A 57,671-nucleotide genomic window follows, 5' to 3' on the forward strand; every position below is an offset into this window, starting at 1 on the left:
GTCGAGCGTGACGTTGATCGAGTATCGAAGTAGTCTCATCTCGTTGCTCTCCCTTGATGCGCGCAGCGCGTTTTCACCGGACGTCTACTTAGACGGCTGTCGGCGCCATTTCTCATCGGCGCCCGATCCCACCTGCTCAACACCGTCGTGATGCGAACCAGACCGCAGACCGAGCGCGCGACCGATCCGGGCGCTCGGGGCGTTCAGGTTCGCAACGGGTCTCGAAGCGCCCTGCGAGACCTCCTGCCCCTACACGACATCCTCGCCAATGATCCGGTCCCCAACCCGATCGCGCTGAGTACGCTCGACCCGAGCTCCTTCGACCGGAACCACCTCCCCGGCGATTTCTGGTGTCGAGGGGCGGCGCACGGCCTGGCTTCCGGGTTGATCAGGTTGCCGGGATGCAGGAACGGGTTCGGTGCTGTGATCACCGAGCTCCCGCCCCCTTACCACCGCTGCCCTGAGCGCAGTTGAGATCCTCTGCTGAGGATCCTGAACTGGTGGTTGCCGAGCTTCCCCGGCATAGTCGTGTGCCGCGAAATCAGACCTGACCTCGTTGAGGTGGGTGTGGGCACCGCCCCCTCTCCGCACGCCTATTCCGGACATGAGAGATCCAGCCACGGAGCGTCGGTGCTGCTCAGGAGATGGGCGAACGGTTCAAGTCTCCCCCTCGGACACCAGGGAAACCCTGAGTCTCGGCAAGTCGGAGATTCGGGGCTTTTTCGTTTTCGCCCCCGAAACGGGTTCCTGGTCCTGCTCCGAATACCTCCGGTCCGCGGATCATGGTTTTCAGGCTTCGGCGACGAGCGACGCGAACCGATCGGACGCCGGGTTCGACGTCGCCCGCATCGCGATCCGCAAGGTGACCGCGCAGCCGGTCATCATGACGCCCGGCACGGGCTCGTTCGCCGCACCTCGCGGGAGGCCGGTCGCCGAGTGCACCTGTCCTCATCCGGCCCATGCCTGACACGTCTGTAACGCCCTCCCCACCCGTCTCAGGCGCGTCTCCTGATGTCACCGATACATCACACGGTCGAGACGGAGAGTCACATGGCCTACCCACCTGCGTCCGGGCCGCACCACCAGGCCCACCCCTCCCCCGGGTACCCGCCGTACCACCACCCCGGCCCGCCGCCGAAGAAGAAGGGCGGCGCCCTGAAGTGGCTGCTCATCATCGGCGCCCTCCTGCTCCTGCCGGTCGGCTGTGCCGCTCTCCTGGCCGGCGCCGACGGCGACCAGGCAGGCACGACGAGCGCAACCTCGGAGAAGGTCGGTGCCGCGGGCGGGGCGCGGCAGGACACGCCCCCGGGGATCGGCGACCTCGTGAAGGACGGGAAGTTCGCCTTCAAGATCACAAAAACCGAGAAGAGGACCACGATCGGCGGTGAGTTCCTCAACAAGAAGGCCCAGGGCGAGTTCCTGCTGGTCCACGTGACGGTGAAGAACATCGGCGACGAGGCGCAGGCGTTCGCGGGGAGCGCGCAGAAGCTGTACGACGACCGTGGCCGGGAGTTCGAGGCCGACGACGGCGCCGCGATCTACCTTGAGGACTCCAAGTCCCTGTACGAGGACATCAACCCGGGCAACAGCGTGAAAGGCATCGTGCTGTTCGATCTGGCGAAGTCCGTGAAACCGGCGTACGTGGAGCTGCACGACTCGGTGTTCTCCGAGGGGGTGAAGGTCGACCTGAAGTAGCCGGTGTCCCGGCCGTGGCACCCTCGCGCCAGGGTGTCATGGGTGGGTTCCGCCGAGTGAAAACCCCGCCGCTTTCCACAGAGTGAGAACGGGGACCCCGGGATCTCGGGTGCGGGCTCGCAGACTGGTGCCCGTGTCCCGATTGACCTCTGTACTCGCGTGCTGCGCCGTACTGCTCACCGCCTGCGCGACCGCGGACGCCGAAAGGCCCGCCAACGACTCCCTCACCGTGGGGCTCGCCGCGCCGGTGAGCTGTCTCGACCCGCACCAGACCCCTCAGACCTCCAACCTCCAGGTGTCGCGCCAGCTCGTGGACTCGCTCACCGACCAGGACCCGCGCACCGGAGAGATCGTGCCGTGGCTCGCGACGTCGTGGAAGGTCGACAAGCAGGCCAAGCGGTTCACCTTCACCCTGCGTGACGGTGTGACGTTCAGCGACGGCGCGCCGCTGGACGCCGCCGCGGTCGTCGCCAACCTCGACGACATCTCCGAGCTCGGCGCGCGTTCCCCGCTCGGCTCGGGCTACCTTGCCTCCTACGAGGGAGCCTCCGCGCCCGACGCGAGGACCGTCGAGGTGCGGTTCGGCACCTCGAACGCGCAGTTCCTCCAGGCCACCTCGATGGCGACGCTCGGCATGCTCTCCCCGGGCACGCTCGGGAAGACCCCGCAGCAGCGCTGCGCGGGCGCGCTCGTCGGCTCCGGGCCGTTCGTGCTCGGCCAGGTCGCGCTCAACGAGGAGGTACGGCTCTCGGCGCGCACCGGATACGCCTGGGCGAGCACGCTCGCCGCCCACCAGGGCGTCCCGCGGGTACGCGCGCTGACCTTCGCCATCGTCACCGACCCGAGCGCCAGGCACGGCAGCCTGTTCTCCGGGCAGCTCGACGCCGACCTGCAGGTGCTCCAGCAGGACCAGCGGTCCTTCGGCGACCGCGGCCCCCGGCTGCTGTCCGCCACCCGGCCCGGCATCGTGTTCACGCTGCTGCCCAACGAGTCACGGCCCGCGCTGAGCGATCCCGCCGTGCGGCGGGCGATCAGTGCCGCCCTCGACCGGTCGCGGTTCGCGCCGCTGCTCGCGGCGGGCGAACGCCCGGCGACCGACGTGCTCGCCGGCACGACGCCCGGCCACGCCGACCGCTCCGCCGACCTGGCGTTCGCGCCCGACGAGGCGGCCAGGCTGGCCGACGCGGCCGGCTGGCGGCTCGGCCCGGACGGTGTGCGTGCCAAGGGGTCGCAAAGGCTGTCGTTCGACCTGGTCTACTCGGCCAACGAACCCTACGGCTCGGTGTACCAGCTCATGGCCCAGCAGCTCGCCGAGGCCGGGATCGAGCTGCGACCGACGCCGCTCGACGACGCCACCAACAGCGCGCGGCAGGGCTCAGGTGACTACGACTTCGTCTCCTGGGCGGTGACCAGGGGAGATCCCTCGGTCCTCGCCAGCGTGTACCCGGTGAAGAGCGCGAACCCGCTGCGGCGCACTCGGCCGGACAAGGTGGACAGCACGATCGCCAGGATCGCCACGGTGCTCGATCCCGCCGAGCGCGCCGACGCCGTAGACGCCGCGGCGAAGGCGATCCTTTCCGAAGGCCATGGCATCCCGCTCTTCGAGCAGGCGTCGTCGGTGGGGCTCGCGGAGCGGGTGACAGGGGTCCGCCTCGACGCGTCGGGGCGGCCGATCTTCCAGGACGTGGAGGTAGGCGCATGACATGGAACGACTTCGCCGGAGGCCGTGCGGTGGATCCCGCGGCCTTCGTCGCCGCCGCGAGCACGCTGCTGGAGTCGGCGGTCACCGCCGCGGGCGGCGGCGAGGCCACCAGGGCCGACTTCGTCGCCGGGCTCCAGGCCACCCTGAGCACGTCGGGCCCCTATGGGACGCTGCGGCTGGACATCGGGCTCGCCGACCAGGACGTGCGGGGCGAACTGCGGGAGAACGCCGTCGCGGTGTCCGAGGTGGTCCTGGACCTGGTGAGAACCGTGCCCGCCACGGGAGCGCCCGGCCCGTCGGACATCCACAGCAGTTGCGTGGGGTACGCCTGGATTCCGCCGGTGGTCGAACGGCTCATCGACGGGCCCGGCCTGCACGCCGCGCGCAACCTCTACAACGAGTGGCTGTGGCAGCTCGTGCTGCTGCGGGACGCCCTCATCCCGTTCACCGACCCGTCGCGGGTGCGGGTGCTCGCCGACGCCGACGGTCTGACCAGGCTCCAGGACGCCCGCGACCGGTTCGTCGTCCAGGTGATGACCCGGCGGATCGCCCATGCGGCAATCGTGCGATTCGCCGCCGAGGCCCTGACGGGTGGGCACGCCGAGGGGGCCTACGGGTTCCAGCACGGGGGCGCGACGGTCCTGCCGCCGGTGGCCCTCGACGGCGAACTTCTCGGCCCGGCGTACCTGCTCGGCGTGCGCGAGGGGACGCTGGCCGAGGAGGACACCGCGTACTTCGTCGAGGAACGGGAGGACGGTGAGTCCGCGGGCACGCTGTCCGTCCCGGCGCGCGTGATCGGCGATGTCGAGGTGGTCGGCCTGGCCGACCGGCTGGTGCCCGGCCCGCCGGGGCCGGATGCGACCCGCACGCTCAGCCTGGTGGTGGGGTTCGACGGCCACGAGTGGACGGCCGACCTCGGGCGCGCGCTGCGCGGCCATCGCTACGCCGCCCGCCCGGCCGCCTCGGAGGACTCACCGGCCGCGGCCCCGTCGATCGACGCCTGGTCGGGGTGCGCGGTGCTGCGGCAGGACGGGGAGGTGGCGGTGCCAGAGGGTGGCGTCATCCCGACCGGGGGTCAGCGCGCGCTGACCCTCGCGCTGCTCGGCAGGCTCCGGCCGGGCAACGTGGTGCTCTACAGCGGCCAGGAGGTCGGCGGGCAGCGGATCCTCCTGGACATTCGGAGCTGAGATGACCCGGTTCGTGGCGCGGCGCCTCACGCAGGCGGCGGCCGTGGTGCTGGCGGCGTACACGCTCACCTTCGCGGCCTTCAACGTCCTCCCCGCCGATCCCGTGCGGATCATGATGGGGCCGGAGAACGGGGTGGACGAGGCTCGGGTGGCCGCGCTGCGGGCCGAGTACGGTCTGGACCGCCCGGCGGTCGAGCGTTATCTCGACGGGTTGCTCGGCGCCCTGCGCGGCGATCTCGGCACGTCGTTCCAGACCGGGCGGGATGTCGGCGCGACGATCGCCGAGGCGGCGCCGCGCACCCTCGCGCTGGCGGGCGGCGCGCTGCTGGTGGCGCTTCCGCTCGGTTTCCTGATCGCCTGGTCGGCCGCGTACACCCGGCAGCTGTGGCTGCGTCGCCTGCTCGGCGCGCTGCCCGGCCTGTCGCTGTCCGTCCCGACCTTCTGGCTCGGCCTGGTGCTGTTGCAGGCGTTCTCGTTCGGCCTGCCGCTGTTTCCCGCCCGGGGCGAGGACGGGCTCGCCGGTCTGGTGCTGCCCGCCGTGACGCTGGCGGTGCCGTCGTCGGCTTTCGTGGCGCAGGTGCTCCTCGAACGGCTGACCGCCGAGATGCGGCAGCCGTACGTCGACACCGCGCGGGCCAAGGGCGCGTCGCGGGCGCGGGCGGTGACGGCGCACGCGCTGCGCAACGCCGCCATGCCCGCGCTGACGATGATCGCGCTGCTGGTCGGCTGGCTGGTCTCCGGGTCGGTCGTGGTGGAGACGGTCTTCGCACGCAACGGGCTCGGCCGGTTGATCGAGTCCGCGGTCACGACGAGGGATCTGCCCATGCTGCAGGGCCTGGTCGTGGTGGCCACGGCGGTCGTCACGCTGCTGACGCTCGTGGTGGACGTGGCGCATCCGCTGGTGGACCCCCGGCTGCGGGAGCGTGCCGCGTGAGGTTCGCGCGACGGCTCGGTGTCGTACCGTCGGCGCTCGTGCTGCTGGCGGCCGTGGCCGCCGCGTTCGCGCCCGCCCTGTTCTCCTCCGCCGACCCGCTGCGCGGCGATCTCACGCAGCGACTGCTCCCGCCGGGGGACGGCCATCTGCTCGGCACGGACGAGCTGGGCAGGGACGTGTTGTCCAGGGTCGTGCATGGATCGGCTCCCTCACTGCAGGCCGCCGTCATCGCGGTGGGCATCGCCGTCGTCGCCGGATCGGCGATCGGGTTGGTGGCGGGAACCGCGCGTGGGCGGCTGGACGACCTGGTCATGCGCGCGGTGGAGGTGCTGCTCGCCGTGCCGTCGTTCCTGCTGGTCCTCGTGGTCGTGGCGGTGCTCGGGCCGGGCACGCGCGAGGTGGCCGTCGCGGTCGGCGTGTCGGCCGCGGCGGTGTTCTCCCGGATCATGCGCGCCGAGGTCATCAGGGTGCGCGGGTCCGGGTACGTCGAGGCCGCCGCGGTGTGCGGGACCGGGCGTCCCACCGTGCTGCTGACCCACCTCCTGCCCAATGCCGCGGGGCCGCTCGCCGCGCTGGCGACGCTCGAACTGGGCAACGCCGTCCTCACCGTCGCCGCCGTGAGCTTCCTCGGCTTCGGGGCTCCGCCGCCGACGCCCGAGTGGGGCTCGCTCATCGCCGCGGGGCGCCCGTTCCTCGCCTCCGCGTGGTGGCTGACGACCGTTCCCGGTCTCGTCATCGTCACCGTGGTGCTCGCGGTCAACCACCTTGGACACGTGCTGCGCACGCGATCGGAGAGACGATGACACCCCTGCTGGCCGTACGCGGCCTGACCGTCCGCTACGGGCCGTCCGGGCGCGGCCTGACGGCCGTGAACGGCGCCGACCTGACGGTGGAGGCCGGGCAGGTCGTGGCGGTGGTCGGCGAGTCGGGGTCGGGCAAGTCCACGCTCGCGCACGCGCTGGCCGGTCTGCTGCCGGACACGGCCAGGGTGACCGGCGGCGAGATCGCCTTCGACGGCGAGCGGGTGGACGGCCTGCGGGAGCGGGCGTGGCGGCGGCTGCGCGGACGGCGGATCGCGTTCGTACCCCAGGATCCGGGGACCGCGCTCAATCCGCTGATGACCGTACGCGCCCAGCTCGCCGAGGCCCTGCGGCTGACCGGGACCCCTCGGCCCGGCGAGGCCGTCCTTCAGGACGCGCTCGGCCGGGTGGGCGTCCCCGACCCGGCGGCGGTGCTCGACCGCCACCCGCACCAGCTCTCCGGAGGCTTCCGGCAGCGGGTGCTGCTGGGCATGGCGCTCGTCGGACGGCCCGCGCTGCTGATCGCCGACGAGCCGACCTCCGCGCTCGACACCACCGTGCAGAAGACCGTGCTCGATCTCATTCGGGAGATCGCAGCCAGGGACGGCACCAGCGTTCTCCTGATCACCCACGACCTCGGGGTCGCCGCGGACCGCGCGGACCGCGTGGCCGTCATGACCGAGGGCCGCGTCGTGGAGGAAGGCCCGGTGGGGCGGGTGCTCGGCGCTCCGGAGGCCGCCTACACGCGGCTGCTGCTCGACTCGGTCCCGAGGCCGTCGGCCGGGCCCGCGCCGATCACGGGAGAGCCGCTGCTCACGGTCCGCGATCTGCGCAAGGTGTACCCGGGCGGCACGGTCGCGGTCGAGGGCGCTTCGTTCACACTGGCCAGGGCCGACACGCTCGGGCTGGTCGGCGCGTCGGGGTCGGGCAAGTCCACTGTCGCCCGTATGATCACCGGGCTCGTCGAGCCGACGAGCGGAGGCGTGCTGCTGGACGACGCGCCCGTGCGGGCCGGCCGCGTGCAGTTCGTCGCGCAGAACCCGTACGCGTCGCTCGACCCGCTGATGACCGTGGGCCGGATCATCGCCGAACCACTGCGGGCGCTGCGCGCCGGCACCCGGGCGGAGCGCGGGGAACGGGTGCGACGGCTGCTCGAGGACGTCGCCCTGCCCCCGGAGGTGGCCCGGCGACGGCCTTCGGCGCTCTCGGGTGGGCAGCGCCAGCGCGTCGCCATCGCCCGCGCGCTCGCGCCGTCGCCCGACCTGATCGTGCTCGACGAGCCGGTGTCCGCCCTGGACGCGGTGACCCAGGCCCAGATCCTCGCGCTGCTGCGCCGGCTCCAGGACAGGCACGGGATGGCCTATCTGCTCATCTCGCACGACCTCGCCGTGGTGGCCGCCGCGGCGGGACGGCTCGCGGTGATGCGGGACGGCAGGATCATCGAGTCCGGCCCGACGGCCGAGGTGCTCGCCGCCCCCGAGGCGTCGTTCACCCGCGAACTGCTGGCCGCCATCCCTGGTGGGCCGTCGGTGGGCCGCCCTTCGACGTGACGGGCGTGGTCGTCACCGTCGTACCGGGGCACGGTGGATGATGTCCGCCACCTCGGCCGGGGCGCCGGCGAAGACCGCGTGCCCCGCGTCGAGGGTCGCCTGGACGAACGCGGTCGCGGGGGCCAGCTCGTCGGCGTGCCGGATCATCACGTCCTGGAGCGCGACGGGCAGCGCGTGGTCGCGGGTGGTACGTACGTAGGTCCGGGGCACGGTCCCCCAGCGCTCGGCCGTGGCCCCGGTCGGAGTGGTGAGGAACGCCATCGGCTGGTCGGGGGTGAGGAGGGCGGCCATGGCCTGGAAGCCGGGGCGGTCGAGGTCGCTGAAGTAGGCGGCGTGCAGTTCGTCCTGATAGGCAGGGTCGGTGCTGCGCGGGTTGATCCGCACCGCGCCGAGGACCGCGGGATCGCCCAGGTAGAGTCCGCCGCCGAGCGCGCTCCGCGCCTCCGGCAGGGCCAGGTACGCGCCCGCGGGACCCAGCGAGGTGGGGACGAACGCGGTGACGTACACCAGCCCGGCCACCAGTTCGGGGGCGAGTTCGGCGACCCGGGTGGCGACCGTCCCGCCCATGCTGTGCGCGGCGACGATCGGCGGGGCGGCGAACCCGCGCAACCTGTCCACCACGTCCGCCGCCACGTCGTCGAGGCTCAGGCCCGCGAGCGGGGACACCTCCGTAGGCAGCGCGGCGACGTCTCCGCCGAGGTAACTCGCCGGGAAGCGGGCCCGGGTGCCGTGCCCCACCAGGTCGAGCGTCAGGACGCGCCGACCCGTGGCGGTCAGCGCCCCGGCGAGGGCCACGAGGTGCCCGGCCCCGTGCCAGGCCCCGTGGATCAGCACCACGTCACTCGTTTTCTTCACGCGACTCGACCTCCCGCCACATCTCCGTCAGCAGCCGCGTCAGCTCGGCGGGGCGCTCCTCCGGCACATAGTGGCCGCATTCTTCCACCCAGTGCGCCGACACATCCGCGACGGCCTCCTGGACGGTGTCCAGCCAGCCGAGTCCGACGCCCTGCCGCGCGCCCACCACCAGCGTGGGCACCCGCAGCGGCCCGGCGGCGCACAGCTCCCGGTTGTCGGCGATGTCGGTCGGCAGCGCCCGGTAGTAACCCATGGTGGCGCGCACCGCTCCGGGGGCGGCCAGGGCACGCGCGTAGACGTCCATGGCCGCGTCGTCGATCGCCCCGGTCACGTACAGGCCCACCGTGTCACGGCGGAACATGAACTCCAGGTAGCCGCGCTCGCGACCGGCGAGCAGGAACTCCGGCAGGTCGGGCACCATGTTGAAGCCGAAGTGCCAGGACCCGCCGGTCAACGGGTTCGCCGCGGCGAGGCTCCCGCCGAGCCCGGGGATGCCCGCCTCGACGAACGTCAGGCTGCGCACCGACTCCGGGTGCAGCGCGGCGAGCGGGTAGGCGACCTGGCCGCCGACGTCGTGGCCGACGAGGTGGTAGCGGGTCAGCCCGAGGGCGGCCATGAGCCGGGCCAGGGTGCTCGCCACCGTGCGCTTGTCGTACCCGCCGTCCGGTCGCGAACCGGCCCCGAAACCGGGCAGGTCGGGGGCGACGACGGTGTACCGGTCGGCGAGCAGTGGCACCACCTCGCGCCACGCGTGGGCGGTCTGCGGCCACCCGTGAAGGAGGAGCACCGCGGGCCCCTGCCCCGCGACCACACAGTTGATCACATGGCCCGGCAGCCGGACGCGTATCGGAGAGAACCCTCTTGCCATGGCGACCATGGTGCCGGACCGGAGCCCGCCCGATATGGGGGCGTTCCCACCCAGCGGGAACGCGACATTGGGGCTGGAGCCGCGCGTTCCTACGGTCGCACTGCCGGGTAACCGCTGCTGGGAGGGTACATGATCGACTCGATGAGGGTGCTGAGCTTCTCGCACTTCGTGCAGGGGCCCGCGGCCTCGCAGTATCTGGCCGACCTCGGCGCCGACGTCGTCAAGGTCGAGCCGCCCGGCGGGTCGTGGGAGCGCAGGATCGGCAGCGCGGGGATCCGGGTCGCCGGGCGCAGCGTGACGTTCCTGTCGGTCAACCGGAACAAACGCTCGATCGCCGTCGACCTCAAGCACCCGGATGCCCTCACCGTGCTCCGGCCGCTCATCGAGCGGGCCGACGTGCTGCTGGAGAACTATCGGGGCGGCGCCCTGGAACGGCTCGGCCTCGGGTACGAGGCGGTGCGCGCGATCAAGCCGGACATCGTCTACGCCTCGGCCAGCGGCTGGGGATCTCGCGGCCCGATGGCCGGGCGGCCGGGGGTGGATCTGCTCGTGCAGGCACGTACCGGACTGGTGAACGTCACCGGCGACCGCCCCACCGCGGCCGGCACGCCCGTCGTGGACCAGCACGGCGCGGCACTGCTCGCGATGGGCGTGCTGGCCGCCTACGCGCGCAGGCTGACCACCGGCGAGGGCACCCGGGTCGAGTCGAGCCTGCTCGGCGCGGGGCTCGACCTGCAGGCGGAGTCGCTCGCGCTGTACTACTCCGGCCGCAGGACCGAGGCGGACGTCCGCCGCCCCGCCGAGTCGGCGTGCTGGTCGATCGACGCCCCCTACGGCGTGTACCGGCTGCTGGACGCGTCGATGGTGATCGCGCTGAACGGGTCGGAGGACGACCTCGGCGACACGCTCGGCTCCCCCGCGCTGGCCGGCTACGACCAGGGGGCCAGGCGGGCCAAGCGGGAGGAGTACACCGCGGCGGTGGCCGGGGTGCTCGCCGGGATGACCTACGCGGAGGTGGCCTCCCGGCTGGAGCCGCGCGGATTCTGGTTCGAGCGGGTGGCCACCTACGACGACGTGCGCGACGACCCTCAGGTGGCCGCGGAGGGACTGCTCGCCGAGTTCCCGGTGGGCGAGGAGCGGGCGACCGTGCTGCGGCACCCGGTCCGCTACGACGGTGAGTTGCCCGGCCTGCGCACGACACCCCCGGAACTCGGCGCGGACACCGTGGAGGTGCTGCGCGCGGCGGGATTCTCCGCGGCCGAGGTGGACGGCTTCCTGGCCGCGGGCGTCGTGTCCGCCCTCGGGGGCGGCGAGTGAACGGGCGCGCGCTGGTCTGCGCCCGGCTCGGTGCGCCCGAGGATCTTGAGCTGGCCGACGTGGCGACGCCGAACCCGGGGCCGGGCGAGGTGGTGGTCGCGGTCAGCCACGTCGGGCTGAACTTCCACGACACGCTGATCATCGCGGGCACGCACGTGGTGAGGCCGGAGCCGCCGTTCTCTCCCGGCAGCGAGTACGCGGGGACGGTCGTGGCCGTCGGCGAGGGGGTCACGTCCGTGCGGCCCGGCGACCGCGTGACGGGCAACGAGGAGTACGGGTGCGCCCGCGACGCCGTACTGGTCCGGGCGGACCGGGTCACCACAGTGCCCGGCGGTGTCACCGACCGGCAGGCCGCGGCGATTCTGGTGGCCTACTCGACCGCCTACCACGCGCTCGTCCAGCGGGCCGGGCTGCGCGCGGGCGAGACGCTCGCCGTGCTCGGCGCCGCGGGCGGGGTCGGCTCCGCCGCCGTGGACGTGGGAAACCTGCTCGGCGCCCGGGTGATCGCGGGCGCCTCCGCGCCGGAGCGGGCGGAGTCGGCCCGCCGGCACGGCGCGCACGAGACCTTCTCCTACGGCGGCGACGGCGACGCCAAGGCAGCGATCAAGGAGTTGACCGACGGAGCGGGCGCGGACGTGGTGTTCGACCCGGTGGGCGGTGCGGTGGCGGAGGCGGCGGTCCGCGCCGTCGCGTGGGGCGGCCGGTACCTCGTGGTCGGGTTCGCCTCAGGCGGCATCCCGCGCGTCGGGCTGAACATCCCGCTGGTCAAGGGCTCCGCGGTGGTCGGGGTGTTCTGGGGCGAGTTCGTCCGGCGGGACCGGGCAGCCCAGGAGCGGAACCTGCGCCAGATCTTCGACTGGGCCGCGGCCGGCCGGTTGCGCCACCACGTGCACGACGTGCTCCCGCTCGAGGAGGGGCCGCGTGCCCTGCGCGAGCTGGCCGACGGCCGGGTCCGGGGCAAGCTTCTGCTGCGGGCGGGTGGCCCCGCGGGATGACGAACACCGTCCGGCCGGACCGCAGGGCGAGGACGGCGCTGGCGGCGCTGCTCGCGGGCACCCTGCTCGCCCCGCTCAACTCCTCGATGATCGCGGTGGCGCTCGCGCCCATCCAGCGCGATCTCGCCCAGCCGCTGGCCACGACGACGTGGGTCGTCACCGTCTTCTATCTGACCGCCTGCGTCTGCCAGCCGGTGCTCGGCCGGGTGGCGGACCGCGTCGGCCCGCGCAGGCTGTTCGTGGCCGGGATGGCGGTGGCGGCCGTCGCCTCCGCGGTGGCGGCCACGGCCACGTCGCTGCCACTGCTCGTGCTGTGCCGGTGCGTACAGGCCGCCGGCGTGTCGACTGCGTTCCCATGCGCGATGGTCGTCATCCGGCGGAACGGCGACGCGACGCGGCTGTCCACCGTCGCGACGGTCAACACCACCGCGGGGGCGGTCGGCCCGGTGCTCGGCGGACTGCTGACGTCCTGGGCCGGGTGGCAGGCCGTCTTCTGGGTCAACCTGCCGGTCATGCTGGGAGCGCTGGTGCTCGCCTGGCGCGCGATCGGCCCCGAGGAGCGGCGGCCCGCACGCGGGAGCCTGGTCCGCGCGCTTGGCCCCGAGGAGCCTCCGTCCGCACGCGGGGGCCTGGTCCGCGCGATCGATCCGGTGGGGGTCGTCCTGTTCGCGGGGACGGTGATCGGCCTGCTGGATCTGATGCTCGCCCTCCCGAAGGTCTCGGTTCCCGGCCTGGCAGGCGTGATCGTCGCCGGAACCGGGTTCCTGTGCTGGGAACGGCGTGCCGCCGAGCCGTTCGTGGACGTCCGCGCGCTCGCCGCGGCACCCGGGCTGGTGCCGGTACTCGGCACGTTCACGCTGTTCAACCTGGCCTATTACGGCGCGTTCTACGGGCTGCCGCCGTGGTTGCAGACCGCGCTCGGGTTCGACGCGGCGCACACCGGACTGTTGATCATGCCGATCGCGGCCACCAGCGTCGTGGCGACCGTGCTCGGCGGTCCCGTCATGCGCCGGCTCGGCGTAGGGCGCACCCTGCTGGCCGGCGGCGGGCTGCTGCTGGCCAGCGTCGCCGCGATCACCACCTTTGACACGGCGACGCCCGCGTGGGTCGTCGTGGTCGACGGCGTGGTGCTCGGTGTGCCGTACGGGTTGTGCAACCTCGGGTTGCAGCGGCTGATGTACGAGCGCGCCCCCGCCGGGATGTCCGGTGTGGTCGGCGGTCTGTTCCAGTCGGCCCGCTACGTCGGCGCGATCCTCGCGGTCGGGCTGGTCGGCGCGTCCGCCCCCGGCGACCCCGCCATGCCCGTCGACCTGCGTGCGCTCGCGGTGGCGATGACCGCCGTCGCGACGGCCGTGATCGTCATACTCGCCCTTGACCTGCGGCGATCTCGAAACGATGAGGTACCATCCATGCACCGGACGGCTGATCCGCGATGACTCGACCCACGATTGTCCCCATGAGCGCACCCCGAGACGCCCACAAGCCCGGCCGGACCGTGTCCAGCCGGGTCTTCGCCCTGCTCAACGCCTTCTCACCGGAGCGGCCCGCGCTCCGCCTCGTCGAACTGACCGCCCTCACCGGGCTGCCGGTCTCGACGGTGCACCGTATCGCGGCCGAACTCGTCGAGCTGGGGGCGTTGAAGAAGGAGCGCGACGGGGTCTACCGGATCGGGCTGCGCATGTGGGAGCTGGGCTCGCTGTGCCCGCAACCGCGCACGCTGCGGGACGTGTCGCTACCGTTCATCCATGATCTCTACGAGACCACCGGGGAGAACGTCCACCTCGCGGTGCTCGACGGCGACGAGGTCCTCTACGTCGAACGCGTGTGGGGGCACCGCTCGGTCGACGTGGTCAGCCGCGTCGGCGGGCGATCTCCGCTGCACGCCACAGGGGTCGGCAAGATACTTCTGGCCCACGCGTCGCGCGAGCTGCAGCAGGCCGTGCTGACAGCCGGGCTGAAGCGCTACACCCCGCACACCATCGTCATGCCCGGCCTGCTGATGCGGTCGCTGCAGGAGATCCGCGCGACCGGCATCGCCCGCTGCGCCGAGGAGCTGTCGCTGGGCACCGTGTCCGTGGCGGCCCCCATCCACGGGCCCGACGGCAAGGTCGTGGCGGCGCTCTCCGTCGTCTCGCACACCGTCACCCGCACGCGGTCACTGGCGGCGGTGGAGCCCGCGCTACGGCTGGCAGCGAAGTCGATCTCCCGTGAGCTGGCCAAGGGCTACACGAGCGGGCAGGCCGGCACCGTCACTCCGATCCGGTCAGCAGCGCGGTAGCCGTCCCCGCCAGGACGGCGGCGGCGTTCCCCGGCGCGAGCCCGAGCGCCGCGACCGTACCGAGCGGGTCGGTGTCGGCGAGTTCGAACGGATAGTCCGTGCCGACGAGCACGTGGTCCACACCGAAGTCCTCGACGAGCCGTCGCAGCAGCGGGGTCGAGAAGGTGGCGGTGTCGTAGTAGAGGCGGCGCAGATAGTCGCTCGGTGGACGCGGCGTGGTCCTGGCGACCGGTTTGCGCGACCAGCCGAGGTCCAGCCTGCCGAGCAGGGACGGCAGACACCCGCCACCGTGTGCCAGGCACAGCGACAGGTCGTGCCTTTCCAGGACGCCGCCGAGCACGAGCCGTGAGACGGCGAGCGCGGTCTCCATCGGGAAGCCCGCGAGCTGAGGTAGCCAGTAGTCGGCGAGCCGCGGGCCGCCGGGGGCGCTGTTGGGGTGCAGGAAGACGAACGCCCGGCGCTCCGCGAGAAACTCCCACAGCGGCTCGTGCACGGGATCGTCCAGTTCCGCGCCGAGGCCGCGGGTGCCGATGGCGATGCCCGCGCACCCCAGCTCGTCCAGGCAGCGGCGGGCCTCGTCCGGTGCGGCCGGCGTGCCGAGCGGCACGTACCCGAGCGGGTCGAGCACCCCGCGGTGCCCGGCGAGGAGATCGGCGAGCGCGTCGTTGCCTCGGCGGACCACGGTGAGGACGTCCCGCTCGTCGGCGACGTCGGCGCACGTCACGAACGGCGGCACCGACACGAGCTGGCGAGTGACGCCCATCCGGCGCATGTCCGCCAGCCGCTCGGTGACGTCGTACTGGGCGGGCGACAGCGGGATCGGCGCGCCCTTCGGTATCCCGGACACCAGCGGGTCGATCCTGACCACGCCCGCGGCGAGGTCGGACAGGTCGGCGAGGCCGCGGCCGGACAGCCAGGTCAGCAAGGACATCGGCAACGCGTGGGTGTGCACGTCGATCACCGGAGCGGGCACCGGCGTGGTGTCGCTCATCCGGCCACCTCGGCGAGCCGGGCGCGGTCGAGCCGTCCCATGACGTCGCGGGGCAGCCGCTCGGCCGGGAGGACCGCGTCGATCACGACGGGGGCGTCGCGCAGCGCGTCGCGCACGGTCTTCTCCACCTTGTCCCACGACGCCGTACCCGGCGACGTCGTGTCCCGCGACACTGTCCCCAACGACGCCGTCTCCCGCGACGCCGCCCCCCGCGGCCCCGTGTCCGGCGGCGCGACGCCCTCGACCAGAACGGCGACGCCTCCAGGACCTGTCGGGACGACCGCCGCCGGATGCCCGATGTGTCGCGACACGACGGCCTCCAGATCGCTCGGGCACACGTAGGCGTCTCCGGTCCGCAGCACATCCTGGACGCGATTGACGTGGTGAAGGCGACCGTGGGCGTCCCGTCGGCAGACGTCGCCGGTGCGCAGCCACCCGCTCTCGAACGGTGTGCCCGGAGGGAAGGCGTAGCCGCGCGCGGTGGTCGGGCCCCGTACCCACAGCTCCCCCGGCTGCCCCGCCGGGAGGTCACGGCCATCGGGACCGCACACCCGGACCTCGGTGCCGGGGAACGGCACGCCGAGCGAGGAGCGAAAGCGCGGGTCCAGGTGGTCGGCCGGGCGGGTCCATGCGATCGTCTTGGGCACCTCGACCTGGCCGAACACCCCGCACAGCACCTCGCCGAACAGCGCGTGCGCACGGTCGATCTCCTCGTCGGTGAACGAGGCCCCGCTGTAGACCACCAACGCCAGGGACGACCAGTCGTGCCCGGCGGCACCGGGGTGGACCAGCAGCGCGCGCAGCGCGGGCGGCATCGCCATCAGCACGGTCGGACGGTGCCGGACGGCGGCCTCCAGCAGCGCCTCAGGGCCGGGACGTTCCGGGACGACGAACGTCCCGCCCAGCATCAGCGTCGGCAGCACCATGTTGCCGAAGCCGCCGGACACCGACTCCGGGCAGAGCACGCGCGGCCGTTCCGGCCACGGAAGGGTGTCGCGCAGCACGGTCGCCACCGTGCCCAGCGCACCGCCGGACAGCTCGACGCCCTTGACCGGACCGGTGGTGCCGGAGGTGAACGCCAGCCGTACCACCGCGCTCGCGGGCGCGGGCGCGGGTACGGCGACGCCGGGCTCCCCGGCGGCTGTCACCGTGGCCGTCAGGTCGCGATCGGTAAGCACGCGCAGGTCGCGATCGGTCAGCACGCGAACCTCCGGACGTGCCCGCAACCACGCGTCCAGATCCGGGTCGCCCGGCTCGGTGAGCACGGCGTCCGGCGCGACGAGGTCCAGCCGCTCGGCGAGTGCCGCACCGCGCAGCGCCCCCGGCGACAGCGCGGCCGAACGGTGACCCGCCACGTAGCAGGCGGCGTTCACCAGCCACTGCAGCGGGTCGTTGGGCCGGATCTGCAGCACCGTGTCACCCGGCTGCAGGCCCGCCCCGGCCAGCGTGTCCGCCACGCCCAGCACCAGCCGCTCCGCCTCACGGTAGGTCAGCCCGGCCCCTCCGTGCAGAAACGCGACGTGGTCGGGACGCGCGCGCAGCGCGTCGAGCACCAGGTCGCCGATCGCCGTCACAGCCGTTCGTCCGGCATGACCGTGCCGCAGGACTTGCAGGTCCTCGCCACGACGTCGCCGTAGAACCGCTGGTAGGCGCCTGCCACCGGGTCGGTGCGGTAGTCGCTCACGTGGACGGCCTCCTCGTGGAGGAACTCATCGCAGGCGGGACAGAACCAGCGGAAGCGGTCCAGCTCGCCCGGCCGCCGCAGCCGTTCGATGACCAGTACGAACGCGTCCGGCGCGAACCGGGGCGAGTGGGCGATCCCGGTCGGGGTGAAGATGGTCCCGCCCTCGGGGATCACCGCGATGTCCGAACCGCCCTCCGGCTTGCGGTAGTGCAGGTCCATGGAGCCCTCCACCATGAACATCACCTCGTCGCTCGGGTTGAGGTGGAACTCGCTGCGGTATTCGCGGCCACGGGCGAGGAAGGCGAGCGACTCGCTCTCCTGCCACAGCACCTTGACCCGTTTGCCGCTCTCCCGCAGCTCGTCGGCCGCCTTGCGCAACTCGACGATGGGCATCTGGCTGGGGTGCATGGTTACCTCCTGAGGTTCTGCTCAGCCGAGCAGGCCGGTGTCGTACACGATCTGGCCGCCGACGACGGTCATCAGGACCTCGGTCGCGCGGAGTCGGTCGTCGGGCGCGGTGAGCGGGTCGGCGCCGAGCACGGCCAGGTCGGCGAGCGCGCCCGCGGTGAGCCGGCCCTTCACCTCCTGCTCCCCGGTGTGCGCGGCGCCGGACGTGGTGTAGAGGCGCAGGGCCTCCGCCCGGGTGACCGCCTGCGCGCCCCCCACGACGTCGCCGGCCGCGTCGCGCCTGGTCGTCATCGCGTAGATGTTCTGGAACGGGTCGAGGGCGTTGATCGGATAGTCGGTGCCGGCCGCGACACCGTCGAGCCCGAGGCCGTCCACGAGGTCGCGCAGCGGCACGGCGGCCTCGGTGCGGGCGTCTCCGAGGTGACCGGCGATGGCCGCCCGGTTGCGCCACAGGAACGGGATCTGCGCGGCCACCTGGACGCCCAGCGCGCGGGCGCGGGCGATCTGGTCGGGCTGGATCAGGCTGGCGTGGATGAGCACGTCCGGCAGGAGGCCCCGATGCCGGGTGGCCGCGTAGACGTCGAGCGCGACGTCGATCGCGGCGTCGCCCACCACGTGCGTGCCGACCGGCCAGCCCGCGCGGTGCGCCGCGCCGACCAGCTCGGCGAGCCGGTCCCGGTCGGCGATCAGCTCGCCGTGATAGCCGGGACGGGTGCGGTACGGCTCGCGTGTGGCCGCCGTACCGAGCGTCATACCACCGTCCACCTGCAGCTTTATACCCCGGGTGAGGTAGTGCCTGCCAATGGGCGCGGGCGGGCCAAGGGCCAGCGCCGCCTCCCAGTCCGCGATCTCGACCGACGGGTTGAGCTCGCCGGTCGGCGTGACCATCGCGGCCACGCGGAGCGTTGAGCGTCCGTCCACGGCCAGCCCGCGCACCGCCTCGACGTCTTCCGGCGGTAGCGCGCCCGCCACGACCGAGGTGACGCCGCACCGGTTGAGCGCTCGCATCGCGGCGGTGAGCTGGGCGGCCCGCTCCTCGCGGGACCAGGCCGGCACCACCCGGGCGACGGCGTGCATGGCACCCTCGACCAACCGGCCGTCGTGCCCCTCCGGGTCGATGCCGGCCCGTTCCAGCGCGGCGGTGCCGGCCATCGCGGCGTGGCCCTCCGGCAGATAGACCGGGCGTCCGCCCGCCGCGCGATCCAGCTCGCGCCGGTCGGGCCCCCGGCCCTCGGCGAGCTGGAGCGCCGGGTTCCACGGCTGTCCCAGCACCCATGCGCCGGGCTCGCGGGTGGCGGCGAGGGTGGCGATCCGGTCCAGCGCGGCGTCCAGCGTGCGGACGCCCGCGAACGACACGGTGTACCCGTCCATGCCCGCGTTCTCGAAGTGGCAGTGCGAGTCGATCAGCCCGGGGATCACGGCCCGGCCCGCGAGCCGTACCACCCTGGTGGACGGGCCGGCCAGGTGTTCGACGTCGGCGTCCGAGCCGACCGCGGACACCCGGCCACCGGTCACCGCGACCGCCTCGGCGACCGTGCCGCGCGCGTCCAGCGTGTGCACCCGGCCGCCGAGCAGGACCAGGTCGGTCATCGCCGGATCACGGCGGCGACGCACTCGACCTCGACCTGCACGCCGGTGCGGTGCGGGGTCGCGATGACCGTGGTCCGCGCGGGGAAGTGCGGGGCGCCCTCGAAGAACTCGCGGTAGACGGCGTTGAACACCGGGAAGTTCGCCACGTCCCGCACGAAGCAGGTGCATTTGAGGATGGACTCCCGGCCACCGCCCGCCGCCTCGACGACCGCGACCAGGTTGGTGAGCGTCTGCCTGACCTGCTCGGCGAAGTCGTCGGAGACGATGGTGCGGGTCTCCGGGTCAAGCGGCCCGGTGCCCGAACAGTAGATGGTGTCACCGTGCACGATCGCCTGGGAGAGCGGTGCGGCCGTACCCGTGGAGAAGCCCACGGTGGGTGCGTTGCGGGTGCTGACGGCTCGGATGTCGGTCATTGTCTGCTCCTTGCGAGTCGGACGCGCGGGTCGCGGTGAGGCGGCCCTCGTCACGAGATCTCCATGATGACGGCCTTGGGTTCGGTGAAGAACTCCCGGCTGTACGTGCCGCCCTCGCGTCCGACGCCGGAGTTCTTCGCGCCGCCGAAGGGCGCGCGGAGGTCCCTGACGAAGAAGCAGTTCGCCCAGACGGTGCCGACCCGCAGCGCGCGTGCGACGCGGTGGGCGCGGGAGAGGTCCTGGGTGAACAGCATGGCGTTCAGGCCGTACGGCGTGTCGTTGGCCGCCGTCACCGCCTCCGCCTCGTCGTCGAACGGGAGCACGACCACGACGGGCCCGAAGATCTCCTCCTGGGTGACCCGGTCGCGCTGCCCCGCGCCGACCACCACGGTCGGCCGCACGGCCCACCCCTCGCCCAGACCGCCCGTGTGCAGCCGCGCACCGGCCTCCGTCGCGATGTCGAGGTAGCCGGCCACCTTCGTGAAGTGCTCCTGGGAGGACAGCGGGCCGATCTGCGTCGCCTCGTCCTTCGGGTCGCCGAGCACGAGCGCGTCGGCGGCGGCGGTGAACCTGGCCAGGAACTCGTCGTACACCTCGCGCTGCACGTACAGCCGGCTGCCGGCCAGGCAGACCTGCCCGCTGTTACTGAAGATCGCCCGGATGGACCAGTCGACCGCCTGGTCGAGGTCCGCGTCGGCGAAGACGATGTTGGCGCCCTTGCCGCCCAACTCCAGGCTCACCGGGGTCAGGTTGGCCGCCGCTGCCCTGGAGATCAGCCGGCCGGTGGCGGACTCGCCGGTGAAGGTGATCCGGTCGACCAGCGGCGACTCGGTCAGCGCCTGGCCCACCGAATTCGGCCCGAACCCGTGGACGACGTTGAGCACCCCGGGCGGCAGACCGGCCTCGATCGCCAGCCGGGCCAGGATGGTGGCCGAGGCGGGCGACTGCTCGGCGGGCTTGAGCACGACCGTGTTCCCCCACGCCAGCGCGGGCGCGACCTTCCAGCTCGCCATCATGAGCGGGAAGTTCCACGGCGCGATGGCGGCCACCACGCCCGCGGGATCGTACTGGGTGTAGGCGTGGTGCCCGGTCGGCATCGGGAACGTCTCGGCGGGGGTGATCTGGGCGTGGTCGGCGAAGAACCGGAAGTTCCGCGCCGCGCGAGGGACGTCGTGGCCCGCGGTCTGGGTGATCGGCTTGCCCATGTCCGCGGTGTCGGCCGCCGCCAGCTCGTCGACGTGCTTCTCCACCAGGTCGGCGAGGCGGTGCATGATCGCGCCGCGCTCGGCGAAGCTCATCCGCGGCCACGGGCCCTCGTCGAAGGCCGAGCGCGCGGCGCGTACGGCGCGCTCGGCGTCGCCAGCCGAGCCGAGAGCCACCGTGGCCCACGACTCCCGAGTCCACGGGTCCACGGACTCGAACGTCGTCCCGTCGGCCGAGGCGACCTCCTCACCCGCGATGACGTGCCCGAACGATTCCACTGCCGGTCCTCCTCTTCGTCGCTGTGTCGTAAACTCTCGGCGTGCGACCGGCGCACGCTCAACGGGCGCTTTCCACTCGGTGGGAAGCTTCCGTGGGAAACACGGTCAGCGGCCACGCACCGCGCGCGACCACTCCGCCCACCGCCGCCCGAACTCGGGCGAGCGCACCGCCCGGATCTGCTCGGCGATCTCCCGGTCGACCGCCTCCGCGAACCCACTGTCGACCGCCGCGGCGATCAGGCGCTTGGTCGCCCTCGCCGCCTCGGGAGGCGCCGCCGCGAGCTGCCCGGCGCGATCGAGCGCCTGCGCGAGCGGGTCGGCCACGACGACGTCGAGCAGGCCGATCCGCACGGCCTCCTCCGCCGCGACCTTGCGCCCGGACAGTGCCAGCTCCGTCGCCCGCGCCGCGCCGACCGCCCGCGCCAGCAGCCACGACACGCCGAAGTCGGGGACCAGCGCCATCTTGATGAACGGGCTGGCGAACACCGCGCCCGGCGAGCCGATCCGCAGGTCACACGCGAGGGCGAGCGCCACCCCCGCACCGACGGCCGCGCCGTCCACGGCGGCGACGGTCGGCGCGTGGAACTCCAGCAGCAGTTCGGCTATCCGGAACTCGCGGGTCATGCGCTCCCGCGCGTCCTGCGGCGACTCGTTCCCCAGGTCGCCGATCACGTCCAGGTCGCCGCCCGCGCAGAACGCGCCGCCACGCCCGGTCACCACCAGGACCCGGACATCGGCGTCGCCGTCCAGCTCGCGCAGCACCTCGGGCAGCCCGTCGAGCAGCGTACGGTCCAGCGCGTTCCGGCGATGCGGCCGGTCCAACTCCAGCAGCGCGACTCCCTCGGCGGGGAAGGTCACCCGCAGTCCACGTACGTCCATGGCTCAGAGCTGACCGGACGAGAGGCCCGGTGACCAGGACCGGTTCTCATTGAGCGGAACTCCGCAGGTGGCCGGGCACCGTGCCACCACGCATGATCGGAGCGCATGACGCTCCGTGCACACCGGGTGCACACCGAGGTTCTGGAGGAAATTCGTGAACGAGCAGTTGCGCGGCAAGACGGCGATCGTCACCGGAGCGGCGTCGGGCATCGGACGCGCGACCGCCGCGCTGTTCGCCGCCCGCGGCGCGGCGGTGCTCGCCGTGGACCGCGAGGAGAAGGGCCTGCTGGACCTGCGGGACGAGGTGGCGGCGGCGGGCGACGAGGTGGCCGTACTGGCCGTCGACCTCGCCGCGGCGGGCGCGGCGGAGCGGGTCTTCGATCACTGCGCCGAGGCCGTCGGCGCGCCGAACGTGCTCGCCAACATCGCGGGCAAGGCCGGGGACCGCTCGGCGGCCGACACCACGGACGAGGACTTCGAGTTCTTCCTGCGGGCCAACCTCGGCACGACATTCGCGCTCAGCCGCCGCGCGGTGATCGCGTTCGGCGACGCGGGCGGGGCGATCGTCAACACGTCCTCGGCGTTCGCGCTGATCGGGGTCGCCGGGTCCGCGCCGTACTCGGCGGCCAAGGGCGCGGTCTCCAGCCTCACCCGCCAGATGGCCGCCGAGTACGGCCGGCGCGACATCCGGGTCAACGCGGTGGCGCCGGGTCTGATCGAGACCCCGGCCACCCGCGCGAAGATCGCCGCGGGCGTCTTCGACGACCTGGTGACCCGGTCGCGCCCGCTGCCCAGGGTCGGGCAGCCGATCGACGTCGCACGGGTCGTCGCGTTCCTCGCGTCCGACGAGGCGGCGTTCGTCACCGGCCTCACCGTCCCGGTGGACGGCGGCTGGACCAGCACGCACTTCCGCGACTGACGGCGACAGCGACGACGCGGAACGGGCCGGGGCCGACATCGGCCCCGGCCCGTTCCGGTTCTCTACGAGCGCGCCCTGCGCTCCGCGATCGTCTCGCCGCCCACGGCCCAGTGGGTCGGCGGCAACTCGCGCACCAGGACCCGCACCGACTCGGACGGGACCCCGAGACTGCGCACGACCGCGTCGTGGACGGCCGAGATCATCTCGCGCAGTTCGGGCTCGGTACGGCCGGTCAGCAGTGAGATGTCGACGATCGGCATGATGTCTTCCTTTCTGGTCGGGGCGGGACGGTCAGTTCTTCTCGCGTGCGGCTTTGGTCGGGACGGAACGGTCAGCCGCCCTTACGTGCGACTCCGGTCGGGATGAGATGGTCAGCCACCGCTTACGTGCGACTCCGGTCGGGGCGGGACGGTCAGCCCTCCTTACGCGCGACGGGTTCCTCGGCCGTGTCGCCGTCCAGTCGCACGTCGGCGAGGTCCACGCCCTTGGTCTCCGGCAGGGTGAACAGCAGGATCAGCAGGCCCAGCGCCATCGCGCCGACCGGATACCACAGGGCGGTGGTGATGCTGCCCACCTCGGCCCCGATCGCGACCATCGTCGCCGGCAGCAGCCCGCCGAACACCCCGACGCCGAGCTGGTAGGGGATCGAGAGGGCGGTGGCGCGCACCCTGGTCGGGAACACCTCCGCCATCGCCGTCGCGGCCGGCCCCTGGGCCATCTGCGCGAACGCGACCAGTGCGAGGAGCAGCAGCGCGACGGTGAGGATGGGTCCGCTGAAGAAGTCCCCGATACCGGTGATCTTGAGCGTGCCGCCCGACCCGTCGACCGGATACCCGGCCGCCTTGAGCGCCGCCGACAGGTCGTCCTTCAGCTGTGGCCCGCCGGGGACCTCGGTGTCGTTCACGAGGACCTTGGTGGGGCCGGTGGTGTCCTGCCGCTCGAAGATGACCGAGTTGCTCTGGAGCACGTTCCGCGCCCGGTCGCAGTCGGAGGTGAAGGTGGCGGTGCCCGCGGGGTTGAACTGGAAGGAACACTCGGCCGGGTCGGCCTGGATGGTGACCGACACGTTCTCCTGCGCCCGGGCGAGATCCGGGTTCGTGGTCGAGACGATGGCACCGGTGATCGGGAACGTGAGCAGCGCGGCCAGCCCGAGCCCGGCGAACAGCACGGGTCGCCGCCCGACCTTGTCGGACACCCAGCAGGCGAGGACGCACAGGAAGAACCCGATCAGCATGACCACCATGAAGATCGCGTTGATCGTGAACGAGTCGGCCTTGAGGTAGGTCTTCATCGTGGTCACCATGTACACGGTGGACAGGTAGCCGATGAACGACTGCGTCGCGGCCATCACGAACACGATCGCCACCATGCGCACCCGCGCCCGCGAGCCGAACGCCTCGCGCAGCGGCGCCTTGGTCTGGGTGCCCTCCTCCTTCATCTTCAGGAACAGCGGGCTCTCGTGCAGCTTGGTACGGATCCACACGGAGAGCGCGAGCGGCACGACGGAGATGAGGAACGGCACCCGCCAGCCCCACGCCTCGAAGGCCTCCACGCCCACGATGGCCTGCACCAGCAGTTGCACACCCAGAGACATGCTGAAGGCGAGCGCCGTGGTACCGGTGAGCCAGCCGACGAAGAAGCCGCGCTGTCGCGCGGGGGCGTACTCGGAGACGTAGGTGACCGCGGCGCCGAACTCGCCGCTGACCGCGAGTCCCTGCAGGATGCGACAGGTCACCAGCAGGATCGGGGCCAGGATGCCGATCTCGTCCGCGGTGGGCAGCAGCCCGACGGCGACCGTCGAGACGCCCATCAGCACCAGCGTCATCAAGAACACGATCTTGCGGCCGACCAGGTCGGTGATCCGTGCGAACACCAGCGCGCCGATCGGGCGGACGACGAACCCTGCGGCGAAGGTCAGCAGCGCGAACACGGTCTGCGCCGACGAGCCGTAGTCGCTGAAGAACTTGCTGCCGATCACGGGGATGAGTGCGCCGTATAGGAAGAAGTCGTACCACTCGAACGCCGTGCCGACGGCCGACGCGCCGACGACCTTGAATTCCTGTTTGTTCATCGACGGTTTCCTCCAGCTGGGATGTTTCCCTCCGCCTCGGGGGCATGACGGCGGGTTGGAGTGACCGTAGGACCAGCGACGACGGAATCGACCACCAGATTTCCGGTGTGTGGGAATACCAGCTGAAAGTCGTACCCGCCAAGATCCGCTACCGCTGCCTCCGCGGCCCCGACGAGGACGTCATCGAGCCGATCGAGGCGGCCCGATCGCGGTCAGAACGCCCGCGCCGACCGCCATTCGTGGTCTACGCGCGCCGGCAGCCCCGCGTCGGCGAGGATACGCGCCGACGCCGTCGACTGCCGAGGGCGCGCGCCGATCAGATCCAGCAGCACCGAGATGCGCAACATCATGCGTCACGTTGCGACCCCTCGCAGGGGGATGAGGACTTGTAGTCATTACTCGGCGGTTGTTCCTGCACCTGCGGTTTTCTGTATTCGCGCGGGTGGAGTTTCCATTGATGGCACTGAACTTCCGTCGAAAAACAACAAAAGTTCTACGAGTTCGGCCGTAACATCTGGACAGTCGGTACGTAACATTTTAAGCTCACACCAGAATGAGCCGTGCAGTTGGCGAAAGTTCGGGAGGTGCGGCCATTGAGAACGCAGCACCTCGCTCTTCGTCCCCCGCATGGCGAGGGGCGGCGCCGCCCGAGGTCGAGGCCGGGGAGCGGGTCGAACCATCGCGCGGGCGCGCGGTGGTCGGGCCGTAGCCGGAGTGACCGGGAGCCGGCCCCCTCGCCCACTCACCCCCCTCAAACGGCCTGGAGGTCGTCATGCGACTGCTGATCTCTCCCACCATGACCCGCTGACGGCCGACGCGGCACCCGAGGGTGCCGTGCCGCCGTCACAGGGGGGATAGCCGGGTCGGCGGGGGCGGACGCCGACCGCTCCTGCCGACCCGGTCCCACCTCCCCGTTTCCCCTCCTGTCGTCCCGCCCCCCTCGTTTCCTCCCCCTGCCGACCCGGTTCCGCCTCCCCGTTTCCTCACGCCGTGGTCACCCGCGACGGCCATCTTCGTGATGCGCTGCGACGCGCTCGCCCATGCTCACCGAACGGTGCACCCCGATCACGCAGTGCTCGAAAGTGACCTGCCTCACATTTCCTGACAACAGCTTATTGACTGTTTTACCAATAACAGTCACAGTTTGTCCGAGCGACGTCGCCGAGGGATTCCCCACCTCTCCGCGTCGCCGGCGTGATCGGCGCACGCCCGCATGGACTCGTACCACAGGAAGCGAGCACCGCCGATCATGCTAAGAAAACTCGTCTCTTGCGTCGCCGTACTGGCGACGGCCCTCAGCCTGGCTCCCCCACCGGCGCAGGCCGCACCGAACACCACCTCGAACACCACCTCGAACGCGGTGGCGCTCGCGGCGCCCGGCTACACCCAGGTGACGCTCGCCAAGGGCGCGGCGGAGACCGGGGAGCCGATGGGGCTCACCGTCCTGCCCAACCGGGGTGTGCTGCACACCTCGCGCGACGGCACGATCCGCTACACCGACGTGCTGGGCAACACCAAGGTGGCGCTCACCATCCCGGTGTACACGCACGACGAGGAGGGCCTGCAGAGCATCAAGGCCGACCCGAACTTCGCGTCGAACCGGTGGGTGTACGTCTACTACGCGCCGCCGCTGTCCACCCCGGCCGGTGACGCGCCGGCCTCGGGGACGGCGGCGCAGTTCGCCCCGTTCAACGGGGTGAACCGGCTCGCCAGGTACACGGTGAACGCCGACCACACCCTCAACGCGGCCTCCGCGGTCACCGTCCTCGACGTCCCCACCAGCAGGGGCATGTGCTGCCACGTCGGCGGCGACATCGACTTCGACGCGGCCGGAAACCTCTACCTGTCCACCGGTGACGACACGAACCCGTTCGACTCCGGCGGTTACACGCCGATCGACGAGCGGACCGACCGTAACCCCGCCTACGACGCGCAGCGCACCTCCGCCAACAGCAACGACCTGCGGGGCAAGGTGCTGCGGATCAAGCCGAGCGCGGCCGGCGGCTACACGATCCCCTCGGGCAACATGTTCGCGCCCGGCACCGCGAACACCCGGCCGGAGATCTACGCGATGGGATTCCGCAATCCGTTCCGGATGAACGTGGACAAGGCCACCGGCATCGTCTACCTGGGCGACTACGGGCCGGACGCGGGCACCGCGAGTGCCACCCGTGGCCCGGCGGCGTCGGTCTCGTTCGAGCGCATCACCCAGCCCGGCTTCTACGGCTGGCCGTACTGCTCGCAGTTCAACGTGCCGTACATCGACTTCACGTTCCCGTCGGGTCCTTCGGGCTCCGCGTTCAACTGCGCCGGCGGGCCGGTGAACACCTCGCGCAACAACACCGGCATCACCCAGCTCCCGGCCTCGCGCGCGGCCTGGCTGCCGTACGGGGTCGGCCAGGACCGGTCGGAGCTGTGCTGCGGAAGCTGGTCGCCGATGAACGCCCCGGTCTACAACTACGACGCCGCGCTCGCCTCCGACGTGAAGTTCCCGGCGTCGATGAACGGCAAGGTGTTCATCGGCGAGTTCGGGCGGCGGTGGATCAAGACGGTCACCCTCGCCTCGGGCGGCGGGGTGGGCGCGATCGAGCCCTTCCCCGCCTGGACCGGCACGCAGGTGATGGACATGGAGTTCGGGCCGGACGGCGCGCTGTACGTGCTCGACTACGGCACCGGCTGGTTCGGCGGCGACGCGAACTCGGCCGTGTACAGGATCGAGTACAACTCGGGCACCGGACAGGCGCCGATCCCGGTGATCAACGCCACCCCGAAGGCCGGTAACGCGCCGCTCACCGTGCAGTTCAGCTCGGCCGGGACGACGGATCCGGACGGCGACCCGATCACCTACGCGTGGGACTTCACGACGAACGGCAGCACCGACTCGACCGCGGCCAACCCGTCGTTCACCTACGCGGCCAACGGCACGTACACCGCGACGTTGACGGCGAGCGACAACACCGGCCGCAGCGCCACGGCGAGCACCGTCATCAGCGTCGGGCAGCCGACGGTCACCCTCAACCTGCCGCTCAACGGGCGGGTGTTCAACTTCGGCGACGCGATCCCGTTCCAGATCAGCGTCACCGATCCGAACTCCCCGACCGTCGACTGCTCCCGAGTGAAGATCAACTACATTCTCGGCCACGACAGTCACGGCCACCAGATGACCAGCGCGACCGGTTGCTCGGGCACCATCCAGACTCCCGTGGACGGTGAGCACGACGCCAACGCGAACATCTTCGGCGTCTTCGACGCGGAGTACACCCCGGCCGGCTCGACCACGGCCGTCCACGCGCCGCAGGCCGTCCTGCAACCGCGGACCCGCCAGGCCGAGCACTACAGTGCCCAGCAGGGTGTGCAGATCGTGGCCAAGCCGTCGGCGAACGGCGGCAACGCGGTCGGGCACGTCGAGAGCGGGGACTGGATCTCGTTCACGCCGTACAACCTGACCGGGGTCACGTCGTTCACCGCCCGGGTCGCGTCGGCGGGTGCCGGTGGCACGCTCACCCTGCGGGCCGGTTCCGCGACCGGGACGGTGATCGGCACGGCCACGGTCGCGCCGACCGGCGGCTGGGAGAACTGGGTCAACGTCACCGGCACGGTGACGCCGCCCTCGGGGACGACGAACCTGTTCCTGGTCTTCACCGGGGGGACGGGGTCGCTGTTCGACGTCGACTCCTTCACCTTCAACGGCGGCACGACGTCGACGAACCTCGCGCTGAACAAGCCGGCGACGGCCTCCAGTGAGGAGTCGGCCACCTACCCCGCCTCCGCCGCGGTGGACGCGTCGGCGACGACCCGGTGGTCCAGCGCGTTCTCCGACCCGCAGTGGATCCAGGTCGACCTGGGCGCCACGTACACGATCAACAGGGTGCGTCTGGTGTGGGAGGCGGCCTACGGCTCCGCGTACCAGATCCAGACCTCGACGAACGGAACGACCTGGGCCAATGCCCGGTCGGTGACCGGCGGCAACGGCGGTGAGGACGACCACACCGGCCTGAGCGCCTCCGCCAGGTACGTGCGGATCCACGGCACCACCCGGGCCACGGTGTACGGGTACTCCCTGTTCACCTTCGAGGTCTACGGAAGCTGATCAACGGGGCGGGGCCGGTCACCCGGCTCCGCCCCGCCGGAGACGAGGGTCCGGACATGGCGGTGGCCCCGCCTCACCCCCCCAGGGGAAACGGGGCCACCGTTTTCCGACCGGACCCGCCTGAGCCGGGTGAGCGCACATCCGGTCGGAAAATCAGGTACGGCGCTACGCGGCCGTCGTCACGAGGTCAGCCCGCGCTGCAGGAGACCGTCGGCCAGGTCGAGTTACCGTTGCGCTGGATCGTCACACCCCAGTTGTTGCCGTTGCCGTTGGGCCTCGCGGTCAGCACCTGGGCGCTGGGGTAGTTGGCGCTGATGTTCCAGGTGGAGAGGATCTTCGCGGGGGACGGGACGTTCATCGTCACGGTCCAGTTGCTCGAACCGCTGACCGAGACGTTGAGGTTGTAGCGGTCACTCCACTGCTCGCCCGCGGAGAGCGACGCGGTGCAGCCACCGTTGCCGCCGCCGTTGTTGCCGCCGCCGTTGTCGCCGCCGGAGGAGCCGCCGATCGTGATGTTGGAGTTTCCGCTGCTCTGGTATCCCTCGGTGGCGAGGATCATGTAGTCGTGGCTGCCCAGGTTCATGCCGTTACGGGCCCACGCGTCGAAGTGGTTGCCGGAGGTTATGGTCCCGCCGGTCTTCTTCGACTGCCGGACGCTCCAGTACTGGTTGAACGTCTTGTTGCCCTCGATGGAGGGGGCGTTGTACCGCGTCGTCTGGTAGATGTCGTACGTGCCGCCGTCGCTGGTGACCGTGCCCTTGTACGTGCCGGTGGGCCGGTAGTTACCCCAGTTGTCGACGATGTAGTACTCCACGAGCGGGTTTCTCGTCCATCCGTAGAGGGTGAGGTAGGCGTTGCCCGACGGGTTGAAGCTGCCCGAGTAGTTCACGGCCCTGCGCCCGCCGGTGCGCCAGCCCTTGCCGGCGACGAAGTTCCCGGTGTTCCTCCACGAGGTGCTGTAGTTTCCGCCGGACCCCAGCTCCATGGAGACCGTGCCCTGGCTGTCGGTCCAGAACGAGTAGAAGTAGCCGCCGTTGTCGCCGGTCTGGTTGGTGGTGACGGCCGCGTGGGCCGGGCCGGGCAGTACCGCCACGGCGATGGCCAGGGCCACGGCGCAGGCACGGCCGACGAGCAGCCTGACGCGACCGCGTCCGCGCCTCTTGCGGGGGGCATCGTTCATGTGCGTGCTTCCTCCTCGTGAGGGCTGGGGCAGGCAGCGTGATACGACCCGGCGGGGCTCGCGGTGGCCGAGGGGACGTCCACCACGCGTTGGGGTCGTACAACGCGGCAGGGCTGGCCGGCCGTCGTACGGTCGACGGCCGGAGGACCAGGCCGCGCGGCGAGTGACCCGGATCGGCAGCGTTTCGGGCTGTCGATGGTGAGAGTGTGGGTTCGCCTCCGCCGAACTGTCAATAAGTTTCAGAAACATATCGGAAATCTGATCTTGCTAGAGCTTTGCCGATAGAACGTTTTGCCTGGTAGCAGAGATTGCGTCATCAGGCGAGGCCAGATTTCTCCATGAAAGCTTCTCCCTGATGATCAAATACAAGGCAGCGATTCCGAAACGTTTCGATGCTTCCTTGACAGGTTTCGTAACAATCCACAGAATGACTCACCAAACAGGCCCTGCTCGCCTCACCCGGGGCGAGTGACGACGGAACCGCGGTTCCGTGCGTTCCGTACGTGTTACGCCGCAGCCGTACGGTGTCCGTTCTCACCGATCGATGTTCCAGTGGAGGAACAGAATGATCGAAAACGCGACCATCGGCAGTGGAGGCCGGAGACGCCGCTCGCGCGTCCGGAATTCACTCGTCATGAGTCTCCTCGTGGTTCTCGGAACGGTGTTCGCCGTGACCTCATCACCCGCGGCGCAGGCCGCCGACTGCAGTGCCGGATATGTCGGACTCACCTACGACGACGGTCCCAACCCCGGCAACACCGCCAACCTGCTGAACGCCCTGAAGCAGAACGGCCTGCGGGCCACCATGTTCAACACCGGGCAGAACGCCCAGAACAACCAGGCCCTGGTCCGCGCCCAGCAGGACGCCGGCATGTGGATCGGCAACCACAGCTACACCCACCCCCACCTCGTCAACATGAGCAGCTCCCAGATCCAGTCGGAGCTCCAGCGGACCCAGCAGGCGATCCAGCAGGCCACGGGGACCGCCCCCAAACTCTTCCGGCCTCCGTACGGGGAGACCAACGCCACCCTGCGGTCGGTCGCGCAGCAACTCGGCCTCACCGAGATCATCTGGGATGTCGACTCCCAGGACTGGAACGGCGCCAGTACGGCCCAGATCGTGCAGGCCGCCGGGCGGCTGCAGAACGGTCAGATCATCCTGATGCACGACCAGTACGCGACGACGCTCAACGCGATCCCGCAGATCGCCGCGAACCTCAGAAGCCGCAACCTGTGCGCCGGCATGATCTCCCCCTCCACCGGCAGGGCCGTGGCACCTGACGGCGGCAGCACCCCGACCAATCCGCCGACCGGCAGCTGCACGGCCGGCATCACCGCCGGCCAGCAGTGGAGCGACCGGTTCAACCTGTCGGTCAACGTCTCGGGAAGCAACAACTGGATCGTCACCGTGACCCTGCGGAACGCCCAGCGGATCAGCTCCACCTGGAACGGCAGCCCGACCTGGGACGGCAGCGGCAAGGTCATGACGATGCGTCCCAACGGCAGCGGCAACACCTTCGGCTTCACCGTGATGCACGGCGGCGACTGGACCTGGCCGACGGTCTCCTGCCGGGTGGGCTGACCTTCCCCACGACCTCGGCCTCGCCGGTGACCCCGGACGAGGCCGACGGACGACGGGTGCCGGTGAGCTCACGGAGCCGTCATCCGGCCGTGTCGGTCCCCGCACCGCGGATCCGCGGTGCGGGGACCGACGTCATCACTTTTCTTTGTCGTGTCGAAAATTTTTCGGGGGCCGATTCCGAGGGAGTTCGATGAAGCGTTTACTGATCGTCGGTACCACCACGCTCATGCTGGCCGGTGCGCTGAACACCGTCCCCGTGCAGGCGAAGGAGCGGCCCCCCAAGGTCGCCGAGCAGAGCCTGCGCGCACTCGCCGCCCGCCACAACCTCGCCATCGGCACCGCCGTCGACATGGACGTGCTGCGCGACGCGAGCGATCCGCAGTACCGTGCGCTCACCGCCTCGCAGTTCTCCACCGTCACCGCCGAGAACGCGATGAAGTGGGAGTCGCTGGAGCCGACCCGGGGCGTGTACAACTGGGGGCCAGCCGACGAGCTGATCGAATTCGCCCGCAAGAACAAGCAGCAGGTCCGCGGGCACGTGCTGGTCTGGCAGAACCAGCTGCCGGCCTGGCTCACCAAGGGCGTCGAGGACGGGACGATCAGCAAGACCCAGCTCCGCGACATCCTGCGCGACCACATCACCACCGTCGTCAAGCGCTACAAGGGCAAGATCTGGCAGTGGGACGTCGTCAACGAGGCGGCCAGCGACCCGTGGGACAGCCCGTCGTCGATCCACCTGAAGGGCTTCTGGGCGCAGCACCTCGGCCCCGGCTACATCGCCGACGCCTTCCGCTGGGCCCGCGCGGCCGACCCGGGCGCGCTGCTGTTCTACAACGACTACAACATCGAGGCGTTCGGCGATCGCGGCGCCTCGGACAAGACCTGGTACGTCTACAACATGGTCAGGCAACTGCGCGCGAGCGGCGTCCCCATCGACGGCGTGGGCAGCCAGGGGCATCTCGGCACCCAGTACGGCAACTTCAACGCCTTCCAGGCGCTGGAGGTGCTCGACGCCTTCTCCGACCTCGGGCTCGCCACGGCGTTCACCGAGGTGGACGTGCGCAGCCAGATGACCGACGGCGTGCGGGCGGGCGACTCCAACGAGGTCAACCCCCGCCTCCAGGCGTCGGCGGCCAACTTCAGCGTGCTGCTGCAGGCATGCCTCGCCAACCGGCACTGTCTGGCCTACACCGTCTGGGGATTCACCGATAGGCACTCCTGGGTGCCCGGCTGGTTCTCCGACCCCCCGGAGGGCCTGGCCACCCTGTACGACGAGTCCTACCGGCCCAAGCTCGCCTACAACGTCGTCAAGGCCGACCTGGCGTTCACCGGACCGCCCAACGTCCTGCCGAGGATCCCGCAGAAGCCCCGGCGATGAGCGAAGGCGGGGTGTCCGTGCTCGGACACCCCGCCGTTTCTCGGCCGAGCCTCCCGTGGAGGACTCGGTGACGAGACGAACGGGCCGGGCCGCGAACAGCGCGGCCCGGCCCGAACCGGGATCGGATCAGGGGCTGGTGCAGGTGGCCGTGGGGGTGGCCGCGGTGCCGTTGCCGGTGAAGCCGAAGGTGGTCGACTGACCCGCCGCGATGGAACCGTTGTAGGGGGCGTTGCGGACGGTCACGTTGGAACCGGACACGGTGTGCTGGCCGTTCCACAGGCTGCTGATGCTCTGCCCGCCAGGCCAGGCCCACTGCACGGTCCATCCGTTGACCGGCGAGCTACCCGCGCGAACGGTCACCGTCGTCTGGAACCCTCCCGGCCAGCTGTTGGTCGTCTCGACCGTCGCCGTACACGCCCCCGTACCCGGGGTGGGAGTCGGCGTCGGCGTCGGGGTCGGGGTGGGCGTCGGGGTCGGGGTCACGGTGGGAGTGGGCGACGGGGTGGGGTTCGGGGTCGCGGCGTTGAGCGCGTCCAGGACGGCGTTGTAGGCCGGCTTCTTGTTGCCGCCGCTGAACAGCAGCGGGGTGTCGCCCGAGCGCCAGGAGTCCTGGTCGCGGACGCCCCACACGGTGATGCCGTTGCAGCGGGGCACGGCCAGGCAGTCGTTGACCACCGCGGCGTAGGTCTGCGGGGAGGCGCCCTGGATGTCCAGCTCGGTGATCTGCACGTCCACGCCGAGGGCGGCGAAGCTCTGGATGGTGGTGCGGTAGTTGCTGTTGTACGGGCTGCCGCTGTTGAAGTGCGACTGCAGGCCGACGCAGTCGATCGGCACGCCGCGCTGCTTGAAGTCGCGGACCATGTTGTAGACGCCCTGGGTCTTGGCCCAGGTCCAGTTGTCGATGTTGTAGTCGTTGTAGCAGAGCTTGGCGGCCGGGTCGGCGGCGCGCGCGGTGCGGAAGGCGACCTCGATCCAGTCGTTGCCGGTGCGCTGCAGGTTGGAGTCGCGTCGTCCGCCGCCGCTGTCGGAGAAGGCCTCGTTCACCACGTCCCAGGCGTAGATCTTGCCCTTGTAGTAGTTCATCACACCGTTGATGTGGTTGATCATCGCCTGGCGCAGCGCGCTGCCGGACATGTTCTCCATCCAGCGCGGCTGCTGGGCGTGCCAGGCCAGCGTGTGCCCGCGCACCCGCTTGCCGTTCTGCACCGCCCAGTTGTAGATGCGGTCGGCGTTGCCGAAGCTGAACTGGTTCTGGTTCGGCTCCGTGGCGTCGATCTTCATCTCGTTCTCGGCCGTGATCATGTCGAACTCACGGTTCGCGATCGTGGTGTACTGCGAGTCACCGAGCCTGCCGGCGCTGATCGCGGTGCCGAAGTATCGCCCGCTCTGCTGGGCCGCCGCGCCGAGCGTGGTCGCCGCGGCGCTCGCGGAACCGGCGGAAGTGGCACCGGCCGAACCCGGAACCGTCACCGCCGCGAACGTGCCGAGCACGAGGGTGCCGAGGGCACCGGCGACCAGGGTCCGGCGGAGACCACCGAGGGGGCGCCGGGTTCCGGGTGGGGGGATGGCATTTGTGCCCATGCCTGAGCCTCCATAAATGCATCACGGGAAACACGGGGGACATCCCCGTGAGTTCGACGTCACGCCCGTTGCCGGAAAGGCCGGAAAGGCACACCACAGGGCGTCGCAGGCGACGGCCCTGCTGCGCGCGCCACCGACCTGGCCGTAGGAGGACGCCTTGGGGACTCAGTGTGGAAACCTCACCGAAATACGTCAAGGCTGCACAGAAAGTTTCGGATCCTCGCTCGGCGTATACGCCCTGGCCATGCTCACAACCTCTGTCCCTGCCTCCTGAAACCTTGCGGTCCCATCGCAGCGAGGCGAGACACGGTGAATGTAAGTTTCAGTGCGACGCCCTCGCGCTCGAAGATCGCGAGGGCGGGAGATCCTCGTTCCCGCCCCCGCGAATCAGGAAGGGCGGCCGGCGGCGAGCAGCCGTTCGCACGCGTCGAGCAGACGTCGCCGCAGCGGCCTCGCCCGCTCGGCGAATCCCCGCTGCTCGGCGGCGTACTCGGCCCGTCCCTCGGACGTCTCGATCCGGATCGCCCGATGGCCGAGCGCGGTGAGGTCGTACGGGGAGGCGCGCATGTCCAGGGTCCTGATCTCTCTGGCCAGCTCGAAGCAGTCGGCCACGAGTTCCGAGGGGACCAGGGGCGAGAGCTTGTAGGAATGCTTGTAAAGGTCCATGTTGGCGTGCAGACAGCCCGGCTGTTCCAGCTCCGGCTGCCGCTCCCTCGTCGGCCACAGCGCGTTGAGCGGACGCGCCTCGGGGGTGAAGAAGCGGAACGCGTCGAAGTGGCCGCACCGCACGCCCCGCTCCTCCACGACCTGTGCGATCTCCTCCCCGCTGAGCCGCAGCGGCCAGGAGTCGTGCCGCACCTCCGTGGCCTTGTAGACCATCGCCCACTCGTGCAGGCCGAAGCAGCCGAAGTATCCCGGCCGTGACGCGGTGGCGGCCAGCAGCCGCATGATCCACTCGACGGAGGGGCCGCGCCTGCTCATCAGCGTCGCGGTGTCGAGCGTCGCTCCCTCGGGGGTGTCGAGGTAGCCGCGGCCCACATCGCGCGCGCCCTTCAGCAGCACCCCGGCGCCCGGATGCCACCTGCGCAACCGCGCCGGCCGGTGCCCGTAGTAGGTGAACAGGAAGTCCTCGATGGGATGGGCCTCGCCCCGCGCCCGGCGCGCCAGGTGCGGCTCCGCCCACACCTCGATCCGCCGGCGGTGGGCCTCCGCCCGAGCCCGCCACTCCTCCGGTTCCAGAACCTCCACCGCTGAATGGTACGCGCGGGCGGATGGTGCCCGTCCGTCCCCCCTTCCGGGTGCGGGCGACGGTGAGCGCCCGCCGAACGGCGCATCGGTGAACGGAAGATGAATTGTCAATACAAATGCGGGCACCACGCTTCGCACTGTCGTCATTAATCACATAATTCGATTACAGCCGCTATTAATGGCGATACGGGGCAAGCCTTCGAGGAATCACATGAAGCGTTGGATCGGTGTCGGGCTGGCGCTGCTCCTCGGTGCCGCCGTGGTGGCGGCGATCGTGGCGGGCAACCGTGGCGGCGGCGCGGAGACGCGGGAGCTCACCCTGGTCAGAGGGGTGATCGGGTCGGAGAAGAAGCCGTTCTTCGACGATCCGCAGGTGCGGGCGGTCTTCGCCGGGCACGGCCTCCGGGTGGAGGTCGACACCGCCGGGTCGCGCCAGATCGCGACCTCGGTGGACCTGGGGAAATACGGCTTCGCGTTCCCGTCCAGCGCTCCGGCGGCCGAGAAGATCAGGCGTGACCGGGGGGTCGCGCGCACGTTCGCGCCGTTCTCCTCCCCCATGGCGGTCGCCACCTTCACCCCGATCGTGGAGGTCCTGAGCAAGGCGGGGGTCGTACGGGACTCGGGACAGGGTTACCAGGTGCTCGATATCCGGAAATATCTGGATATGGTGGCTAAAGGCACTCGGTGGGACAAACTACCGGGCAATACTGCTTACCCGGCGCGCAAACGCGTACTGCTCACCACCACCGACATCCGCACCTCCAACTCCGCGGCGATGTATCTCTCGATCGCCGGTTACGTGGCCAACGGCGACGACGTGGTCACCTCCGAGGAGCAGGGTGCCAGGGTCGCCGGGACCGTCGCCCCCCTCTTCCTCGACCAGGGATACTCCGAGACCTCCACCGAGGCGCCGTTCGAGGACTACCTGTCCCTGGGGATGGGGAAGACGCCCATGGTCGTGATCTACGAGGCGCAGTACGCCTCGCGGCTGTTCGCCGGGGACGGCTCGATCCGTCCTGACATGCGGCTGCTCTACCCCTCGCCCACGGTCCTGAGCAAGCACACCCTCGTGCCGTTGAGCGCGCAGGGCACCGAGGTCGGCAGGCTCCTGCAGGAGGACCCCGAACTCGGACGCCTCGCGGCCCGGTACGGCTTCCGCACCGCCGCCGCCAAGGCGTTCGACGACCTCGTGGCGAAGGTGAACGCGCCGCTGCCTCCCAGCCTGGTCGACGTGGTGGAACCCCCCGACCACGAGCGGCTGGAGGGCATGATCTCCGCGATCGAGACGCGCTACCGGTCCGGAGCGGTCCCCTCGTCCACCCCCTGACCTCACCTTCCCAGCGCTTCGAGGAGAGACCACCGTGAGCGATCTCGTGCTCAGCCCGCCAGAACCCGTGGCCAAGGTGCCCACGGAGAAGGCCGCCACCATGCTGCCGGTCCCGGAGGGGCGGGAGGCGGAACTCGCGGAGAAGGCCCGCGGTTTCGCCGAGGAGCTGAGCGGCCTGGACCCCAGGTCACCGGAGTTCACCCGGAAGGTGCACGACATCACCTCGATGGGCGACTCGGAGATCCGGGCCTCCTCCCAGGTGGCGAACCGCATGCTGAAACGGCCGGTGGCCGCGCTGGCCTCCGTCAAGGGCGAGGGCCGGGACGCGCAGGCGGCGGTGGCGGGACAGCTGGTCGCGCTGCGCCGGACGATCGTCGACCTCGACCCCAAGCAGGCGTCCGCCCCCGCCAGGAAGCTGCTGGGACTGATCCCGTTCGGCGACAAACTGCGCGACTACTTCGCGAAGTACCGGTCGGCGCAGAAACACCTCGACGACATCATCCGCGCCCTCACGTCCGGACAGGACGAGCTGCGCAAGGACAACGCGGCCATCGAGGGCGAGAAGACCAACCTGTGGGAGTCGATGAAGCGCCTGCAGGAGTACGCCCTGCTCGCCGCCGCCCTCGACGCCGCGGTGGAAGAGAAGATCATGTATGTCGAGGCGGCCGAGCCGGAGAAGGCCACCGCCCTGCGCTCGGACGCGTTGTTCGGCATCCGGCAGAAGCACCAGGACCTGCTGACGCAGCTCGCGGTGTCCGCCCAGGGGTATCTCGCCCTCGACCTGATCCGCAGGAACAACCTCGAACTGATCAAAGGCGTGGACCGGGCGACCACGACGACGGTCGCGGCGCTGCGCACGGCGGTGACCGTGGCCCAGGCCCTCGCCAACCAGAAACTCGTGCTCGACCAGATCACCGCGCTGAACGCCACCACCTCCGACCTGATCGTGGCGACGAGCGAGATGCTGCGCACCCAGGCGGCCGACATCCAGACCCAGGCGGCGTCGACCACGGTCGACATGGACGCGCTGCGCAGGGCGTTCGACAACGTCTACGCCACCATGGACACGATCGACACGTTCAAGGCCAAGGCCGTGGAGAACATGGCGATCACCGTGGACAGCCTGACCGTCGAACTCGACCACGCGCGCACGTACCTGGAGCGCTCCCGGCGCGGCGACGAGCAGGAGCTTCCGCGATGAAGGGCTCGGCGCCCGGCCCCCGCCCGGCGGGACACGCACCCGGCACCCCACGTACCCCCCACCTGGACGGACCCGCACCCGGCACCCCGCGCGACTCCCGCCGTGTCATGCGGGCACCCGGCGCGCGGGCGGGTGCCCGCCGGCTCGGGTGGGCGCTCGCCGTGCTCGCCCTGCTGACGGTGTCGGTCGCGTGCGGCGGGACCGGCACCACGGAAACCCCCGGCACCGCCACCCGCCACCCGGACGGCCCGGACGTGCTGCGCGTCCTCGCGGGAAGCGAGGTCGGCGACCTGGAACCGCTGCTCAAGCGGGCCGGGGAGGCCGTCGGCGTGCGGGTCGCCCTGTCGTACGCCGGAACGCTCGACGGGGCCGACCAGGTGGCGGGCGGCGGCGCGGACGGGCGGTACGACGCGACCTGGTTCTCCTCCAACCGCTACCTGTCGCTGATCGAAGGGGCGTCCGCGCGGCTCTCGACCCAGACCAAGATCATGGTCTCGCCCGTGCTGCTCGGGCTGAAGGCGTCCAAGGCCCGCGAACTCGGCTGGGACGGCAAGACCGTGACCTGGAACGACATCGCCTCGGCCGCACGCGCGGGGAGGTTCACCTTCGGCATGACCAGCCCCGCGGCGTCCAACTCCGGATTCTCGGCGCTGGTCGGCGTGACGGCGGCGCTCTCCGACGCGGGCGAGGCCCTGGAGGAGGCCCAGATCGACGCGGTGACCCCCAGGCTGAAGGAGTTCTTCTCGGCGCAGACGCTCACCTCCGGCTCCTCCGGCTGGCTCGCGGACGCGTACGCCAGGGAGGGCGGGGTGGACGGGCTGGTGAACTACGAGTCCGTGCTGCTCGGCCTCAACGCCTCGGGAAAACTCGCCGAGCCGCTCACGCTGGTCTACCCGGGCGACGGAGTGGTGACGGCCGACTACCCGCTCACGCTCCTGAGCTCCGCACCCCCGGAGAAGAAGGAGCTGTACGGGAAGCTCGCCGCCTGGCTGCGCACGCCGGAGATCCAGCGGGAGATCATGACCACCACCCACCGCAGGCCCATCGTCCCCGAGGTGAGGCCGGAGGCGCGCTTCGGGACCGCGTCGCCGGTGGAGCTGCCCTTCCCCAACCGGCGCGACGCCGCCGACAGGCTGATCGGCGCCTACCTCAACCAGGTGCGCAGGCCCTCGCGGACCCTGTTCGTGCTGGACACCTCCGGCTCGATGGCAGGAGGGCGGATCGACGCGCTCAAGCAGGCGCTGACCGCGCTGTCGGGCGCCGACACCTCCGCCAGCGGATCGTTCTCGCGCTTCCGCGACCGCGAGACGGTGACGATGATCCCGTTCAACACGGCCCCCGGCAGCCCGCGGACCTTCACGCTGCCCGACCGCGACCCAGAACCGGTGCTCCGGCAGATCCGCTCGTACGGCGAGGGGCTGCGGGCCGAGGGCGGGACCGCGATCTTCGACAGCCTGCGGGCCGCCTACGAGCAGATCCGGTCGTCGCCGTCGGAGGACTTCACCTCGATCGTGCTGATGACGGACGGCGAGAACACCGACGGCGCCTCCTACGACGACTTCGCCGACTACTACGCCGCACTGCCCGTGAAGTTCCGGACGTTCGTCGTGCTCTTCGGCGACAGCGACGTCGACGAGATGAAACGGATCGCCGAACTCACCGGCGGAGCGACCTTCGACGCCCGGCAGGGGTCGCTGGCCGCGGCCTTCAAGGAGATCCGTGGCTACCAGTAGCCCGCTGAGGCGGATCCTCGCCTACGCCGGGTCGACCAGGAACATCACCGGATGCGTCCTCGCCCTGGTCGGAGTGGTCCTGGTCTTCCTCGGCGTCGCCGGGACGTTCTGGCCCGTCGTGGTCGCCGGGCTGTACGGCGTCGGAGCGCTGCTGGCCCCGGCCGACCGGGTGAGGCTCACCATCTCGCACGCGGAGGTGGAGTCCCGGCAGTTGGAAACCGACCTCGCCGCCCTGTCGGCCAAGGTCGACGGGAACCGGTTCCCCGACGACGTGGTGAGGCGGGTCGGCGCGCTCGCCGAGGTGCTGCGCGACATCCTCCGGCGGGCGGACACGCTCACCTCCTCGCCCGACCACCTGCACATCGTGTCGCAGACGATCAGGGACTACCTGCCGTCCAGCCTGGAGACGTACGCGAACCTGCCCCGCTCCTACGCGCTCACCCGGCGCGGCGAGCGGGAGCGCAGCGCGCACGAGGAACTGCTCGCCCAGCTCGACCTGCTGGACACCCGGCTGCGCGAGGTGGCCGAGTCGGTCTACCGGGGTGACGAGCAGGCGCTGCGCGACCAGGGCAGGTTCCTGCGGGACCGGTTCGGCGGCTCCGGCCTGGACCTCTGACCCGGCCCGCCTGCACCTCCGGCCCGAATCTCCGACCCGGCCACCCGGCACCTCCGGCCTGGACCTCTGACCCGGCCCGCCTGCACCTCCCGCCTGGATCTCCGAACCGGCCACCCGGCACCTCCGGCGGAGGGAGGGGGTTCGTCGGATTCGGCCCCCGTCAACCGAGACGTACGACGACCGTGTTCGAGCCGCCGCCCCGGCCCGCCAGGCGCCCGAAGGTGAGCGTGAGCCGCGCGCCGGTCGTCGCGCCCGCCAGCAGGGGATGTCCGCGCGACACCCCGGTCACCGGCCGGTTCCAGGTCACGGTGAGCTCGTCCAGGTCGCGCCGGGGGTCCGACACGGTCAGCGTGGCCGTACCGTCGCCGGTCTCCCTGACCAGCACCGCGCACGGGGCGGAGACGGCGAGGTCCCCTGCGGCCCCGTCGTTCCAGAAGTTGACGGCGGTGATCCCGAGCGACGGGACCCGGACACCCTGGCAGCGGGCGCTGTTGGCGAGCACCCGCGCCCAGCCGGGGTCGGCGGCGCGGGAGCGGGTCTCCGCCAGGCTCGCGCCCGGCAGGAGGAGGTAGACGTAACCCGCCGAGACGGGATCGACACCGTGGTCGAGCCAGAGCGTCACGTAACTCCGGGTCGCCCGCTCCCGTCCGCCGGTGCGCTCCTCTCGCAGCGTGCGCAGGCGGGTGCCGCAGGGCAGCACGTAACCGCCGTGCCCCTCCAGGTGCGCCCACCCCTTCCCGTCGTCCACGACGAGAGGCGCGCCGGTCCTGCGGTTGTCCACGACGGTCTCGACCGGCACGCCGTCGGTGGCGGTGATCGCGGCGCCGAGGCAGACCACCGCGTCGTCGAGGAAGAACCACGACTTGAAGGCCTCCAGGGTGCTCTCGAAGCCGTTCAGGTGCTGGCCGACCGTCGCGTACGCACCGTCGGTGGCGCCGCCCACCCAGCGGCCCGGCGGGCAGGTGTCGCCCCACGCCTCGCCTGCGCCGTCGGCCAGCCGCCGGGTGGAGACGGTCGTGCCCGGCAGGCGGTAGGGGTCGACGGTGGTCCAGAAGGAGTCGGAGTACTGGTCGCCGTGGCCGTCGGCCCACCAGTAGAGCATCCCCGAGCCGGTGTGCCAGCCGCGGAGGTTCTCGCCGTTGCCGTGCTCGTAGTGGCCGATGCGGTGGGAGGCCATGCTGAGGCCCGCGCACCAGCCGGGCCCGCGGTGGACGGCGCGGGCGCTCATCGCGAGCAGCCGGTGCCCGGCGGGTTCCTCGGCCGCGGGAACGGCGTCGTCGTCCAGGATCGCGGCGAGGCGGGCGTGGAAGCCCAGGTCGTCCTCCTCGGCCGCGTCGAGCATGGGCCGGTGGGTGTTCCGCAGCGCCCACCCCTTCACCATGCCCTGCCAGCGGGACCGTTCGGCGGCGGAGGCCGTCTCTCCCAGCAGCAGGATCGCGGCGGCGATCGCCCGCCCCCTGTCGTGGTCGCCGTACGGCCGCCTGCCGACCGCCCGGCCGCTGACCAGGTCCATGCAGGAGCCGTCGTGGACGACCGGCGCGAACGTCCTCTCGACGCTGTCGAAGACGACCTGCCTTTCCCGGTCGACGACCTCCCACGGCGAGCCGCGCAACACCGCGAACAGCGTCGCGAGGCCGGACAGCAACGACGCTCCGTACGTGCCCTGGTAGGGGACGGTCGTGTGCTGGACGAAGGAGCCGTCCCGGTAGAACCCGTCGCCCTCGGAGACGTAGGGGAAGACCGGGGAGAGCGCGGAGACGGCGAGCGCGACCTTCGCCGGGTCGGAGCCGAGGACGGCCCGCAGCAGCGTCACCACGCACAGGTCCACCCGGTTGGCCCCGGTGCTGGTCCCCTCGTAGTCGTCCAGGCGGCACTCGGGGACGAAGTGGTCCACCGCCTCCCGCAGCGCCGCGGCCCGCGGGCCGGTCAGGTGCGGGCCGATCAGCAGGGCCGCGTCGAGGAGGTTCCTGGGGGCGCCGATCTGCCAGTGCCACCAGTTGCCGACCTGGTCGGCGCCCGCCGCGTACACCCGCCGCCGGTAGTGGTCGACGCCGGTCGCGACGGCCGCGGCCAGGTTCGCGTCGCCGGTCAGCCCGGTCCCCGGAAGGGCGTACGCGCGGGCCATGGCCCGCAGCCGGGCGGTGGTGGCGCCGAGCGAGGGGAACGGCAGGCCGGGCCAGAGCGACGCGTCGGCCGGCGCCATGGCGTCCCGGTATCCGGCCGCCCTCGTCCCCAGCCTCGCCAGCCGGGTCCGGTACGGCTCGGCCGTCGCGTCGAACCCCGACCCCGCCGTCACGTCCCGCCAGCGGTGACGCAGCGCGGTGAGGGGATCGGCCGGCGGGTGCGACGCGCTCTTCGGGGACGCGGTCTCCTCGTGCCGCCCGATACCGGTGTGCGCGGCGTACGCCGGAATCATCGCCCCGGTCGCGACGACCCCGCCGAGCCGAAGGAAAGATCTCCGGGAATGTCGGTCCACGCCTAGATTGTCGGCCGGAAATCATCCTCGCCGTGGACACCGCGCCACATTGCCGTCGTTTGCCGTGATGTGGGCGACTCGCCGCAGGCGGGCAGGGATGAGAGAACCACGTCGCAGGCGGGCGAGGGTCAGAGTGATCCCCGAGCGGTATCCGACTCGGGTGGGGCCACGTCGCGGGCGGGCGGGGGTCAGAGATCCACGTCGCGGGAGGCGACCACGCGGACCCCCTCGGGTTCGTGGCCCACCGGGGTGACCACGACCCGCCTTCCTCCCTCCTCGTATCCGTGCTCGGTCAGCCACATGAGGGTGTACACGTCGAGTTGACTGAAGTGGATCGGGGAGGCGGGCGAGAAGATGTCGTCGCCGGTGTCGCCTTCGACGATCGACAGGGTGTAGGTGGTCATGGCAGCCTCCGGGCCGTGGTCGTCCTCGGGAGGTCCATACCCCGGGGTTGTCCTTGGGAGGTCCATCTCCCGGTCGAGAAGGCCCCGCGCACAACCTCGGACAGCGGCGAACCCTCGCTCGCCCCGGCGCCCCCGGCCGTGCGTACGGCCGTCGCGCGCGCCTCGCCCAGCGGGCGTCCGAAGGGTGGGGCACCGCCCTCCGAGCGGTCTCGGAAAAGCAGGGTTCCAATTACCCGAACGCCGGCCAGGAACCGAACAGCTAAACAGAGGAAACGTATTCATATCAAGTTGCTATGACGGCTTGCACCAATCCGGAGTGGGAAACGCTTGCGCGATCGCCCGTACGCGACGAGGGCCCCGCCTCCCCGCCGGAAAGCCCACCGGGAGGTGAACGACCGGCCTTCCCCAGGGAAATGGCAGTTCACCAAGAAACGTGAAGGATCATCCGAAACCTCCGGATGTCCCCACATCTCTAGAGAACCAGTGGCACGATCCAACCACAGGAGGGCTGCAGGCGGGGGCACTCGCCGTTTCGGACCGTCCGTATATCGAGTTAGGTGTTATTTATAACCCAATAACCATAAGTGTCAATTACTGAGCCCTTTACCTTCCAAATAGATCACGGTCAGTCTAATATTTGGACCTATGTCATGGCGTGCATCAGATTTCCCAGATGGACAGGCTGGGCCCTCTCGCCGTGGCGGTGCTTCCTCTCGGCACGATTCCGAACACGCATCCGACTGGCATCCCGAACGCCTCCTGTCATTCGATTGGCGGAAGGTTATTCTGTTCACGGCGGTTTTGGCGATCATCGCCTTCGCCGTGATCTGGCTCGTGACCAGATCGACCTCCGGTTCGTCCCTCGCGGCGAACCCCACGCCCGACCCTTCCGACACCGGCTGGGAGAAGGCCGACTCCTCGCCTTCACCGACGCCGGAGTCCTCCGGCTCCACCCCCGAACCGACACCGAAGCCCACGCCCACCAAAAGCGGCAAGGAGAAGTCCCCTCGCCCCGAGGCCACTCCCACCCGGAAGCCACGGACCGAGACCAGGACCACCCCGCCACCCGCCGACCCGCCCGCCGGGTCCAGCTCACCCGAGCTCACCGCCAAGGAGGCGTACGGCATCCACGGCCGTTACCAGCGGGGGTTGTCGGCGGCCCAGGCCAGGAAGGACCAGGCGGCCATGGCGAAGCTGGAGCACGGGCTCGCGCTGGAGATGACACGGGCGAGTTTCAAGACCGCCGAGATGCAGGGGACCTCACTCGCGACGGGGATATGGCCCAACCCCCAGGTGTGGATCCCGCGCCATGTGGAGGGCACCGCCGACTGGTTCGTGGCGGTCTCGCACGAACCGGGTGTCGCGAGGATCGTCGACGTGATGAGCTCGGCCCCCGGAGGCTGGCGGCTCGTCGCCTCGGCGGCCGACACGCGCGACACCCCGGCGCGGTTCCCCAAGATAGCCACCGACGGCGAGGGGTACGCGACGAGCCTGCCGGAGAACGCCACCGGCCTGAGCGCGACCCCTCGGCAGATCGCCCGCGCGCACCTCGCGAGTCTGGAGAACGCGGAAATCGACTCGCGGTTCGAGGAAGGCCCGTGGACCAGTGAGGCCTCGCTGTTCTGGCATCAGGAGCGGGTCCGGCTGGAGCAGGCCGACTGGAAGCTCACGCTGTCGTACCGGCTTGAGGGACCGGTACGCGCACTCAGGACCAGTGACGGGGGCGCCCTGGTCTGGTATGGAGCCCGATCCACCGAGCTCCGCGAGGCGGTGCGGGAAGGGGCGAAGGTCAAGCTGAAGGGCTCGGCCGCCGTCCGCACCCGCGGCAAGTCCTTCGCACGCTCGGTGAGCGCCACATACGGACGCATGTATGTGACCCATGTCCCCCCCGTCGGCTCGAACGAACCCGCTCGCGTGCTGGGCGAGTGGAGCGATGTCCTGGAGAGCCACGGCGACTGACGTTTTTACCGGAAGAAAAGGAACATTCTAATGACACCCTCACGTAAGCCATCGCGCGCGACGGTGATCACTGCGAGTGTCGCGATCGGTGTCTTCGGCGCCGGCGCCGGGCTGGGAACCGTCATCGCCATCCGCCCCGACCCCGGCGAGGGGCAGGTGATGCGACTCGCCGCGGGAACGTACCTCCTCGACGACCAGGCGGGAGCCTGGTCGGCGGGCGCGGCACCCGGCGGTGACCAACCGCTCCCGCTCTCCGGCGCCGACGCGGGCAGCACGATCGCGAAGGGCACCAAACGGGCCTCCGCCGCCGGGGATCAGCGGGTCTGCCTGACCACCACCACCGACGGGCGCGCGGTCGGCGGCACCGCGGAAGGCTGTGTCGCCCTTCCCGTCCTGGGCGTGGCCGCCGCCGCGGCCGCCCCCCTCCAGCGGCCGGGAAACCCCAAGAGCACTCCGGCCCCGCCGGCCGCCCCCAAGGCGACCACGTCGACGAAACCCACGACGCCCAAGAAGGCCGATCCGCCCGCCAAGCCCGACCCGGCGCCGGTCCAGCCCGCACCCAACCCCGGGCCGGCGCAACCCCCCGCCCAGCCTCCTCCCGCCCAGGTGAACAACCAGCCCGTCAACCCTCCCGCCCCACCGGCTCCGACCCCGACGAAGAAGATCAGCGGCAACATCTCGGAGAGCCAGAACGAGAGCGGCAGCGTCATCGAGCCGCGGCCCGTGGAGCAGGTCGAGGTCGTCTCGCCGCCCAAGCCGGCTCCCGAGTCCGGCGCGACGAGGTCATCGGCGCCCACCCTGTCGGCACAGCCCCGGCCCAGCGGAGGGAACGGACAGCAGCCCCCCGCCGACAACGGAAACAGGCAGCCGCAACCCCAGCCCACCGGCGGAAACGGACAGCAGCCCCCCGCCGACAACGGAAACAGGCAGCCACAGCCCCAGCCCACCGGCAGGAACGGACAGCAGCCCCCCGACGGGAAGTGGCAGCAGTCCCCGGACAGGAACGGGCAGCGTCCCGGCGAGGGGAACCGGCAGCAGCAGCCCCAGCCGACCGGTGGCCTCAAGCCCCCGCAGGCCCAGCCCACCGGAGGAAACGGGCAGCAGCAACCTCGGCCCATCGGCGACGCCAGGAATCCGCAGCCCGGGGACAACGCGAGGAACCCCCGGCCGACGGGCACCCTGAGGCCGGCGATCCGGTCGGGCACCGGCCGGCCGATCGTGCCCTCGGGTGAAGGTCCCGTGTCCACGGCGTCTCCCGAGACCAGGCCGACCGGTGACGCCGGCACGCCCTCGGTGGCACCGCGCGACGGCGACCGCACTCGCTCCCAGGCGCCCGACCCGTCGCGGAAGCTCCCCTCGGCCGGGCCGTCCCAGCCGCAGCCCTCCCTCGGTCCCGCCGAGAACGCGTCGCAGGGTCCCGACGGGACCGTGCTCATGCCGGCCACTCCGCAGCTTCCCGGCGGTGGCCCGGACGGCGGTGTCTCACTGCCGATCTTCGAGAACCCCGAGCTCATGCGGCGCGCCCACGAGGCCCTCGGGCTGGACAGGGGGATGCGCTACACGGACGAGAACGGCGTGTGGGACCTCAACATCGCCCCGCCGGGCACCCCGCCGTGCCGTGACTACACCGCCGAGGAACTCCGGGCGCTCAGCGCGACCCAGGGGCCGGACCAGGCCCAGGGCGGCCAGGCCACGATCCCCCGCGACTCGTGCCTGTGGCCCGCCTTCATCCGCTGGCTCTACGCGGAGCCCGCACCCGGCCAGATCAGCAACTGGACCAAGTTCACCGGACTGCCCCAGCGCAATCTGGAGCTCGTGGTGACCGATCCTCCTCCCGTCCCGCTTCCCAGCCCGATCCCCAGCGAGAGCACCCTCCCGCAGCCTGACCAGGGACAGACCGACCGGCGACAGGGCGAGCAGCGGCAAGGTGAGCAGCGGCAGGGCGACCGGCGACAGGGCGTCCCCGGCCAGGAGGAGCCCTGGCAGCCTGACACGGGCGGGCTGAACCCCGCCCAGCCGGGTCCCGATGACGCGGTGGCCCCCAGAGACCCCGGAGGCGACGTCTCCGAACAGTGGCCGGGCGAGAACACCGCTCCCTCCCAGTCCGACCGGGGCCGGCCCCCCCGAGACCAGACCGAGCAGAACCCGTTCGAGTACGAGGGCCGATGAGCACACCTACCGGAACCGGGCGTCCCACGCCCGGCCCCGGCCAGGGGGCGGCCTGGGTGCGTGAGCACGGCGCGCACCTGATGGACTACGCCGCCTCCCATCTCGAACCCGGCCGGGCGCACGCGGCGGTCGTCTCCGCGCTGGCGGCCGGCCGGGCCGAGGCCGCTCCCGAGGGCGTCACGGCCCGGGGGCGGCTGCTGGCCGTACTGCGACGTGACTGCCGCACCTCTGCCGCCTACCGGGAGCGGTACGTGCCGGGTTCGGGGCCCGGCATGCCCGACGCCTCGCTGATCGAGCGGGTGTGGACGATCGTCGACCCCCTGGGCACCGAGGCGCTCAGGTTGACGTACCGTCACGCGCTCAGCATGGAGGACCTCTCCCACGTGCTGGCGATGCCCGTCAACGAGGTCAGCAGGCTCACCACCCGTACCCAGGATCTGATCGAGACCCTGGTGAGCGGGCTGGACGCGCTCACCCACGGGCGGCGTACCTGCCCCGAGCTCGCCCCGCTGGTGGAGAACGTCTTTCCCGACGTCTTTCCCGACGGCCCGCCCGGCGGACGGACGGCGCACTCCGCCGCGGACCCGGTGGAGGCCCAGGCGAGCCTGCTCTCCCACATGATCAGGTGTTCCGTGTGCACGCGGCCGATCAACATCCGCTACACGGCGCCGCAGATGATCGCCTATCCCCCGGTCGCGCCGCTCTCCGCCGAGGAGCGGCAGCGGCTCGTGGACTCACTGCCTCCCGAGGCCACCCGCGAGGCGGCCTCGGAGGCGGCCTCGCCCACACGACCGGCCCGTGGCGGGTCTCCCGTCCTGTCCGCCCCTCCTGCGGGTGGACACTCCCCGGTCCTTCCCGCGCCCCCGCCCGGGGGCCGGACTCCCGCCACGCCCGGCAGCCGGCACTCCGCCCCACCCGGACGACGGTCCTCCGCATCGCCCGCCTCCCCACCCGGACGACGGTCCTCCACGCCGCCCGCCTCCCCGGCCACGGGCGGCACCACCCCGGCACCACCCTCGCCCAGGGTCGGCACGCCCCCCTACCCACCGGTGGCGTCGAAACCTCCCACGAAGCCGAAGCCACCCGCCGCGACACCACCTGCCACGACGCCGCCGAGTACGACGTCGGGCGCGGTGTCGCCGGTCACGGCATCGGGAGAGGGGCCCGCGGCGGGTTCCCGCGCTCCCGCCGCCTCCTCGGGCCTGCCCCCGCTGCCCGCCCTGCCGCCCCGCAGGACCCGGCCGGCCCGCCCGCCGTCCGCGCCTCCCGTACCCGGACACGACACCCCCCTCTACGACGCCCTGCTCACCCAGGCGTGGGCTCGTGAGGTCCTCGCCCAGAGCGAGGAGCTCACCGGCACCATCCCCCGGCAGGAGCCGCCGGCTCCCCAACCGGTCGCCAAGGCCGAACCCGTCGTCATCGCCGGGCAGGCGTCCGTCGAGATGCGCGATACCGGGACACGCGAAACCCGAGCGCGCGACAACAAAACCCGCGAGAACAAAACCCGCGAGGCCAAAACCCGCGAGACCGGGACACTCGACGACACCCAGGTTCCCGCGCTGCGCTTCCACACCGAACCCGACGACCGCCCCGACGAGGAGCGGATCGAGATGGGGATCCGCGTACTGGAGGCGCTCAGCTGGGCGGGTGCCCGGATCAGGAACACGACGATCAAGATCGTCATCATCGTCGTGGCGGGCGCGGCGGGCACCCTGACCGGAATGAACTTCCTCGGCCCCGCGATCGGGCCCGAGGAGCCCGCGAGGTCGCTGCAGGCGTCCACCAGCCAGGCCACCCGATCTCCGCCTCCCGCCGCCGACGCGCCGGCGCGGCAGGACGGGCTCGCCTCCCGCCTGCGGGTCCCGCCCGTGGTGACGCTGGACGAGTTCGGCCTGGGAAGCATGGTCATCACCTCCTCCGGAGAGCCGTTGAAATGGCGGATCTCGGCTCCCGGCCTGGCCGTGAGCCCTTCCGGCGGCACGCTGCGGGAGGGGGTCACCCAGGTGATCAACCTGCGTGCCCACCGGGTCCGCAACTGGTGTGGCGCCCCCGCGTCGGCCACCGCTCCGGTGACCGTGCACGCCCTCGACGACTCGATCAGTACGACGGTGCGCTGGCGGACCTGCTGACCGATCCCATCCCCCCACGATCACTTTTCAAGAAAGGACCAGGGAAATGACGGATACCTCTCCACATATCCATGCATCACCCCCCAATCCGCCGCTCCCGCCCGACCAGTTCCACGAAACGGTCCCGCTCACCGCGGAGCACCTGCTCACCAACCGCCGCCCGGAACCCGCCGGGGGGTGGCGCCGCCTCGTCTGGCAGCTCTCCGGCAAGCGCATCATCCCCGCGGAGTCGGCGGCGGAGGTGGAACGGCGCACGCTGATCGCGCATGCCCAGACCCCCGTCGCGAGCGGGCACCACCGGATCGCGGTCATGAGCCTCAAGGGCGGGGTCGGCAAGACCACGACGACCGTCGCCCTCGGCAACACGCTGGCCTCGCTGCGCGGTGACCGGGTGATCGCGATCGACGCCAACCCCGACCGCGGGACCCTCGGTCTCAAGGTCAAGTCCGAGACGGCCGCGACCATCCGCACGATGCTGGCCGAGGCCCCGCACATCCTGCGCTACGCCGACGCGCGCGCCTTCACCTCCCAGTCACCCGCCCGGCTCGAGGTCCTCGCCTCCGACACCGACCCGGCGGTGAGCGAGGCGTTCAACGCCGAGGACTACCGCACGGTCGCCGGGCTCATCGAGCGCTACTACTCCATCTGCATCACCGACTGCGGGACCGGCCTGCTGCACGGGGCGATGGGCGCGACGCTGGAACTGGCCGACCAGATCGTGCTGGTCAGCCTGGTCGCGGTGGACGGGGCGAGTTCGGCCGCCGCGACGCTGGACTGGCTGACCGCCCACGGCCACGCCGACCTCGTCAGGAACGCCATCGTCGTGCTGAACGCCGTGGAGCCCAAGTCCGACGTGGACCTGGACCTGCTGGAGCGTCACTTCTCCTCGCGCTGCCGCTCGGTGATCCGCATCCCCTACGACCCGCACCTCAAGGAGGGCGCGGAGGTCGACCTGGTCCGCCTCCGACCCACGACCCGGGGCGCGTACCTCCGCCTGGCCGCCGCGGCCGGGCAGAGCTTCGGGCAGCGCCCCGACCGGAGTCACTAGTGCGACCGGTCGCCGACGATCCCACGCTGGACTGGGATCTGGGCCCGCCGCCAAGCGCCCGGCGGCGGATGCTCATCGTGGTCGTCTCGATCGTGGGGACGATCCTGCTGGCGGCCGGCGCATGGCAGCTCCTCCGACCCGACTCCGCCACCCCCGTGAACGCCTCCGCGCCGAAGGCCCTCGGGGATACCGTTCTCCTCGCCCCACCCTCCGCCTACGAGGGTGCGGCCGGTTACCCCGTCGGGTTCCCCCGCACCGAGCTGGGCGCGGCCTCCGCCGCCGCCGCGGCGTTGGAGGCGGCGTGGACCCTGGACGTCGAACAGGCCGAGCAGGCCGCGGTGCTCTACGCGCGGCCCGAGGAGCACGACGCGGCGCGGGCCGGTGCCCGCGAGGCCGTCGCGGGCTGGAGGGAGATCCTCGGCCTGCCCAAGGACGGGGCACTCCCCGAGGGCGCCGCCATGAGGACACGGACGATCGGCGTCCAGTGGAAACCCCGCGCCCAGGATCAGGTGCAGGTCTCGGTCCTGGTCCAGGTGACCGCGACCAAGGGCGTCGGCGACACCGATCCGACCTATTCGAGCCCATACGCCATGAGCCTGCTCATGGTCTGGCAGCCCGGCATGCGCGGTGCGAACCAGGGGGACTGGGTCAACGTCCCCGACCCCCTCGCCACCTCCGTGCCGCCGGTCGCCCTCCCGGGCACCCCGGAATTCACCGCCGCGGGCTGGAAACCCATCTCCGGCCCAGAGCCCACCCCATAGATCGAGGAAGAGCGATCAATGCCCCCACGCAGCTCATCCCGGCGTGTCACCTTACTCTCCGGCCTTCTGCTGGCCGCGGTATCCGCGACGACGAGCGCGGTCATCGCCCAGCCGTGGGCCGCCATGGCCGATCCCGGCCTGAGCTCCGGCTCACCGTCGCAGGAGTTCGCCGGTTCTCCCCCCGCACGCCAGGAACCCCCCTCCGAGGTCGAGGACTCCTCCCAGCAGGACAGGACTCCCCCGTCGGGCGACTCCCGCTCGGCCCCCTCGGACGACTCCCGTTCGACATCCGACAGGAACCCGCCCTCGGACAGCGACTCCCGCTCCAGGGACGAGAGCCCGCCCGCCGAGACGCGGACGCGTCGCGCCCCCTCGGAGGAGACCTCGTCCCCCGAGACGTTCACCGAGACCGACAGCCCTCCTCCCACGTCCCGTAACCGTTCCGGCGAGAGGAACACCGCACCGCGCGTGGAGGAGGACGCTCCCGTCGAGCGGCGTTCCACGTCCCCCGACGGGACGACGACGCGGGAGGCCACCCGGTCCAGGAACGCGGCGCCGACGAGCTCGCCGTCCAGCAGGTCACGTCCCGCCGAGGACCCGCCCGTGAGCACCAGGTCCACCGAGAGCTCGCCGAAGAGGTCCGAGCCGACGACCAAGCCGACGACCAGGAGGAACACCGAGCCCAACGACGCCCCCGTGAGGGCCAGGAAGGTCCCCTCGGCGCCGCCCGAGAACACCAGGCCCACCAACGACCCGTCCCCCGAGGCCAAGAAGCCCACCTCGGCGCCGCCGAAGCCGACCGCCACCCCGGCACCGTCGGCGACGTCCACGGCGACCTCCGCCCCCGCCACCCCGGCGCCGTCGCCCAGCACCACCTCCTCACCCACGTCGACCGGGACACCGCCGCCGGCGACGACACCGTCCCCCTCCGGTACGGCCACCCAGCCCGCGCCGTCCCCCACACCCACCGCGACGTCAACGGCGAAACCCACCGCGACGGCGACGGCGACCAAAACCGCGCCGAGCGGCACCCCCGCCCCCAAGCCCACTCGGAAGCCCACCACTTCGCCCAAGGAGACTCCGAAGCCCTCGGCGAGCCCGACCCAGCCCGTCACCCCGGCTCCCACCGCCACCTCGTCGCGCCCCGGCCCGCCGCGCTGGGCGACCCACGCGCCCCGGCCCGTGCCCGCGCGGACCGACGCCCGCGACCCCTCCCTCCTGCTCGAGCCGGTTCAGAGCACCCGATCCCCGATGGCGGCCCCGTCCCCGGCGCCCTCGATCCGTACCGTCCTGCCTCTGCCCCCGCTCAAGCGCTCCACCTCCGACTTCTGTAAGCCGGAGGACCTCGCCTCGTGCTGGAGCCTCGCGCCCTGGCGTGGCCGTACCGCGGTGTCCCCCGGCGTCCGGCTGATCGCGAACCACGAGCCGGCGGGTGCGCCGCGCTGGGTGTTCGCGCCGCCCGCCTCACCCACCCAGCCGTCGGGCCCGGCCGTGTGGGCGATCCCCGGCCCGAGCCCGACAAGCACCGGCTGCTGGAGCTTCAGTCCCTCCACACTCTGCGCAAGATCCTGGGAGGAGTAATCATGATCACCAGATCCCACGTGCGGGTGGCCGTACTCAGCATGGTGGCCGCGCTGACGGTGAGCACCCTCAGCGCGGCCCAGGGAGAGGTGGTCTCCGCGGCCCCCTGCGCCCCCGCCGCCACCGGCGAGGCCAGCGCCGCGCAAGCCCTCAACTGGGGCGCACCGGCCTGGTGCGCGGAGTTCGACGACTACCTCGACGAGTCCGACTGGGTGTTCTACGACTCGGCCGGGCACGCCGGCAACGGCCGCCGATCCCCCCAGCAGCTCTACCTCGGAAACGGGGCGCTCTACCTGTACGGCCGCGAGGACGGGACCACCGCCGGCCTGGCCGCCCGTCACGCCCAGGCGTACGGGCGCTGGGAGACCCGTGTCCGCCTGTACCCGGGAGCCGGGTCGTACCACCCCGTCGCCCTGCTGTGGCCGAAGGACGGCGGCGGCAACGTGCGGAGTTCCACCGGTGAGGAGATCGACTTCCTGGAGGTCATCAACGATCCCGAGCGGCAGCGACCGAACTTCTTCCTGCACACCCCTCAGGGGCAGGAGCAGGCCCACGCCAACATCGACATGACCGCCTGGCACACCTACGCCGTGGAGGTCACCCCCAGCAGCGTCGTCGGCTACATCGACGGGCAGGAGTGGTTCCGCTCCGGCAACGCCACCCGTAGTTCGATGTCGGTCTGCCTGCAGCTGGACTGGTTCCCCGGCCAGGGCAGCTCCGGTGAGGCGTGGATGGAAGTGGACTGGCTCCGCATCTACCCGGCCTCGGCGGGAACCGCGGGCTGACCCCGCTCCGCACGACAGGAGGGTGCGGGACCCGTGACGGGTCCCGCACCCTTCTCGCGTTCGCGGCCTTCTCACTTATCCGGCCCGCTCATCCGGGCCGCTCATCCGGCACGGCCCTCTCGGCACGGGACGTTCGGTGAGCGTCGAACCTCTTCGAGGTGGTGGCCCCTCCGCCCGCCGTTCAGCCCGTGACCACGGAGAGCCTCGACTCCAGGACCTGGCCGGGCCAGTCGCCGACCTTGAAGCTCTCCGTCCTGGTGAAGCCCTGGCTCTCGTAGTACGCCACCAGCCGGCCGTCGTCACCGGCGTAGCAGTCGACCCGCACCAGCGCGATCCCCAGCCCCGCGGCCTCCGCGCGGGCGCGCTCCAGCAGGGCGGCCCCGACTCCCCTGCCGTGGAACCTCGGGTCGACGACCAGCCCCTGGATGTAGAGCTCCGGCTCGGGAGCGGGGGCGACGTAGGGCATGGCGGACCCCACGACCAGGCAGCCCGCGGGCCGGCCGTCGAGCTCGGCGACGCGCATCCCGCCGGATGTCGCCCACGAGGTGATCCGCTCGACACGGGCCGCGTCGGCGGAGAACGGCTCGCTGCCCCACTGGCCGGTGCGGCCCAGGGAGGTCAACCACGCCACCGCGCCGTCGAACATCGCCAGAACGGCCGGTACGTCGCCAAGGTGACCGTCACGGATAATCACCGGCGGATCTTAACAGGACACACACCAACACACGATGACATGCCAGCCGAATCCCTACACCTGGCGCCTTACCCCGCATCCGGCACCGCCTGGCCGACGCTCCTCCCGGTCGCACCGCAGGTGGGAACCATTACCCTTTCCCGCCGAACAACAACGAGAGCTTGGTCGCGCTTTACTAGCTGATTAACGTTAATCACCTATAAATGCCTTAAAAGGCTGACATTAAATAGGAGGAGCCACTTTTTCGGGGGGTAGCCATAATTCGACGTCCGCGGTCAATCCGAGGGCAGGTGACCCTTATAGCGATCATCGCGTTCGCCCTGGTGCTGGGCATGGGCATGTTCGCCACCTGGCAGGTCGTGAGGGCCAAACTCTCGGCGGACCTCTCCGACCTGGCGGCCGGCGCGGCCGCCAACGCGGCCCTGGCCGTCGAGAAAGGCCCCGCGGACACCGTCATCTTCCCGCTCAACCGCGTCAACCGCGTCCAGGTCGTCGCGAACGACGGCCGGGTGGTCGCCGCCAGCCCTGCCATGAAGGGACAACCGCCTCTGACCCGGACGCGCCCGCCGCCCGGCGAGACACGAGTGGACGAGACGGTGTGCGCGGCCCTGCCACCGACGGGAGAACGGGCGTGTTACGGCGTCGTGGGACTGCGGGTCGAACGTTCCGCCTACGGCGACGTGATGGTCTACGCGATGACACCGGAACCCCCGTTGCTCCGCTCCAGCTTCCTGGTGATCACGCTGGCGCTCTTCTCCTTGGGGCTTCTCACCCTGCTCGGCTGGGGCGCCTGGCAGCTCGCCGGCCGTACGCTCGCCCCGGTGGAACGGATCCGCGCCGAGATGACCGAGATCACCGCCTCCGACCTCAGCCGCCGGATGCCCGTCCCCACCTCGGGAAACGAGATGGCGCAGCTCACCCGGACCATCAACGCGACCCTCGAAAGACTGGAGCGGGCCGTGGAGAACCAGCGCCGCTTCGCCTCCGACGCCTCCCACGAGCTGCGCACCCCCCTGACCGGGCTGCGTACCAAGCTCGAACTGGCGATCTCCGACCCCGAGGCGGAGGACCCGCTCGCGACGATGCGCTCGGCGCTGGCCGACGCGGACCGGCTCCAGGCCGTCATCGAGGACCTGCTGCTGCTCGCCTGCCTGGACTCCGGCGTGCGGGTCGCACCGGAGGTGATCGACCTCGCCGACCTGGTCACCTCGGAGGTGAGGCGCCGGCCGATCCGGCACGAGGTACTGCTGAAGCTCGACCCCGGCGTCACGGTGCGAGGCAACAGGGTCCAGCTGGGACGACTGCTCACCAACCTGCTGGCCAACGCCGACCGGCACGCGACGAAGGAGGTGCAGGTCCGGGTCGGGAGCCGGTCGGGCGAGGCCGTGGTGGAGGTCATCGACGACGGGCTCGGCATCCCCGAGAAAGAGCGGGAGCGGGTCTTCCAGCGGTTCACCCGCCTGGACTCGGCGCGCAGCCGCGACGCCGGAGGAACCGGCCTGGGCCTGCCGATCGCCAGGGACATCGCCGCGGCACACCGCGGCAGGCTCTACGCCGCCGACACCGTCACCGGTCGCGGCGCCCGCCTCGTCCTCCGCCTGCCGCTGTCGACCGCGGCCGACTCCTGAGCCCACCTCGCGGCGGGGACGGGGCTTCACCCAACACCTCGCGGCGGAAACGGCGTCCCTCGATGAAGGGAACGGGCTTGGCAGGCGGTGCCACCCTCGGCGAAGGAAACGGGCTTCGCGAGAGGCGGCCTTCGGCAGGGGAAGCGGCGGCCCTCGGCGGGGATGGCCCGTACCTCACCCATGTAAGAATCGGGTCATGCACAGGATCGTCATGCTCGCCATGGACGGTGTGATCCCCTTCGAGCTGGGCATCCCGCCGCGGATCTTCGGCGTCGCCGAGGACGCGGACGGCGAACCGCTCTACGAGGTGCTCACCTGCACCGTCGACGGCGCCCCCGTACGCACCGACGCCGACTTCGCGATCGCGGTGGACCACGGAGGCGAGGTCCTGGCGGACGCGGACACTGTGGTGATCCCGGCCACCCGCGCCCTCGGAGCGATCTCCGCCGAGGGACGACTCCCCGCCCCCGTGGCCGACGCGATCGCGCGCATCCGGCCGGGCACCCGCCTGGTCTCGATCTGCACCGCCGCCTACGTGCTCGCGGCGGCCGGACTGCTCGACGGCCGTCCCGCGACCACCCACTGGAACCACACCGACCACTTCCAGAAGCTGTTTCCCAAGGTCAAGGTCAACCCGGACGTGCTGTTCGTGGACGACGGGGACGTGCTCACCTCGGCAGGGGTCGCCGCGGGGATCGACCTCTGCCTGCACATCGTCCGGCGCGACCACGGCACCGAGGTGGCGAACCGCGTGGCCAGGCGGTGCGTCGTCCCGCCGTGGCGCGACGGCGGTCAGGCACAGTTCATCGAGCGCCCGATTCCCGCCCCGACCGCGGCGACGACCGCCCCGACCAGGGCCTGGGCGCTGGAGCGGCTGCACGAGCCGCTCTCCCTCGGCGAACTGGCCGCCCACGCCCGGATGAGCCGCCGTACCTTCACCCGGCGCTTCCGCGACGAGATGGGGCTCAGCCCCGGCCAGTGGCTCATCCTGCAGCGGGTCGAACTGGCCCGGCGGCTCCTGGAGACCAGCGACCTGCCGGTGGACGGCGTCGCCCTGCGCTCGGGGTTCGGCACCGCCGCCTCGCTCCGCCAGCACCTGCAGGCGGCCATCGGCGTCTCGCCGATGGCCTACCGCCGCACCTTCCGGCCGGTGAACGTGAACGCCTGACCTCGCCGGGACCCCCGGGAGCGCTCACCGGCCGGATAACGGGATACCCCCGTCGAGGCCCGGGCGGGAAGCCATCGAGATGACCTCGCCGTCCTGCCGACGAGAAGCCGAAGGGAGGCGCTCATCCGCAGGACGGCGGAGAAACCGGGGAGGACGCTCACTCGCCGCGCGACCACTCCTCCTGCAGGCGGTCGGCCGCCTTCTTCGGGGTGATCCGGCCATGGGCGACGTCGAGGATGACGTCACCCTCCACCCGCTCCAGAAAGGACTCGTCGGGGACGTTCAGGGAGCCGCCGTCCTTGACGAGCTCCTGGAT

At 71.3% G+C, this 57,671-nt stretch carries 46 protein-coding genes (1 of these 46 running past the window's edge); 25 read left to right on the forward strand and 21 right to left on the reverse strand.

The window, feature by feature from the left end:
• Positions 1-1,050: 1,050 nt before the first annotated feature.
• From ACFY3V_RS22035 to ACFY3V_RS22060, 6 genes are all read left to right on the forward strand, one after another.
• The gene (locus ACFY3V_RS22035) at positions 1,051-1,695 is read left to right on the forward strand and encodes a DUF4352 domain-containing protein (RefSeq protein WP_389775762.1); all 645 of its coding nucleotides are present in this window, start codon (positions 1,051-1,053) and stop codon (positions 1,693-1,695) included.
• A 133-nt stretch (positions 1,696-1,828) separates the two neighbouring features.
• Positions 1,829-3,397: an ABC transporter substrate-binding protein gene (locus tag ACFY3V_RS22040; RefSeq protein WP_389775765.1), complete on the forward strand. Its 1,569-nt coding sequence runs from the start codon at positions 1,829-1,831 to the stop codon at positions 3,395-3,397.
• A complete protein-coding gene (locus ACFY3V_RS22045) occupies positions 3,394-4,584 on the forward strand; it encodes a hypothetical protein (protein ID WP_389775768.1) in 1,191 nt (396 codons plus the stop codon). Before ACFY3V_RS22040 ends, ACFY3V_RS22045 begins: the two co-directional genes overlap by 4 nt.
• A gap of 1 nt (position 4,585) precedes the next feature.
• Entirely contained in the window at positions 4,586-5,518 is a 933-nt protein-coding gene (locus ACFY3V_RS22050; RefSeq protein WP_389775771.1) for an ABC transporter permease, read from the forward strand.
• Positions 5,515-6,321, forward strand: a complete 807-nt coding sequence (locus tag ACFY3V_RS22055) for an ABC transporter permease (protein ID WP_389775774.1) — start codon at positions 5,515-5,517, stop codon at positions 6,319-6,321. The genes ACFY3V_RS22050 and ACFY3V_RS22055 overlap by 4 nt, the downstream gene beginning before the upstream one ends.
• Positions 6,318-7,868, forward strand: a complete 1,551-nt coding sequence (locus ACFY3V_RS22060) for an ATP-binding cassette domain-containing protein (protein ID WP_389775777.1) — start codon at positions 6,318-6,320, stop codon at positions 7,866-7,868. Before ACFY3V_RS22055 ends, ACFY3V_RS22060 begins: the two co-directional genes overlap by 4 nt.
• 12 nt (positions 7,869-7,880) lie before the next feature.
• On the opposite strand, the gene ACFY3V_RS22065 is transcribed toward ACFY3V_RS22060, so the two are convergent.
• Together ACFY3V_RS22065 and ACFY3V_RS22070 are read right to left on the reverse strand one after the other, a co-directional pair.
• Entirely contained in the window at positions 7,881-8,723 is an 843-nt protein-coding gene (locus ACFY3V_RS22065; RefSeq protein ID WP_389775780.1) for an alpha/beta hydrolase, read from the reverse strand.
• Entirely contained in the window at positions 8,707-9,591 is an 885-nt protein-coding gene (locus ACFY3V_RS22070; protein ID WP_350941670.1) for an alpha/beta fold hydrolase, read from the reverse strand. Before ACFY3V_RS22070 ends, ACFY3V_RS22065 begins: the two co-directional genes overlap by 17 nt.
• A 129-nt stretch (positions 9,592-9,720) precedes the next feature.
• Here ACFY3V_RS22070 and ACFY3V_RS22075 point away from each other — a divergent pair, with 129 nt between their 5' ends.
• From ACFY3V_RS22075 to ACFY3V_RS22090, 4 genes are read left to right on the forward strand one after another with little or no spacing between them, the layout of a single operon-like run.
• The gene (locus ACFY3V_RS22075) at positions 9,721-10,908 is read left to right on the forward strand and encodes a CaiB/BaiF CoA transferase family protein (RefSeq protein ID WP_389775783.1); all 1,188 of its coding nucleotides are present in this window, start codon (positions 9,721-9,723) and stop codon (positions 10,906-10,908) included.
• Positions 10,905-11,903, forward strand: a complete 999-nt coding sequence (locus ACFY3V_RS22080) for an NADPH:quinone oxidoreductase family protein (RefSeq protein WP_389775786.1) — start codon at positions 10,905-10,907, stop codon at positions 11,901-11,903. The genes ACFY3V_RS22075 and ACFY3V_RS22080 overlap by 4 nt, the downstream gene beginning before the upstream one ends.
• On the forward strand, positions 11,900-13,339 hold the full coding sequence (locus ACFY3V_RS22085) for an MFS transporter (RefSeq protein ID WP_389775789.1): 1,440 nt from the start codon (positions 11,900-11,902) through the stop codon (positions 13,337-13,339). The genes ACFY3V_RS22080 and ACFY3V_RS22085 overlap by 4 nt, the downstream gene beginning before the upstream one ends.
• A 20-nt stretch (positions 13,340-13,359) precedes the next feature.
• On the forward strand, positions 13,360-14,181 hold the full coding sequence (locus ACFY3V_RS22090) for an IclR family transcriptional regulator (RefSeq protein ID WP_350941677.1): 822 nt from the start codon (positions 13,360-13,362) through the stop codon (positions 14,179-14,181).
• Here the strand turns inward: ACFY3V_RS22090 and ACFY3V_RS22095 are convergent.
• From ACFY3V_RS22095 to ACFY3V_RS22125, 7 genes are all read right to left on the reverse strand, one after another.
• Positions 14,153-15,172, reverse strand: coding sequence for an amidohydrolase family protein (locus ACFY3V_RS22095; protein ID WP_389775794.1), 1,020 nt, complete (start codon positions 15,170-15,172; stop codon positions 14,153-14,155). The genes ACFY3V_RS22090 and ACFY3V_RS22095 overlap by 29 nt on opposite strands.
• The gene (locus ACFY3V_RS22100) at positions 15,169-16,746 is read right to left on the reverse strand and encodes a class I adenylate-forming enzyme family protein (protein ID WP_389775797.1); all 1,578 of its coding nucleotides are present in this window, start codon (positions 16,744-16,746) and stop codon (positions 15,169-15,171) included. Before ACFY3V_RS22100 ends, ACFY3V_RS22095 begins: the two co-directional genes overlap by 4 nt.
• On the reverse strand, positions 16,743-17,264 hold the full coding sequence (locus ACFY3V_RS22105) for a 3-hydroxyanthranilate 3,4-dioxygenase (protein ID WP_389775800.1): 522 nt from the start codon (positions 17,262-17,264) through the stop codon (positions 16,743-16,745). Before ACFY3V_RS22105 ends, ACFY3V_RS22100 begins: the two co-directional genes overlap by 4 nt.
• Positions 17,265-17,285: 21 nt before the next feature.
• Entirely contained in the window at positions 17,286-18,854 is a 1,569-nt protein-coding gene (locus ACFY3V_RS22110) for an amidohydrolase (protein ID WP_389775803.1), read from the reverse strand.
• Positions 18,851-19,267: a RidA family protein gene (locus tag ACFY3V_RS22115; RefSeq protein ID WP_350941687.1), complete on the reverse strand. Its 417-nt coding sequence runs from the start codon at positions 19,265-19,267 to the stop codon at positions 18,851-18,853. The genes ACFY3V_RS22110 and ACFY3V_RS22115 overlap by 4 nt, the downstream gene beginning before the upstream one ends.
• 50 nt (positions 19,268-19,317) lie before the next feature.
• A complete protein-coding gene (locus tag ACFY3V_RS22120) occupies positions 19,318-20,748 on the reverse strand; it encodes an aldehyde dehydrogenase (protein WP_350941688.1) in 1,431 nt (476 codons plus the stop codon).
• 105 nt (positions 20,749-20,853) lie between these two features.
• Positions 20,854-21,627: an enoyl-CoA hydratase/isomerase family protein gene (locus tag ACFY3V_RS22125; RefSeq protein ID WP_389775807.1), complete on the reverse strand. Its 774-nt coding sequence runs from the start codon at positions 21,625-21,627 to the stop codon at positions 20,854-20,856.
• Positions 21,628-21,781: 154 nt separating this feature from the next.
• Between ACFY3V_RS22125 and ACFY3V_RS22130 the strand changes: the two genes are divergently transcribed.
• Positions 21,782-22,546, forward strand: coding sequence for an SDR family NAD(P)-dependent oxidoreductase (locus ACFY3V_RS22130; RefSeq protein ID WP_389775810.1), 765 nt, complete (start codon positions 21,782-21,784; stop codon positions 22,544-22,546).
• A gap of 62 nt (positions 22,547-22,608) precedes the next feature.
• Here the strand turns inward: ACFY3V_RS22130 and ACFY3V_RS22135 are convergent, their stop codons facing one another.
• From ACFY3V_RS22135 to ACFY3V_RS22145, 3 genes are all read right to left on the reverse strand, one after another.
• Positions 22,609-22,806 carry a 2-hydroxymuconate tautomerase gene (locus tag ACFY3V_RS22135; RefSeq protein WP_389775813.1) on the reverse strand — a complete coding sequence of 66 codons (198 nt, stop codon included), beginning with the start codon at positions 22,804-22,806 and terminating at the stop codon, positions 22,609-22,611.
• A 152-nt stretch (positions 22,807-22,958) separates the two neighbouring features.
• Complete coding sequence (locus ACFY3V_RS22140; protein WP_389775816.1) at positions 22,959-24,617, reverse strand: MFS transporter; 1,659 nt, start codon at positions 24,615-24,617, stop codon at positions 22,959-22,961.
• A 212-nt stretch (positions 24,618-24,829) separates the two neighbouring features.
• Positions 24,830-24,967: a hypothetical protein gene (locus ACFY3V_RS22145; protein WP_389775818.1), complete on the reverse strand. Its 138-nt coding sequence runs from the start codon at positions 24,965-24,967 to the stop codon at positions 24,830-24,832.
• An 899-nt stretch (positions 24,968-25,866) separates the two neighbouring features.
• Here ACFY3V_RS22145 and ACFY3V_RS22150 point away from each other — a divergent pair.
• Positions 25,867-28,707 carry a carbohydrate-binding protein gene (locus ACFY3V_RS22150; protein ID WP_389775821.1) on the forward strand — a complete coding sequence of 947 codons (2,841 nt, stop codon included), beginning with the start codon at positions 25,867-25,869 and terminating at the stop codon, positions 28,705-28,707.
• Positions 28,708-28,894: 187 nt separating this feature from the next.
• Here the strand turns inward: ACFY3V_RS22150 and ACFY3V_RS22155 are convergent, their stop codons facing one another.
• Positions 28,895-29,887 carry a glycoside hydrolase family 11 protein gene (locus tag ACFY3V_RS22155; RefSeq protein ID WP_362898196.1) on the reverse strand — a complete coding sequence of 331 codons (993 nt, stop codon included), beginning with the start codon at positions 29,885-29,887 and terminating at the stop codon, positions 28,895-28,897.
• A 670-nt stretch (positions 29,888-30,557) separates the two neighbouring features.
• Here ACFY3V_RS22155 and ACFY3V_RS22160 point away from each other — a divergent pair.
• A complete protein-coding gene (locus tag ACFY3V_RS22160; RefSeq protein WP_362898198.1) occupies positions 30,558-31,469 on the forward strand; it encodes a polysaccharide deacetylase family protein in 912 nt (303 codons plus the stop codon).
• A 190-nt stretch (positions 31,470-31,659) separates the two neighbouring features.
• Complete coding sequence (locus ACFY3V_RS22165) at positions 31,660-32,847, forward strand: endo-1,4-beta-xylanase (protein ID WP_389775824.1); 1,188 nt, start codon at positions 31,660-31,662, stop codon at positions 32,845-32,847.
• Positions 32,848-32,973: 126 nt separating this feature from the next.
• Here ACFY3V_RS22165 and ACFY3V_RS22170 read toward each other — a convergent pair whose 3' ends face one another.
• The gene (locus ACFY3V_RS22170; RefSeq protein WP_389775827.1) at positions 32,974-34,428 is read right to left on the reverse strand and encodes an endo-1,4-beta-xylanase; all 1,455 of its coding nucleotides are present in this window, start codon (positions 34,426-34,428) and stop codon (positions 32,974-32,976) included.
• Between the two features lie 387 nt (positions 34,429-34,815).
• The gene (locus ACFY3V_RS22175; RefSeq protein ID WP_362898202.1) at positions 34,816-35,676 is read right to left on the reverse strand and encodes a 3-methyladenine DNA glycosylase; all 861 of its coding nucleotides are present in this window, start codon (positions 35,674-35,676) and stop codon (positions 34,816-34,818) included.
• A gap of 211 nt (positions 35,677-35,887) precedes the next feature.
• On the opposite strand from ACFY3V_RS22175, the gene ACFY3V_RS22180 reads away from it, so the two are divergent.
• The 4 genes from ACFY3V_RS22180 to ACFY3V_RS22195 are packed head-to-tail and all read left to right on the forward strand — an operon-like array spanning position 35,888 to position 40,553.
• Positions 35,888-37,003 carry a hypothetical protein gene (locus ACFY3V_RS22180; protein ID WP_389775830.1) on the forward strand — a complete coding sequence of 372 codons (1,116 nt, stop codon included), beginning with the start codon at positions 35,888-35,890 and terminating at the stop codon, positions 37,001-37,003.
• A gap of 34 nt (positions 37,004-37,037) precedes the next feature.
• The gene (locus ACFY3V_RS22185; RefSeq protein ID WP_389775833.1) at positions 37,038-38,204 is read left to right on the forward strand and encodes a toxic anion resistance protein; all 1,167 of its coding nucleotides are present in this window, start codon (positions 37,038-37,040) and stop codon (positions 38,202-38,204) included.
• Entirely contained in the window at positions 38,201-39,937 is a 1,737-nt protein-coding gene (locus tag ACFY3V_RS22190; protein ID WP_389775836.1) for a VWA domain-containing protein, read from the forward strand. Before ACFY3V_RS22185 ends, ACFY3V_RS22190 begins: the two co-directional genes overlap by 4 nt.
• A complete protein-coding gene (locus ACFY3V_RS22195) occupies positions 39,924-40,553 on the forward strand; it encodes a hypothetical protein (RefSeq protein ID WP_362898210.1) in 630 nt (209 codons plus the stop codon). The genes ACFY3V_RS22190 and ACFY3V_RS22195 overlap by 14 nt, the downstream gene beginning before the upstream one ends.
• A gap of 160 nt (positions 40,554-40,713) precedes the next feature.
• Here the strand turns inward: ACFY3V_RS22195 and ACFY3V_RS22200 are convergent, their stop codons facing one another.
• Positions 40,714-43,029 (reverse strand): polysaccharide lyase 8 family protein, encoded by a 2,316-nt coding sequence (locus tag ACFY3V_RS22200; RefSeq protein ID WP_389775839.1) that lies wholly within the window; start codon positions 43,027-43,029, stop codon positions 40,714-40,716.
• Positions 43,030-43,217: 188 nt separating this feature from the next.
• Entirely contained in the window at positions 43,218-43,433 is a 216-nt protein-coding gene (locus ACFY3V_RS22205) for a hypothetical protein (RefSeq protein WP_350941718.1), read from the reverse strand.
• Between the two features lie 801 nt (positions 43,434-44,234).
• Here ACFY3V_RS22205 and ACFY3V_RS22210 point away from each other — a divergent pair.
• The 4 genes from ACFY3V_RS22210 to ACFY3V_RS22225 are packed head-to-tail and all read left to right on the forward strand — an operon-like array spanning position 44,235 to position 50,738.
• Complete coding sequence (locus ACFY3V_RS22210) at positions 44,235-45,392, forward strand: hypothetical protein (RefSeq protein ID WP_389775843.1); 1,158 nt, start codon at positions 44,235-44,237, stop codon at positions 45,390-45,392.
• 30 nt (positions 45,393-45,422) lie between these two features.
• Entirely contained in the window at positions 45,423-47,561 is a 2,139-nt protein-coding gene (locus ACFY3V_RS22215) for a hypothetical protein (protein ID WP_389775846.1), read from the forward strand.
• Positions 47,558-49,690: a hypothetical protein gene (locus ACFY3V_RS22220; RefSeq protein ID WP_389775848.1), complete on the forward strand. Its 2,133-nt coding sequence runs from the start codon at positions 47,558-47,560 to the stop codon at positions 49,688-49,690. Before ACFY3V_RS22215 ends, ACFY3V_RS22220 begins: the two co-directional genes overlap by 4 nt.
• Positions 49,691-49,736: 46 nt before the next feature.
• Complete coding sequence (locus ACFY3V_RS22225) at positions 49,737-50,738, forward strand: MinD/ParA family protein (RefSeq protein ID WP_350941723.1); 1,002 nt, start codon at positions 49,737-49,739, stop codon at positions 50,736-50,738.
• A 571-nt stretch (positions 50,739-51,309) separates the two neighbouring features.
• Here the strand turns inward: ACFY3V_RS22225 and ACFY3V_RS22230 are convergent.
• Together ACFY3V_RS22230 and ACFY3V_RS22235 are read right to left on the reverse strand one after the other, a co-directional pair.
• Positions 51,310-52,614, reverse strand: coding sequence for a hypothetical protein (locus ACFY3V_RS22230; protein ID WP_389775852.1), 1,305 nt, complete (start codon positions 52,612-52,614; stop codon positions 51,310-51,312).
• Positions 52,615-52,731: 117 nt separating this feature from the next.
• On the reverse strand, positions 52,732-53,052 hold the full coding sequence (locus ACFY3V_RS22235; RefSeq protein WP_389775855.1) for a hypothetical protein: 321 nt from the start codon (positions 53,050-53,052) through the stop codon (positions 52,732-52,734).
• Positions 53,053-53,082: 30 nt separating this feature from the next.
• Between ACFY3V_RS22235 and ACFY3V_RS22240 the strand changes: the two genes are divergently transcribed.
• Positions 53,083-53,865: a glycoside hydrolase family 16 protein gene (locus ACFY3V_RS22240; protein ID WP_389775858.1), complete on the forward strand. Its 783-nt coding sequence runs from the start codon at positions 53,083-53,085 to the stop codon at positions 53,863-53,865.
• Between the two features lie 181 nt (positions 53,866-54,046).
• Here ACFY3V_RS22240 and ACFY3V_RS22245 read toward each other — a convergent pair whose 3' ends face one another.
• Positions 54,047-54,559 carry a GNAT family N-acetyltransferase gene (locus ACFY3V_RS22245; protein WP_389775861.1) on the reverse strand — a complete coding sequence of 171 codons (513 nt, stop codon included), beginning with the start codon at positions 54,557-54,559 and terminating at the stop codon, positions 54,047-54,049.
• 290 nt (positions 54,560-54,849) lie between these two features.
• On the opposite strand from ACFY3V_RS22245, the gene ACFY3V_RS22250 reads away from it, so the two are divergent.
• Together ACFY3V_RS22250 and ACFY3V_RS22255 are read left to right on the forward strand one after the other, a co-directional pair.
• On the forward strand, positions 54,850-56,187 hold the full coding sequence (locus tag ACFY3V_RS22250; RefSeq protein WP_389775864.1) for a sensor histidine kinase: 1,338 nt from the start codon (positions 54,850-54,852) through the stop codon (positions 56,185-56,187).
• A gap of 196 nt (positions 56,188-56,383) precedes the next feature.
• Positions 56,384-57,355 (forward strand): GlxA family transcriptional regulator, encoded by a 972-nt coding sequence (locus tag ACFY3V_RS22255; RefSeq protein WP_389775867.1) that lies wholly within the window; start codon positions 56,384-56,386, stop codon positions 57,353-57,355.
• Between the two features lie 157 nt (positions 57,356-57,512).
• On the opposite strand, the gene ACFY3V_RS22260 is transcribed toward ACFY3V_RS22255, so the two are convergent.
• Positions 57,513-57,671, reverse strand: partial view of an ABC transporter substrate-binding protein gene (locus ACFY3V_RS22260; protein ID WP_389775870.1) — the end only. The gene runs 1,200 nt beyond the window's last position; 159 of the gene's 1,359 nt are visible here — the last part of the coding sequence; its start codon lies beyond the right edge, outside the window — the gene reads right to left on this strand; the stop codon is at positions 57,513-57,515.

It is taken from the genome of Streptosporangium sp. NPDC000095, assembly GCF_042899335.1.
Taxonomy (GTDB): Bacteria; Actinomycetota; Actinomycetes; order Streptosporangiales; family Streptosporangiaceae; genus Streptosporangium.

Bases quoted from the DNA above. Each gene is read 5' to 3' on its own strand.
- ACFY3V_RS22140 (WP_389775816.1), bottom strand. From the start codon at position 24,617: ATGAACAAACAGGAATTCAAGGTCGTCGGCGCGTCGGCCGTCGGCACG.
- ACFY3V_RS22060 (WP_389775777.1), top strand. From the start codon at position 6,318: ATGACACCCCTGCTGGCCGTACGCGGCCTGACCGTCCGCTACGGGCCG.
- ACFY3V_RS22070 (WP_350941670.1), bottom strand. From the start codon at position 9,591: ATGGCAAGAGGGTTCTCTCCGATACGCGTCCGGCTGCCGGGCCATGTG.
- ACFY3V_RS22255 (WP_389775867.1), top strand. From the start codon at position 56,384: ATGCACAGGATCGTCATGCTCGCCATGGACGGTGTGATCCCCTTCGAG.
- ACFY3V_RS22145 (WP_389775818.1), bottom strand. From the start codon at position 24,967: ATGATGTTGCGCATCTCGGTGCTGCTGGATCTGATCGGCGCGCGCCCT.
- ACFY3V_RS22050 (WP_389775771.1), top strand. From the start codon at position 4,586: ATGACCCGGTTCGTGGCGCGGCGCCTCACGCAGGCGGCGGCCGTGGTG.
- ACFY3V_RS22215 (WP_389775846.1), top strand. From the start codon at position 45,423: ATGACACCCTCACGTAAGCCATCGCGCGCGACGGTGATCACTGCGAGT.
- ACFY3V_RS22205 (WP_350941718.1), bottom strand. From the start codon at position 43,433: ATGACCACCTACACCCTGTCGATCGTCGAAGGCGACACCGGCGACGAC.
- ACFY3V_RS22165 (WP_389775824.1), top strand. From the start codon at position 31,660: ATGAAGCGTTTACTGATCGTCGGTACCACCACGCTCATGCTGGCCGGT.
- ACFY3V_RS22085 (WP_389775789.1), top strand. From the start codon at position 11,900: ATGACGAACACCGTCCGGCCGGACCGCAGGGCGAGGACGGCGCTGGCG.
- ACFY3V_RS22170 (WP_389775827.1), bottom strand. From the start codon at position 34,428: ATGGGCACAAATGCCATCCCCCCACCCGGAACCCGGCGCCCCCTCGGT.
- ACFY3V_RS22045 (WP_389775768.1), top strand. From the start codon at position 3,394: ATGACATGGAACGACTTCGCCGGAGGCCGTGCGGTGGATCCCGCGGCC.
- ACFY3V_RS22190 (WP_389775836.1), top strand. From the start codon at position 38,201: ATGAAGGGCTCGGCGCCCGGCCCCCGCCCGGCGGGACACGCACCCGGC.
- ACFY3V_RS22150 (WP_389775821.1), top strand. From the start codon at position 25,867: ATGCTAAGAAAACTCGTCTCTTGCGTCGCCGTACTGGCGACGGCCCTC.
- ACFY3V_RS22220 (WP_389775848.1), top strand. From the start codon at position 47,558: ATGAGCACACCTACCGGAACCGGGCGTCCCACGCCCGGCCCCGGCCAG.
- ACFY3V_RS22035 (WP_389775762.1), top strand. From the start codon at position 1,051: ATGGCCTACCCACCTGCGTCCGGGCCGCACCACCAGGCCCACCCCTCC.
- ACFY3V_RS22075 (WP_389775783.1), top strand. From the start codon at position 9,721: ATGATCGACTCGATGAGGGTGCTGAGCTTCTCGCACTTCGTGCAGGGG.
- ACFY3V_RS22155 (WP_362898196.1), bottom strand. From the start codon at position 29,887: ATGAACGATGCCCCCCGCAAGAGGCGCGGACGCGGTCGCGTCAGGCTG.
- ACFY3V_RS22095 (WP_389775794.1), bottom strand. From the start codon at position 15,172: ATGAGCGACACCACGCCGGTGCCCGCTCCGGTGATCGACGTGCACACC.
- ACFY3V_RS22240 (WP_389775858.1), top strand. From the start codon at position 53,083: ATGATCACCAGATCCCACGTGCGGGTGGCCGTACTCAGCATGGTGGCC.
- ACFY3V_RS22090 (WP_350941677.1), top strand. From the start codon at position 13,360: ATGAGCGCACCCCGAGACGCCCACAAGCCCGGCCGGACCGTGTCCAGC.
- ACFY3V_RS22105 (WP_389775800.1), bottom strand. From the start codon at position 17,264: ATGCACCCCAGCCAGATGCCCATCGTCGAGTTGCGCAAGGCGGCCGAC.
- ACFY3V_RS22135 (WP_389775813.1), bottom strand. From the start codon at position 22,806: ATGCCGATCGTCGACATCTCACTGCTGACCGGCCGTACCGAGCCCGAA.
- ACFY3V_RS22180 (WP_389775830.1), top strand. From the start codon at position 35,888: ATGAAGCGTTGGATCGGTGTCGGGCTGGCGCTGCTCCTCGGTGCCGCC.
- ACFY3V_RS22225 (WP_350941723.1), top strand. From the start codon at position 49,737: ATGACGGATACCTCTCCACATATCCATGCATCACCCCCCAATCCGCCG.
- ACFY3V_RS22115 (WP_350941687.1), bottom strand. From the start codon at position 19,267: ATGACCGACATCCGAGCCGTCAGCACCCGCAACGCACCCACCGTGGGC.
- ACFY3V_RS22110 (WP_389775803.1), bottom strand. From the start codon at position 18,854: ATGACCGACCTGGTCCTGCTCGGCGGCCGGGTGCACACGCTGGACGCG.
- ACFY3V_RS22125 (WP_389775807.1), bottom strand. From the start codon at position 21,627: ATGGACGTACGTGGACTGCGGGTGACCTTCCCCGCCGAGGGAGTCGCG.